The sequence below is a fragment of the Halobellus salinus genome (genome assembly GCF_014646875.1).
Taxonomy (GTDB): domain Archaea; phylum Halobacteriota; class Halobacteria; order Halobacteriales; family Haloferacaceae; genus Haloquadratum; species Haloquadratum salinum.
This window is the reverse complement of record NZ_BMOC01000010.1, coordinates 56,622-109,851: the sequence shown is the minus strand read 5'-3', so window position 1 is coordinate 109,851 and position 53,230 is coordinate 56,622. Positions and strand designations below refer to the sequence as shown.

Annotated in this window: 46 protein-coding genes (1 of these 46 running past the window's edge); 26 read left to right on the top strand and 20 right to left on the bottom strand. The window is 68.7% G+C overall.

Going from position 1 to position 53,230, the window contains the following annotated elements:
• Positions 1-88: 88 nt before the first annotated feature.
• Positions 89-862 (bottom strand): hypothetical protein, encoded by a 774-nt coding sequence (locus tag IEX72_RS09275; RefSeq protein ID WP_188787101.1) that lies wholly within the window; start codon positions 860-862, stop codon positions 89-91.
• A 640-nt stretch (positions 863-1,502) separates the two neighbouring features.
• Here IEX72_RS09275 and radB point away from each other — a divergent pair.
• Positions 1,503-2,198 (top strand): DNA repair and recombination protein RadB, encoded by a 696-nt coding sequence (gene radB / locus IEX72_RS09270; protein ID WP_188787100.1) that lies wholly within the window; start codon positions 1,503-1,505, stop codon positions 2,196-2,198.
• Between the two features lie 29 nt (positions 2,199-2,227).
• On the opposite strand, the gene IEX72_RS09265 is transcribed toward radB, so the two are convergent.
• Positions 2,228-3,373 carry a CBS domain-containing protein gene (locus tag IEX72_RS09265; RefSeq protein ID WP_188787099.1) on the bottom strand — a complete coding sequence of 382 codons (1,146 nt, stop codon included), beginning with the start codon at positions 3,371-3,373 and terminating at the stop codon, positions 2,228-2,230.
• A 172-nt stretch (positions 3,374-3,545) separates the two neighbouring features.
• Here IEX72_RS09265 and IEX72_RS09260 point away from each other — a divergent pair, with 172 nt between their 5' ends.
• From IEX72_RS09260 to IEX72_RS09240, 5 genes are all read left to right on the top strand, one after another.
• Positions 3,546-4,151 carry a gluconate 2-dehydrogenase subunit 3 family protein gene (locus tag IEX72_RS09260; RefSeq protein WP_188787098.1) on the top strand — a complete coding sequence of 202 codons (606 nt, stop codon included), beginning with the start codon at positions 3,546-3,548 and terminating at the stop codon, positions 4,149-4,151.
• Positions 4,141-5,757: a GMC family oxidoreductase gene (locus IEX72_RS09255; RefSeq protein ID WP_188787097.1), complete on the top strand. Its 1,617-nt coding sequence runs from the start codon at positions 4,141-4,143 to the stop codon at positions 5,755-5,757. Before IEX72_RS09260 ends, IEX72_RS09255 begins: the two co-directional genes overlap by 11 nt.
• A gap of 370 nt (positions 5,758-6,127) precedes the next feature.
• Positions 6,128-7,225 carry a histidinol-phosphate transaminase gene (gene hisC, locus IEX72_RS09250; protein ID WP_188787096.1) on the top strand — a complete coding sequence of 366 codons (1,098 nt, stop codon included), beginning with the start codon at positions 6,128-6,130 and terminating at the stop codon, positions 7,223-7,225.
• Positions 7,222-7,791 (top strand): adenylate kinase family protein, encoded by a 570-nt coding sequence (locus tag IEX72_RS09245; RefSeq protein ID WP_188787095.1) that lies wholly within the window; start codon positions 7,222-7,224, stop codon positions 7,789-7,791. The genes hisC and IEX72_RS09245 overlap by 4 nt, the downstream gene beginning before the upstream one ends.
• The gene (locus IEX72_RS09240) at positions 7,788-8,405 is read left to right on the top strand and encodes a CDP-alcohol phosphatidyltransferase family protein (protein WP_188787094.1); all 618 of its coding nucleotides are present in this window, start codon (positions 7,788-7,790) and stop codon (positions 8,403-8,405) included. Before IEX72_RS09245 ends, IEX72_RS09240 begins: the two co-directional genes overlap by 4 nt.
• 32 nt (positions 8,406-8,437) lie before the next feature.
• Here the strand turns inward: IEX72_RS09240 and IEX72_RS09235 are convergent, their stop codons facing one another.
• A complete protein-coding gene (locus IEX72_RS09235) occupies positions 8,438-9,094 on the bottom strand; it encodes an HVO_2922 family protein (RefSeq protein ID WP_188787093.1) in 657 nt (218 codons plus the stop codon).
• Positions 9,095-9,258: 164 nt separating this feature from the next.
• Between IEX72_RS09235 and IEX72_RS09230 the strand changes: the two genes are divergently transcribed.
• Positions 9,259-9,708 (top strand): UPF0179 family protein, encoded by a 450-nt coding sequence (locus tag IEX72_RS09230; protein ID WP_188787092.1) that lies wholly within the window; start codon positions 9,259-9,261, stop codon positions 9,706-9,708.
• A 66-nt stretch (positions 9,709-9,774) separates the two neighbouring features.
• Here IEX72_RS09230 and IEX72_RS09225 read toward each other — a convergent pair whose 3' ends face one another.
• Positions 9,775-10,593 carry a M14 family metallopeptidase gene (locus IEX72_RS09225; RefSeq protein WP_188787091.1) on the bottom strand — a complete coding sequence of 273 codons (819 nt, stop codon included), beginning with the start codon at positions 10,591-10,593 and terminating at the stop codon, positions 9,775-9,777.
• A 60-nt stretch (positions 10,594-10,653) separates the two neighbouring features.
• Here IEX72_RS09225 and IEX72_RS09220 point away from each other — a divergent pair, with 60 nt between their 5' ends.
• Positions 10,654-11,148 carry a DUF309 domain-containing protein gene (locus tag IEX72_RS09220; RefSeq protein WP_188787090.1) on the top strand — a complete coding sequence of 165 codons (495 nt, stop codon included), beginning with the start codon at positions 10,654-10,656 and terminating at the stop codon, positions 11,146-11,148.
• A gap of 287 nt (positions 11,149-11,435) precedes the next feature.
• The gene (locus IEX72_RS09215) at positions 11,436-13,331 is read left to right on the top strand and encodes a vanadium-dependent haloperoxidase (protein ID WP_188787089.1); all 1,896 of its coding nucleotides are present in this window, start codon (positions 11,436-11,438) and stop codon (positions 13,329-13,331) included.
• A gap of 19 nt (positions 13,332-13,350) precedes the next feature.
• Here the strand turns inward: IEX72_RS09215 and IEX72_RS09210 are convergent, their stop codons facing one another.
• From IEX72_RS09210 to udk, 3 genes are all read right to left on the bottom strand, one after another.
• Positions 13,351-14,394 (bottom strand): AIR synthase family protein, encoded by a 1,044-nt coding sequence (locus tag IEX72_RS09210; RefSeq protein WP_188787088.1) that lies wholly within the window; start codon positions 14,392-14,394, stop codon positions 13,351-13,353.
• Positions 14,395-14,467: 73 nt separating this feature from the next.
• Positions 14,468-15,364, bottom strand: coding sequence for an alpha/beta fold hydrolase (locus IEX72_RS09205; RefSeq protein WP_188787087.1), 897 nt, complete (start codon positions 15,362-15,364; stop codon positions 14,468-14,470).
• Positions 15,361-16,053 (bottom strand): uridine kinase, encoded by a 693-nt coding sequence (gene udk, locus IEX72_RS09200; protein WP_188787086.1) that lies wholly within the window; start codon positions 16,051-16,053, stop codon positions 15,361-15,363. The genes IEX72_RS09205 and udk overlap by 4 nt, the downstream gene beginning before the upstream one ends.
• Positions 16,054-16,332: 279 nt before the next feature.
• Here udk and IEX72_RS09195 point away from each other — a divergent pair, with 279 nt between their 5' ends.
• Together IEX72_RS09195 and IEX72_RS09190 are read left to right on the top strand one after the other, a co-directional pair.
• Positions 16,333-17,715, top strand: coding sequence for an ABC transporter substrate-binding protein (locus IEX72_RS09195; protein ID WP_188787085.1), 1,383 nt, complete (start codon positions 16,333-16,335; stop codon positions 17,713-17,715).
• A 268-nt stretch (positions 17,716-17,983) separates the two neighbouring features.
• Positions 17,984-18,727: a DNA polymerase sliding clamp gene (locus IEX72_RS09190; protein WP_188787084.1), complete on the top strand. Its 744-nt coding sequence runs from the start codon at positions 17,984-17,986 to the stop codon at positions 18,725-18,727.
• Positions 18,728-18,775: 48 nt separating this feature from the next.
• Here IEX72_RS09190 and IEX72_RS09185 read toward each other — a convergent pair whose 3' ends face one another.
• Positions 18,776-19,366: a DUF7474 family protein gene (locus IEX72_RS09185; RefSeq protein WP_188787083.1), complete on the bottom strand. Its 591-nt coding sequence runs from the start codon at positions 19,364-19,366 to the stop codon at positions 18,776-18,778.
• A gap of 440 nt (positions 19,367-19,806) precedes the next feature.
• Between IEX72_RS09185 and IEX72_RS09180 the strand changes: the two genes are divergently transcribed.
• The 4 genes from IEX72_RS09180 (at position 19,807) to IEX72_RS09165 (ending at position 23,590) form a co-directional block, all read left to right on the top strand.
• Positions 19,807-19,956, top strand: coding sequence for a hypothetical protein (locus IEX72_RS09180; RefSeq protein WP_188787082.1), 150 nt, complete (start codon positions 19,807-19,809; stop codon positions 19,954-19,956).
• A 7-nt stretch (positions 19,957-19,963) separates the two neighbouring features.
• On the top strand, positions 19,964-21,331 hold the full coding sequence (locus tag IEX72_RS09175) for a glycine cleavage T C-terminal barrel domain-containing protein (RefSeq protein WP_188787081.1): 1,368 nt from the start codon (positions 19,964-19,966) through the stop codon (positions 21,329-21,331).
• Between the two features lie 199 nt (positions 21,332-21,530).
• A complete protein-coding gene (locus IEX72_RS09170; RefSeq protein WP_188787080.1) occupies positions 21,531-22,196 on the top strand; it encodes a helix-turn-helix domain-containing protein in 666 nt (221 codons plus the stop codon).
• A gap of 260 nt (positions 22,197-22,456) precedes the next feature.
• A complete protein-coding gene (locus tag IEX72_RS09165; protein WP_188787079.1) occupies positions 22,457-23,590 on the top strand; it encodes a DNA primase in 1,134 nt (377 codons plus the stop codon).
• Positions 23,591-23,636: 46 nt separating this feature from the next.
• Here IEX72_RS09165 and IEX72_RS09160 read toward each other — a convergent pair whose 3' ends face one another.
• Positions 23,637-23,831: a DUF7472 family protein gene (locus IEX72_RS09160; RefSeq protein ID WP_188787078.1), complete on the bottom strand. Its 195-nt coding sequence runs from the start codon at positions 23,829-23,831 to the stop codon at positions 23,637-23,639.
• Positions 23,832-23,949: 118 nt separating this feature from the next.
• On the opposite strand from IEX72_RS09160, the gene IEX72_RS09155 reads away from it, so the two are divergent.
• On the top strand, positions 23,950-24,765 hold the full coding sequence (locus tag IEX72_RS09155) for an SWIM zinc finger family protein (protein ID WP_188787077.1): 816 nt from the start codon (positions 23,950-23,952) through the stop codon (positions 24,763-24,765).
• A 30-nt stretch (positions 24,766-24,795) separates the two neighbouring features.
• Here the strand turns inward: IEX72_RS09155 and IEX72_RS09150 are convergent, their stop codons facing one another.
• Together IEX72_RS09150 and hjc are read right to left on the bottom strand one after the other, a co-directional pair.
• Positions 24,796-27,027, bottom strand: coding sequence for an N-6 DNA methylase (locus IEX72_RS09150; protein WP_188787076.1), 2,232 nt, complete (start codon positions 27,025-27,027; stop codon positions 24,796-24,798).
• 34 nt (positions 27,028-27,061) lie between these two features.
• Positions 27,062-27,565 carry a Holliday junction resolvase Hjc gene (gene hjc, locus IEX72_RS09145; RefSeq protein ID WP_188787075.1) on the bottom strand — a complete coding sequence of 168 codons (504 nt, stop codon included), beginning with the start codon at positions 27,563-27,565 and terminating at the stop codon, positions 27,062-27,064.
• 431 nt (positions 27,566-27,996) lie between these two features.
• Between hjc and IEX72_RS09140 the strand changes: the two genes are divergently transcribed.
• Together IEX72_RS09140 and IEX72_RS09135 are read left to right on the top strand one after the other, a co-directional pair.
• Positions 27,997-29,430: a sulfatase gene (locus IEX72_RS09140; protein ID WP_188787074.1), complete on the top strand. Its 1,434-nt coding sequence runs from the start codon at positions 27,997-27,999 to the stop codon at positions 29,428-29,430.
• Entirely contained in the window at positions 29,431-29,943 is a 513-nt protein-coding gene (locus IEX72_RS09135; RefSeq protein WP_188787073.1) for a GtrA family protein, read from the top strand.
• 372 nt (positions 29,944-30,315) lie between these two features.
• Here the strand turns inward: IEX72_RS09135 and IEX72_RS09130 are convergent, their stop codons facing one another.
• A complete protein-coding gene (locus IEX72_RS09130) occupies positions 30,316-31,605 on the bottom strand; it encodes an adenosylhomocysteinase (RefSeq protein ID WP_394354602.1) in 1,290 nt (429 codons plus the stop codon).
• Between the two features lie 177 nt (positions 31,606-31,782).
• Positions 31,783-32,673: a transcription initiation factor IIB gene (locus tag IEX72_RS09125; RefSeq protein WP_188787072.1), complete on the bottom strand. Its 891-nt coding sequence runs from the start codon at positions 32,671-32,673 to the stop codon at positions 31,783-31,785.
• A gap of 162 nt (positions 32,674-32,835) precedes the next feature.
• Here IEX72_RS09125 and IEX72_RS09120 point away from each other — a divergent pair, with 162 nt between their 5' ends.
• Positions 32,836-33,357, top strand: a complete 522-nt coding sequence (locus IEX72_RS09120) for a DUF7858 family protein (RefSeq protein WP_188787071.1) — start codon at positions 32,836-32,838, stop codon at positions 33,355-33,357.
• A gap of 18 nt (positions 33,358-33,375) precedes the next feature.
• Here the strand turns inward: IEX72_RS09120 and IEX72_RS09115 are convergent, their stop codons facing one another.
• The 5 genes from IEX72_RS09115 to IEX72_RS09095 form a co-directional block, all read right to left on the bottom strand.
• The gene (locus tag IEX72_RS09115) at positions 33,376-34,173 is read right to left on the bottom strand and encodes an AAA family ATPase (RefSeq protein WP_188787070.1); all 798 of its coding nucleotides are present in this window, start codon (positions 34,171-34,173) and stop codon (positions 33,376-33,378) included.
• Between the two features lie 60 nt (positions 34,174-34,233).
• The gene (locus tag IEX72_RS09110; protein WP_188787069.1) at positions 34,234-34,659 is read right to left on the bottom strand and encodes an HIT family protein; all 426 of its coding nucleotides are present in this window, start codon (positions 34,657-34,659) and stop codon (positions 34,234-34,236) included.
• 217 nt (positions 34,660-34,876) lie between these two features.
• Complete coding sequence (locus IEX72_RS09105; protein ID WP_188787068.1) at positions 34,877-37,975, bottom strand: beta strand repeat-containing protein; 3,099 nt, start codon at positions 37,973-37,975, stop codon at positions 34,877-34,879.
• Positions 37,976-38,438: 463 nt separating this feature from the next.
• Complete coding sequence (gene prs, locus IEX72_RS09100) at positions 38,439-39,305, bottom strand: ribose-phosphate diphosphokinase (protein WP_188787067.1); 867 nt, start codon at positions 39,303-39,305, stop codon at positions 38,439-38,441.
• A gap of 72 nt (positions 39,306-39,377) precedes the next feature.
• Entirely contained in the window at positions 39,378-40,268 is an 891-nt protein-coding gene (locus tag IEX72_RS09095; RefSeq protein ID WP_188787066.1) for an HVO_0234 family beta-propeller protein, read from the bottom strand.
• A gap of 84 nt (positions 40,269-40,352) precedes the next feature.
• On the opposite strand from IEX72_RS09095, the gene IEX72_RS09090 reads away from it, so the two are divergent.
• Positions 40,353-40,727 carry a DUF7573 domain-containing protein gene (locus tag IEX72_RS09090; protein WP_188787065.1) on the top strand — a complete coding sequence of 125 codons (375 nt, stop codon included), beginning with the start codon at positions 40,353-40,355 and terminating at the stop codon, positions 40,725-40,727.
• Between the two features lie 12 nt (positions 40,728-40,739).
• On the opposite strand, the gene mutL is transcribed toward IEX72_RS09090, so the two are convergent.
• Together mutL and mutS are read right to left on the bottom strand one after the other, a co-directional pair.
• Positions 40,740-42,446, bottom strand: a complete 1,707-nt coding sequence (gene mutL / locus IEX72_RS09085) for a DNA mismatch repair endonuclease MutL (RefSeq protein WP_188787064.1) — start codon at positions 42,444-42,446, stop codon at positions 40,740-40,742.
• Positions 42,439-45,360, bottom strand: coding sequence for a DNA mismatch repair protein MutS (gene mutS / locus IEX72_RS09080; protein ID WP_188787063.1), 2,922 nt, complete (start codon positions 45,358-45,360; stop codon positions 42,439-42,441). The genes mutL and mutS overlap by 8 nt, the downstream gene beginning before the upstream one ends.
• A gap of 263 nt (positions 45,361-45,623) precedes the next feature.
• Between mutS and IEX72_RS09075 the strand changes: the two genes are divergently transcribed.
• From IEX72_RS09075 to IEX72_RS09050, 6 genes are all read left to right on the top strand, one after another.
• Complete coding sequence (locus IEX72_RS09075) at positions 45,624-46,601, top strand: AAA family ATPase (protein WP_188787062.1); 978 nt, start codon at positions 45,624-45,626, stop codon at positions 46,599-46,601.
• Between the two features lie 2 nt (positions 46,602-46,603).
• Positions 46,604-47,839 carry a DUF58 domain-containing protein gene (locus IEX72_RS09070; protein ID WP_188787061.1) on the top strand — a complete coding sequence of 412 codons (1,236 nt, stop codon included), beginning with the start codon at positions 46,604-46,606 and terminating at the stop codon, positions 47,837-47,839.
• Positions 47,836-50,073 (top strand): transglutaminase TgpA family protein, encoded by a 2,238-nt coding sequence (locus IEX72_RS09065; RefSeq protein WP_229663804.1) that lies wholly within the window; start codon positions 47,836-47,838, stop codon positions 50,071-50,073. The genes IEX72_RS09070 and IEX72_RS09065 overlap by 4 nt, the downstream gene beginning before the upstream one ends.
• Positions 50,074-50,244: 171 nt before the next feature.
• Entirely contained in the window at positions 50,245-50,538 is a 294-nt protein-coding gene (gene yciH / locus IEX72_RS09060; protein WP_049985144.1) for a stress response translation initiation inhibitor YciH, read from the top strand.
• 130 nt (positions 50,539-50,668) lie between these two features.
• A complete protein-coding gene (locus tag IEX72_RS09055; protein WP_188787060.1) occupies positions 50,669-51,760 on the top strand; it encodes a molybdopterin-dependent oxidoreductase in 1,092 nt (363 codons plus the stop codon).
• A gap of 151 nt (positions 51,761-51,911) precedes the next feature.
• Positions 51,912-53,230, top strand: the 5' portion of a protein-coding gene (locus tag IEX72_RS09050; protein ID WP_188787059.1) for an elongation factor EF-2. It continues 871 nt past the right edge of the window; the window shows 1,319 of its 2,190 coding nt (coding positions 1-1,319); it begins with the start codon at positions 51,912-51,914; its stop codon lies off the right edge, out of view.

Genomic DNA, 53,230 nt, shown 5'->3' with positions numbered 1-53,230 from the left:
GAGCATACGAACCCGCAAGTTGGCTCCGTGGGCGGGTAAGCGATACCCCCAGCGTGAGGAAACCCCGGTGTTCACGCCGGGGAGGATGTCATTCAACGCGGTCGGTGTCGGCGCCACCGGCGCCCCCGTCGTTGCCCTCTCGGTGAGCCGCGAGCGCCTCCCCGACGGTGAGTTCGCCCGCGGCGACCCGTCGAGCCAGCCCCTCGTCGATACTCCGGTCGTCCTCGGATGCCTCCCGTGACCGGTCTTTGATCCGCTGCAGTTCTCCGGGTGTGGGGTCGACGTCCCGGGAGTCGGTGACCTCTCCGGAGCGTCGCGCGATGTTGACCGCCGCGAGCACGTCGCCCATCCCGCGCACACCGGTTCCGAGGTACGGGGTCGTCCCAGTTTCGTCGACGACTTCCACCGTGCAGTCGTTGAGGTCGTTGACAAGCTGTGCGCTCCGGAGCCGCGCGCCGTCACCGACCCGGATCAAGGGGTCGGGGGCGTCGTCGGTCTCGCGCCGGACGACGGCCGCCACCTCCGACAACGGGACCTGAAACGCCGCGAGAACGGTCCCGCCGGCGAGCACCGCGATCCCGGGCCGGGGACCGGGGTCGATGCCGACAATGGTCCGGCCCTCTTCGCCCCGGAGAACCGAGACCGCCTCCTCGACCGCCCGGCGGCCTTCCCCCGCCGCTGCGACCACCGCCGCCACGCCGACCGGGAGCGGACTGCCCTCGTCGGCGGCGTGGATCACGATCCGGGTCCCGTCGGGGAGGGCCGCGCCCGGCTCCCGGGTGGTGAACGCGACGCCGCGGTCCCGCAGCTCCGCAACCACGTCGTGGTACACCTCGAAGTCCTCGGTCGCGACGACGATCACTGTGTTTCTGTTCCGGTCTCGGAGCAAAAAGCTCCGTCCGTATCGGCGGGCGGTGAGCTCGGAACCGGATACGACAGCGAACAGCCGGCACATCCCATCCCTGCGCCGACGTGCCGGGCAACCGCGACCCGACGCGGGGCCGATCTCAGATCACGCGGAGCGTGGTCCCTTGACATCCTCCCCGCGCTAAAGCACTGTCTCTTACGCATAAGTCCACCAAGTTCCAAACAGACGTTTCAGACGCTGTCGACCCCAATCTACACTCAGAAGATCGAGGTAAGGAGTGAGTCGGGCGGTGATCTCGGCAGTCGGGGGTTACTGAACACGGGTAACCAAGATCGCCAAAATCGGTCCATAACGGTATAACGCCCGCAGATATCGATATTTTGCCCGAAGTAATCGACCTCGGCAACAACTCGGTTTGTGGGTAAGAGACAGCGCTAAACCACGGGGCTTTTTCCTCGATTCTCCGTAATCCATGATAACATCCGGGGCGCGCTCGGGGTACCGTTCCGTTGGGGGTGGAACTGCCGGGACCGGTGCGAATAAGCCCTCGGAGTCCCCCGCGCTCGGAGACCAGAACGGTAGGTTCCGCCCGCGGACCGGGGGGTTTTTCGCCGGAGCCGCCGGAAACCACGGCGTGTCCGACGCACTCACCACGGGGTGTCAGTCGATCGACGACCTGCTGGGGGGCGGGTTCGAACGCGGGACCGTGACCCAACTCTACGGGCCGCCCGCGGCCGGGAAAACAAACGTCGCGCTCTCCGCCGCGGTCAACGTCGCCGCTGGCGCCGGGACCGCGGTCTACATCGATACCGAGGGGCTGTCGCCCGACCGGTTCCGGCAGCTCGCAGCCGCTGTCGCCGGTGACAGTCACTCGATCGAGGACGTGACCTCGCGGCTGATCGTCTCCGAGGCCCACGACTTCGCGGCTCAAGAGGAGGCGGTCCGCGACGCCGCGGAGTTCGCCGAGCGCGCGGAGCTGATCGTCCTCGATAGCGCCACCGGATTCTACCGGCTGGAACGCACCGGTGACGCCGACGCCGGCGACTCCCTCCGCCGGGTCGCCAAACAGGTGACGCACCTCCTCTCGCTCGCGCGGAAACACGACCTCGCGGTGGTGATCACGAACCAGGTGTTCACCGACCCAGACACCGACCGTGCGACCGCGCTCGGCGGCCACACGCTCAACCACTGGACGGGTGCGGTGCTCCGCTTGGACCGGTTCCGCGGCGGGAACCGCCGGGCCACGCTCGAGAAACATCGGGCGAAACCCGCTGGCGACACCGCGACGTTCGAGATCACCGGCGACGGGGTGACGAGCGTCGAGCGGTAGGGAATCGAAACGGCGGGTCGGTGGCGCGCCTACAGCTCGCCGAGCTTCCGGAGGAGCTGGCCGCGCTGTTTCTCGTCGGCGTTGACGCCCTTGACTTCGAGGACGTTGCGTTCGAGCTTGTCGAGTGCGACGTGGAACGCGTGTTCCGCGCCGTACCCCTCGCCACTGCCGCCGACCTGTCCCCGGTTCGTTCGGAGCCGGATCTGACACCGCATGAGGGGCGTCCCGCGGAGCTTCTCTTTGTGCTCGTGGAAGCGGACGTGGGCGTGGAGCACCTGCATCTTCTGGTACTTGTCGACCACCGCGGTGATCGACTCCACGACCTCCTCGCGGGTGAGCGTCTCCAGGAGGCGGACGTTCGTGATCTGGACGTCCATGTGCTCCTCCTCGGTGAAGGTGAGCGCCCGGAGCACATCGGTTTTGGTGACAATCCCGTGGACCCGCTGGTCGGACGCCTCAGGCGTCACCACAAGCCCGGAGACGTCGTTGTCGAACATCCGCTCGACGACGGCGTCGACGGTCTCAGCCGGAGTCGCGGTGACCACCGGATCGCTCATGAGGTCGTAGACGGGCAGATCTAACATCCGGTCGAGGTCGCCGCGACGGTCGCCGCGGCCCTGACGGCTGTCGTCCCGGACCACGAACTCGACGAGGTCGTGGGTGGTCACGATGCCGATGAGCGACCCGGTGTCCTCGTCAACGACCGGGAGCCGGGAAACACCGTGCTCGCGGAGTTTGTTGATGACCTGCCCCACGTGGGCCTGCTCGCCGACGCTGACCACGTCGGTCGTCAGGATGTCCCCGACCGTGATGGCGTCGAGGTTGTCGAGGACCGCGTGGAGGATGTCGTCGGTGCTGACGACGCCGTAAAGCTGCTCTCCCTCGAAGACGGGCGCGACTTTCACGTCGCCCTCCACGAGCATCCGGGCGGCCTCCCGGACGTCCTCGTGGCGGTCGATCCGGGGCGCAGATTTCATGACAACGGAGGCTTTGGTGTCGTCCTCCATGCGGGAGCGGACCAGCTGTTTCTCTCCGATGACCCCGGTGTAGTCGCCGTCTTCGGTCACGACAATCCCCCGGGGGTTTTCGCGCTCGAAAATGGCGCGGATCTTACCCAGGCGTTTGCCCGCATCGACGGCGACGAAGTCAGGAGTGGCAATATCAGTAATATTCATCGTGGAAGCAACCTCCGCTTGCGCGTACGCCGGCGACCGTCTTGAAACCTCGTCTCGTTCTCACAGACCACACACGTTGCCGGGTGAAGTCGGGAGTGAGCGGTCCGCTCGCGGTCCGTCGCCCGAGCGCCGAAAGAAAATCCATAAGTTTAGGCCACCCTAATCTGTCGGTGTGGAACTGACACGGCGCGACGCGGTGGCGGCGCTTGCTGCCGTCGGCGTGACGGTCGGCGGGGGCGTGCTCGCCGGCCGGTTCGACCCGCCGAGAGCCGACAGGGTTAGCCACGACTCGGACGGTGGCGCCGGCACAGAGGTGTCGCTGTCGACGGGCGTGCTTGACCTCCTTGACGCGGCCGCGGAAGTCGTCTACCCTGACGGCGTCGAAAACCGTCGGTCGTTCGTCGAGTCCTACGTTGTCGGCCGCGTCGCCGAGCGCCCGACGTACCGCGCGGGGCTTCGTGAGGCCGCCGCCCAACTCGACGCCGTCGCCCGCGACTGGCACGACACGCCGTACGCCGACCTCGACGCCGACACCCGGGATCGGCTCCTCCGGGAGTTGGGGGTCGAAACCGCCGACCCCGACCCCGAGGGACCGATTTCCGACCGGATCCGGTTCTACGTCGTGAACGACCTGCTCTTTGCGTTTTATTCGTCGCCGGCGGGGGGCCGGTTGGTCGGCATCGAGAACCCGACCGGCCACCCCGGCGGGATCGAGAGCTACCAACAGGGGTCGATGCCATCCGGGCGCGAGGGGTCCGGGGGAGCCAATGAGCGCTGACCTCGACGACGGCGGTGTCGGCGACGGCGTCGACCGAACCGCTTCGTCGCGCGCGGACGTCTGTGTCGTCGGCTCCGGGCCGGCGGGCGCGCTGGTGGCGCACCGACTCGCCGAGGCGGGTGCGGACGTGGTCGTGCTGGAGGCCGGCCCACGCTTCGACCCCGCCGACCGCCGTCGCCAGCAGGAACAGCACATCCGGCCGGGGATGGACGACCCGTGGGAGATGGGTGGCCCCCGGGACGCCTACACCGACGCCGGGCGGGGATATCCGTTGAACGCCGCCCGCGTGAAAGGTGTCGGCGGGACGACGCTCCACTGGCAGGGGATGGTGATGCGGCTCCACGAGCGGGATTTCGAGTTGGAGTCGAGACACGGCGTCGGGACTGACTGGCCCATCGACTACGCGGACCTCCAGCCGTACTACGCCGCCGCCGAGCGCGCTTTGGGCGTCGCAGGCGCCGCGGACAACCCCTACGCGCCACCGCGGGCGGAGCCGTTTCCCCTCCCGGCGTTTCCGCCCTCGCACTCGGATTCGCTGTTCGCGCCGGCGTGTGAGCGCCTCGGGATCGATATGCATTCGGTCCCGAACGCGCGCAACTCCGAACCCCACGACGGCCGCGCGTCGTGTCAGGGGTACGGGACGTGCAAGCCGGTCTGTCCCTCGGGCGCAAAGTACACCGCCGAGTCCCACGTCGCGAAGGCGGCCGAGGCGGGCGCCCGGGTCGTCGACCGCGCCGCCGTCCAGCGGCTCGAACACGACAGCGTCGGCGACTGGATCGAGGCCGCGGTGTACGCGACGCCCGACGGGACCGAGCACCGGCAGGAAGCCGGCCGATTCGTTCTGGCGGCCGGCGGCGTCGAGAACGCTCGCCTCCTCTTGCTCTCGGCGTCCGGGCAGTACCCTGGCGGGTTGGCGAACTCCTCGGGCGCGGTCGGTCGGTTCTTCACAGACCACCTGTTCGCGGGCGTGGGCGGTCGACTCGACGAACCCACCCGGCAGAACCACGTCGGGTTCAACACCAGCGAGACCCACCAGTTCTACGACGGTGACGACCCCGTCGAGGGGATGAAGCTGGAGTTCCTCAACTACGCCGGTCCCTCGCCCGTGATGGAGGCGCTCGGCGCGGAGACGTGGGGCGATGACCTCCTGGCGCAACTCGACGCCTCTTACGGCACCCACGTCGCAGTTGGGGGGCTTGTCGAACAGCTCCCCGACGCCGACAACCGGATCACGCTGGACCCGTCGGTCCGCGACGACCACGGCAACCCGGTCCCGCACGTCGAGTGGTCGCTGTCGGAGCGGACGCGCGATGCGATCCGGCGGGCCAACCAGATTCAACGCGCGATTCTGGAGGAACTCGGCGCCGACATCGCGTGGACCGTCGGCCCCGACGCCACCGGCCCGGCGTCCCACCAGATGGGAACCACGCGGATGGGCGCGGCTCCCGACACCAGCGTGGTTGACGCCGACTGCCGCGCCCACGACCTCCGGAACCTCCGGATCGTCGGGTCGTCGACGTTCCCCACCGGCGGCGCCATGAACCCCACGCTCACCATCGCCGCACTCGCGCTCCGGGTCGGCGAATCGATGGCGGAATCGTTTTGACATCCTCCCCGCGCTAAAGCGCGAGGATTCCCCGAAGGGGATATTCAGGTTGCGCGTTTCCTCGGGTCTCAAGTACGCTTTCGCGTGGAACGTCAGCGGTAGCCGTCCAGTTGTGACCAAGGACGTGCGTTGCAGCGCGTACAGCCATGTCAATGGGGCCTTCCTCCCCGCATACAGCGGGCGTCAACAGCGTGGAACGACGTTCCACGAGCAATCGGGCGTAACCGCGCTCCGATGTCGGGTGGGAACGGAACGTGGCTCCGGTGGTCACCGTCGCATCCGTCACGACACAGCAGTCGAGCACGGTTGCTCCCCCACCTACACGGTAAGAGACGGACCCTTCAAGTCCCGCGGGCGACTGGATACGCGTATGCAACCGAGGGACCTCTCCGAACACGAGGCGTACGTACCCGGCCGGGGCGCCGAGGAGGTGGCCCGCGACCTCGGGGTCGACCCCGAGGACCTCATCAAACTCTCCTCGAACGAGAACCCCCACGGGCCCAGTCCCGCCGCCGTTGAGGCAATTGAGGCCGCCGCGCCGACGGTGAACGTCTACCCGAAAGCCTCCCACACCGACCTCACCGACCGGATCGCCGAGAAGTGGGGCCTCGGCGCCGAACAGGTGTGGGTCAGTCCCGGTGCCGACGGCGGAATCGACTACCTCTCGCGGGCGTTCCTCGACCCCGGTGACGCCGTGTTGGTCCCCGACCCCGGCTTCGCGTACTACTCGATGTCGACACGGTACCACCACGGCGAGGTGACGACCTACCCCCTCGAGAAGTCCGCGGACTTCGAACAGACCGCCGCGGGCATCCTCGCGGCGTACGACGGCGAGCGGATCGTCCACGTGACCACCCCGCACAACCCCACGGGGTCGACGGTCTCCCGCGACGAACTCCGGGAACTCGCAGAACGCGTCGACGACCACACCCTCGTCGTCGTCGACGAGGCCTACGGCGAGTACGCGAAGGCCCCATCGGCGGTCGAACTCCTTGAGGAGTACGACAACCTTGCGGTGGTGCGGACGTTCTCGAAATCCTACGGCCTGGCCGGACTCCGGGTCGGTTACGCCGCGGTCCCCGTGGCGTGGGCCGACGCCTACGCCAAGGTGAACACGCCGTTTGCCGCCAACGAGGTGGCGTGTCGGGCCGCCCTCGCGGCGCTCGACGACGACGACCACCTCGAACTGTCGGTCGACACCGCGCGGTGGGCACGGGAGTACTACCGCGAGGAGCTCAACGCCCCCACCTGGCCCTCGGGCGGGAACTTCGTGCTGTGTGAGGTCGGTGACGGGGCCGCGGTCGCGGCGGCGTGCCGGCGCCGCGGTGTGATCGTCCGCGACACCGCGAGTTTCGGGCTCCCGGAGTGTGTCCGCGTTTCGTGCGGCACACGAGAGGAGACGAAAGACGCCGTCGAGATCCTCAACGAGGTCGTCGCCGAAACCCGGGCGGAGGCGTCGGGGCCGTGACGACTGTCGCGCTCGCCGGAACGCCCGGCACCGGAAAGACCACGGTCTCGGACCTCGCCGCCGGCCGGCTCGGGGTTGAGGTGGTCCACCTCAACGACGCGATCCGGGATGCGGGGCTGTTCTCCGAGCGCGATATCGAGCGCGACTCCCTGGTCGCGGACCTCGGCGCTGTCGAGGCGTGGCTCAATGACTACCGTGCTTCCGACACCCAGAGCGGCCACAACGGCGACGACCACGGCGGAGGCGGGGTTAACCTCCTCGTGGAATCGCACCTCGCGCACCTGCTCGACGCCGATCGGGTGGTCGTCCTCAGGTGTCACCCCGAGTCGTTGAAACCCCGGCTCCGCGACCGCGGCGAATCGGAGGCCTCAGTGGCTGAAAATGCGGAGAGTGAGGCGCTCGACCAGATCCTTGCGGCGGCGGTCGACCGCCACGGCCGGGAGTCGGTGTGGGAGATCGACACCACTGACCGCGCGCCCGAGGCGGTCGCAGACGACGTCGCGGCCGCGATCCGAGGGGAGACCGACCCCCGCGTCGGCGTTGTCGACTTCATCGAGTACCTGTGACCTTAGACCAGTACCGCGACCTCGCTGACCGGCTGTTGGGACCGTTCGTCGCCGCCGCGGAGCGGTTGGGGTTGACGCCCGACGGCGTGAGCGTGATCGCGTTCGGGTTTGCGGTCGCTGCGGGAGTCGTGTTCGCGATTGCCTCCCCGCGCTGGTACGTCCTCGGCGCGATGTTCGTGCTGGCCAACGGGTGGTTGGACCTCGTCGACGGCGCGCTCGCCAGAGCACAGGATGTCGCCAACGACGGCGGGGACCTGCTCGACCACGTTCTCGACCGCTACGCCGACATCGCGATGCTCGTGGGGCTGGCGGCCGGGATCGACGCCTACGCGCTGGGGCTTGCAGCGGTCACGGGAGTGCTCATGACCTCCTACCTCGGGACGCAGATCCAGGCGGTCGGGCTAGGCCGGGAGTATGGCGGGTTGGTGGGCCGCGCCGACCGCCTCGCGCTCATCGGGGTCGGCGGGCTCGTCGCTGCCGGCACCCGCGCGATCCCCGCGGTACCGGCCCGCTTCGCCGGGCTCGACGTCGTCGGGTGGCTGCTGGTCTCCTTCGCGGTTGTGGGGCACCTCACCGCGCTCCAGCGGTTCCGCGGCGCGTGGGCCGACCTGTGACTCGTGTCTGAATGGATCCCACTGGCGCCCTGTCAGTGCTCGACGCCTTCGACCGGTGCGCCCGGGCAGTTCTGCCGAACGCTGCGGAGCCCCTGTGTGGCCTTCTGCTTGGAGGCGTAGCCTTGACCGCCGTCGGCGATGATGTTGCCGTTGTCGTGGCGGAGCCGCCACCGCCACTTCCCGCCGGTGTCCTCGAAGATCTCGAAGGTCGCACTGCTGCCGCCCTCGGTGGCGTCGGGTTCGGGATCGTCCGTCGAGTGGTCCTCGATGTACGCGCCGGGAGCGTTGGTGCGGACGCTCTCTAACCCTTGTGTGGCCTTCTGCTTGGAGGCGTACCCCTCGCTGCTGTCGGCGATGATGTTGCCGTTGACGTGGCGGAGCCGCCACCGCCACTGTTCGGCGCTGTCCTCGTAGACCTCGAAAGTGGCCTTGCTGGCGACGACGTCGGCCTCGACGTCGCCGTTCTCTCTCTCCCACGTCATCCCGATTCCGACGCTGACGGTGTCGCGCTCGCGCTCGACGTCGACCTGGAAGTCGGTGTCGGTGGGTGGATCGACTGTGACGGTCCGGTCTTCGTCGACTGCGACGCGGTCTCCCCGCCCTAGCGCCGCCGCCAACCGACGGAAGTACGACGCGATGCCGCGTCGGGTTCGCTCCCGTTCGGAACCGTGGATGGTCTCTTCGTCCATACCGTACACATCGGCCAACGGACACCTAATAGTACGCCCGCGGCGCCGAACGCGTCCGCCGGTGGACCGACGTCGGTCACGGGCCGGACGGACAGCGGTTCCAGCCGGGACCGCCGCCCGCCCGACAGTACTGTTATCCGCACGGATCGAATAGGTGCGAACACATGTCTAACGTCACGCTCATCGGCGACAGACTCGCGACGCCCGGGGCGGAGTTCGTCTACGAGGGTGAGTCGCCGGCGTGTGAGGGCTGCCCCTACCGGCAGCAGTGTCTCAACCTCACTGAGGGCGTCCGCTACGAGGTGACGTCGGTCAGGGAAAACGGCCAACTCCTCGATTGCGCCGTCCACGACACCGGGGTCCGCGCCGTCGAGGTCGAGCCTACGTCGATGACGGTCAACGTCGCCTCGAAGGGCGCCTACGCCGGGAGCAAAGTCCAGCTTCCGGGGGGGTGCCCCCACACCGAGTGTCCGAGCCACGAGTACTGCGTCCCCGACGGCGCGGAGTTCGACACCGAATACCGGATCGACGACGTCCACGGCGACCCCCCGCACGAGTTCTGTTCTCTCGACCGCGACCTGACACTCGTCGAGTTGGCGCCGCCCGAGGAGTAGCGTCGCTTCGGGACGCCAAGCCACCGACGCCAATGGCTTCCCCCGACTACACCGGCAGTCCCCCGGCTACGCCAGCGTCCCGACCCGATCTGCGGCGTACCCGAACACCTCGTCGTAGCCGTCCGCCGAGAGCAACACCGGATAGAACTCGGTGTCGGCACTGACGGTGTCGCCGTCGGCGGCGGCCACCCGGTCGCCCGGCGCGACCCGCTGGAAGTTGTCGACGAACACCCGGTACTTGTCGGCGGGACCTTTGGGGATCCGGTCCAGCAGCTCGAACACGACCACCTCGTCGGCGTCGCGCCGGCGGAGCGACAGTGGCGGGTCGTCGTCGCCCGAAACCGGCGCGGGCAGCACCCCAGTCGCCGACAGGAACGCCCGGAGGATCCAGTAGGCGTTTGTCGCCGCCTCCGCCGTGCCCTGGAGCCCGCACTCGACTTCGACGGTGTGGGCGTGTTCGATCAGCCGCCCCGCGGAGAACCGCCCGGTCTCGACGAGATACTCGGTGGGGAGGTGCGGACAGATCGACCGCGCCACGGCGCCAACCTCGTCGACTAAGGCGAACGGCTCGGCGTACGACTGCGTGGAGTGTAACGACAGCACCGTCGTCTCTCGGATCTCCCGCGCCAGGTCGTGGGCCAGCCGCCGCTCGTGGGCCTCGGCCTCGGGGTCGCCGGGAAACGCGCGGTTGAGGTCCTCATCGAGGTACCGGACGCCGGCGTTGAGGGCCTCTTCGTTCGCCACAATCAGTTTGACCGGCCGCTCGACCGCCGGATCCTCGCCGACGAACCGCTCGACCGCCCGCTCGCCGCAGGGTTCGTCCCCGTGGATCGCACCGACGACCGACACCTCGGGGGTGCCGTCCCCGAGCTCGTAGATTCGCATTACCGGCACTCAGGCGCCGAGGGGTGAAGTCTCTTTAGTTGTGGGTCCGAACCGCCAGCCATGACCGACCACACTCGTGACGACACCGTGGGGCCGCCGACCGCCGGGGAGCCCGCCGGGTGGGACCCCACCAGGGCGTCGTCGAACGGGTGGGAACACGGCACGCTCCGGCGGGCGACCGTCCACGGCGTCCGGCTGTACAACTCGGCGGCGTACCACGAATCCCACGACTGTTTCGAGGACGAGTGGTACAACTACGGGCGCGGAACCACCGAGAGCGCGTTTCTCCACGGGATGGTCCAGGTCGCGGCGGGCGCGTACAAACACGTCGACTTCGAGGACGACGGCGGTATGCGGTCGCTGTTCCGGACCGCGCTGCAGTACCTCCGCGGCGTTCCCGACGACTACTACGGCGTCGATGTCGCGGACGTCCGGCGGACCCTCGACGCAGCGCTCTCGGACCCGACCGCGCTCAACGGGTGGCGGATCGAACTCGACGGTGTGCGCCCGGAAGCCCGGACCGAGGACTACGACCACGCCCACGCGCTCGAGTAGTACACCCCGGATCCCCCACCCCTCTGCACCGTCCGGATCCCCCACCCCTCTGCACCGTCCGGATCCCCCACCCCTCTGCACCGTCCGGATCCCCCACCCCTCTGCACCGTCCGGATCCCCCACCCCTCTGCACCGTCCGGATCCCCCACCGCCTCCCCCCGGAACACGCGCCCGCTGTCTGACCGGTTCGACCACCGGCCCAACCGGTCCCGTGCGCCTCATTTCTAGTAACCTAGACAACACTTATCCGTTGTTGATAACACATATCACACTCGGAGGTTCCAACTATGGGATCGAACGACCCCGATACGAGCGTCCCCTCGGAGTTCGAGGACGTGCGAAAGAGCCGCGCCGAAGCACAGACCGAGACCTCAGCGGAGTGGACCTCACCCGACGAACGGCGGCGGAGCCACAGGGAGCGGGCCGTGGGGTCGTTCACGAAACTGCTCGAACACGACCCCGACACGGGGCTTTTGACCCCGGACGGCGTCGAGCAGTACGAGACACTGGTCAACGGGATCACCCACAACGACGGGAGCAAGTTGGACGCGGTCGAGCGACCCGACAGCGACCGGAAGTGGATCAGCCCCCGGTCGTCGAACGCGGGGTCGATGAAGGGCGCACACCCGTCGGTGGTCGGCGACGCACACGGCGACGGCGAGATGCTGGCGCCGTGGGGGGTCGACTCCGCCGAACTGGTGGTCGAACAGGTGGAAGCGTACCTCTTCGCCGCCTGTCGGGACGTCGCGTTCCGTGAGTACGGTACCGGCGAGCACACCGACGACGCCGACGCGTTCGACGCCATCGACAGCCACGGGTCGATCACGCGGTGGGCGGCCGACCGCCTGAACGACGTTTTGGCGGTGGTGGCCGACTCCGAGGACCGCTACGACACCCCGGTCGAGGTCGCGGAGACGCTTCAGATCCCCACCGCCGACACCGGCGGCGTGACGCCGGGGACGCTGTTCAGGGGCTACTCGCGGGTGGCGGATCCGGACGGTCCGGACGACACCACGGGACAGTACCACTCGCAGTTCCTCCTCCAGCGGCTGTATCCACTGTTCCCGTCGGGGTGTGCCCCGTACGTCGCCGGGCTCACCGGCGTGACGGACCTCGATCTGGACGCGATCGCGTTGGAGCGGCACGTCCCGATCGCCAACCGGCGGGAGTTCGGCGTCACCGTCGACGACTACGTCGCGATCCGGAACGGGGCGATCCCCGAGGAGTTCGTCGAGGACGACTTTGTCGCCGACGCGGGGCGCTACCCCTACATCGGTCGGGACATGGGCACCCACGTTCACACCGACGGGCCGTACCAGGAGTACTACCGGGCGGCGACGGTGCTGCTGTTCTGGGACTTCCCGCGGGCGTCGACCTCCCCGTACGTCGGCGGCTCACCCAACGAGGCCGACGGCGTCACGTTCGGCCCGGTCGACCCGTTCGCGATCGTCGGTGCGGTGGCGTACGAGGCGTTCAAAGCCGCCTGGGCGCAGAAGTGGCGGTCGTTCCGACGGCTGCGCCCCGAGGCAGTGGGCGGGCTCGTGGACCTCGAACAGCGCCGGGCGCAAACCCCGCTCGGTGACGCGGTCCTCCACGACGCAGTCGAGTCCGACCCCGTACAGGACGTGCTCGACGTGGTCAAAGAGCACAACCGCCGGCAGGCCGAACAGGGGTTCGTCGACGCGGCGTCCGACGCCGAAACGATGTTACTCGGGCAGATGTACCCCGAGGGCTCGCCGACGCACCCCGCCTACCCGTCGGGCCACGCGACGATGGCAGGGGCGGGCGTGACGGTCCTCAAAGCGCTGTTCGACGACGATACACGGATCGCGACCGACGGGGTCGGGATGCGGCCGGTGGCCATCGATCCGGACGATCCGACGTCGCACGTGTTCGTCGACCGCGGCGACCACTTCGACCCCGCGGTGGCCGACCAGACCGTGGGTTCGGAACTCGACAAACTCGCCTCGAACATCGCCCACGCCCGGATGTTCGGCGGCGTTCACTTCCGGTCCGACGGCGAGCGCGGCATCCGGCTCGGCGAGCAGGTCGCGATCCGGTTCCTCCAGGACCACCTCCGAGAGTACCCCGAAGGCGAGTTCGGGTCGCGCTTCGAGTTCACCAACCGGGACGGGAACCGAGTCACGGTGACGGCACACTCGATCGACATCAACGCGCCCTGACTCCCCCCGGCCCGGTCGGTCAGGCCGCGTCGGGGTCGGACCCTCGGTCGCTCGCGGCCGCCAACTCCTCGTAGGCCGCCCACGTTGGGTCGGTCTCGGGGTGTGTGACCGCTTCGCCGTCGACAACGACGCCTGACCCCCGCTCGACGGTCCCCGCGACGCCGACAGCGGTGTCTTCGGCATCGAGCGCGTCGCGGACGGCGGCGGTGTGTTCGGGGTCGACCGCGATCACGAGCGTCCCGCCCGTGCCCGCCGTCCAAGGGTCGATCCCCACCGCGTCGCAGGTCTCGCGGACCCCCGGGCGGATCGGGACCCCCTCGGTGGAGACCTCGAGGCGGACGCCAGCGCTCCCGGCGACTTCCGCGAACGCGCCGTAGAGCCCACACTCCGTGGCGTCGTGCATCGCGTGGACGCCGCCGTTCCCCGCCGCGCTCACCGTCATCGCGTCCCGGACGCACGCCGCCTCGTCGAGACGGGCCTGCGCGGTCGACAGCGTCGGGTCGTCGAGTCCGATCGCGTCCGGGAACAGCGTCGAGAGCAGTCCCGTGGTCTCGACTGCGGGGCCGTTCGTCACGAGGATCTCGTCGCCGACGCGCGCGCCGTCGGGCCGGATCACTTCCCCGTGGTCTCCGACCGCGATCGCGGTCGCGCCGCCGACCCACGGGAACGAACACCCCGCGTACCGGGCGGTGTGGCCGGTGACGATCGAGACTCCGAGTTCCCTGGCCTCGTCGTCGATTGCGCCCCACACCCGCGAGAACGACTCGTCGTCCATCTCCGGGGGGAGCGTGAACGCGATCGCGAGATGTGACGGCGCGAGCCCCGAGACGGCGACGTCTGCGAGCACGAAATCCACCGCGAACCGGCCGGCGCGCTCGAAGCCGAGCGTCGGGAGAATCGAGACCGGGTCGGCGGCGATCGCGACGGCCGTCCCCCCGATGTCGAGCAGGCCGAAGTCGACACCGTGAGCCGGGCCGATCGATACGTCGTCGCGGTCGGCGCCCAGGTTCGGGAGGACACGGTCGGCGAGGAACGTCCGGTCGGCCTTACCGAGGTTCGGCATACCTTCCCGTCCGTCCGTGCGGGTTTGAAGATGGCGTTCGCCCGGCCGGGTGCGTCTGTCGGAGCCGGTGCGGTCACGGCTCGTCCGCGATCTCGAACTGCCGCGTGAGCTGGTCGACAACCCGTCCTGGGTGTTCGTGGTGGAGCCAGTGGGTGGCGTCCTCCCAGAGCACCAGCCGACCCCGGTCGCAGTACGCCGAGCTTTTCGCCGCCAGTGACCGCCGGAGGAACGCGTCTTCAGCGCCCCACAGCACCAGAGTCGGGGGGTCGACCCGGTCACGACGGGGCCGGGCGTTCTCCCGGACGACCGCGCGGTACCAGTGCACCATCGACCGGTAGGCGCCTGCGACGTTCCACGCTCGGCGGTACCTGTCGAAATCGACTGTGTCGAACGCGCCCGGGCGGCTGGTGTCCGCCATCGACTCGACCGCGATGCGCCAGTTGTCGAACCGGGCGGCCGCCTCAGGGAGCCACGGAAGCTGGAAGAAAAGCGCGTACCAACTCCGGAGGAGCTGTCGGGGGTCCGAAACGAGTGCGCGCCGGAACGCCGTGGGGTGCGGGACGTTGAGCGCCGAGAGCGTCCGCACCCGGTCGGGGTCGTGGAGCGCGAGCCACCACGCGACGAGGGCACCCCAGTCGTGGCCGACGACGTGGGCGTCGGCGGCACCGACAGCGTCGAGGAGGCCCGAGATGTCGCGCGCGAGCGCGTCGGGGCGGTACGCCGACACGGGGCGGGGCTTGTCGCTCCGGTTGTACCCGCGCTGGTCGGGGGCGATCACCCGGTACCCCGCCGCGGTAAGCGGCCCCAGGAGGTCGTGCCACGCGTACCAACACTCGGGGAAGCCGTGGAGGAGCACCACCGGCTCGCCGTCGTCGGGCCCGGCGACGACCGCGTGGAGGGTCACCTCGCCGACCTCGAGAGACGTCGCGGTCCCGGGGCAGTCCGTTTCCGACAGCTCGAGCCCGTTCATCCCTCGGAGTCGGTCGCGATTCGGTCCCCGAGTGACTCCTCGATCGGTTCGCGGTTCGACCCCCCGCTGGCGGTGCCCGTGACCGCCGCGCGGACCCGCTCTTCAAGAAGGCCCACCGCGACGCTGTTTGCGCCCTCCGGGACGATGAGGTCCGCGTGCTTTTTCGTGGGTTCGACGAACCGCTCGTGCATCGGTTTGACCGTCGAGAGGTACTGGTCGATCACGCCCTCGAGGTCGCGGCCGCGGTCGATCACGTCGCGTTCGATCCGTCGGAGAATCCGGACATCGGCGTCGGTCTCGACGTACAGCCGGAGGTCACACAGCTCCCGGACCGCGTCGTCGTAGAGCGCGAAGATCCCCTCGACGAGGACGACCTCCGTGGGTTCGACCCGCGTTGTCTCGTCGGTCCGGTTGTGGACCTCGAAGTCGTAGGTCGGCATCTCGACCGGGGAGCCGTCGAGCAGCGACGACAGCTGCTCGCGGACGAGTTCCCACTCGAACGCCGAGGGGTGGTCGTAGTTGACGCCCTCGCGCTCCTCGAACGGGAGGTGGCTCAGGTCCTCGTAGTAGTTGTCCAGCGGGATTCGGGTGGCGGCGTCGCCCACGCTCCGGGCGACCAGCCGCGCGACGGTGGTTTTCCCCGCGCCGGTGCCGCCGGCGATCCCAATCACGAACGAGGGGGTCGTCATCTACCACTCACACCACGTTCGGGACGCTTCACACTGACGGTTCGCGCCACCGGCCGGCTCGGGGTTCCCGATACTCGACAGATCCCGGATGCGGTTCGGAGTTGCCGCCGCGACCGAGCCTGAAAAACGGGAACATATCCAGGGTGAACCGCCTCGGGGTCAAGCCCCGTGGCATTCGCCTCGACAGCCTGTAAAACGACAGTTGCCGACCACCGAACCCGGCGAGTGCCCAGTGTCGAAACGGATACATTTATAACGGGAAAACCCGACCCCGTGTATATGGCACGTGATATCGATCGGCGTGATTTCGTCAAGCGCGTCGGCGTCGCGGGCGCGATCGGTGCATCAGGACTGGCCGGCTGTATCGGGAGTCCAGACGATGGTGGCGACGGCTCCGGCGAGGACGACTCCGGCGAGGACGGTAGCGAGATGACCGAAACCGACTCTGGGAGCGGTGGTAGCGCCGAGGGCCCCGGCGGCCTCGTCGTCATCGGGTATCCCGAAAGCGGGATCCAACTGTTCCGTGACTACTACAGCAGTTCGGACGGCAGCGAGGAGATCCTGGTGTCAGACGGCCTCCGCGATCCGGCGATGCCAGGCCAGGTCGGAAACGATATGCCGAACGTGACCGGGACAGCGCCCGCCGCGGGCGGGCCGAGCCAGGAGGCGTTCAACGACCTGTTCCAGGACGCGTACGACACCTCCCCCGGTATTTTCACCTCCCAGTCGTACGACTCGGTGGCGATCCAACTGCTCGCGAACGCGGCCGCCGGCGAGAACAGCGGGACGGCGATCCGCGACCAGATGCGGAACGTCGCCAACCCCGGCGGAATGGAGGTCACCCCCGGCAACCTTGTCGAGGGGGTCGAGGCCGCCGCGAACGGCGAGGACGTCAACTACCAGGGGGCGTCGTCGGCAACGAACTTCAACGAGGCCGGCGACCCCGCCTCCGCGGCGTACTCCATCTGGGAGTTCAACGCAGACGACGAAGCCACAGACAACGTCGCGACCGAGAACTTCGAGGGCGGGAGCCCTGACGGGTCCGGCCCCTCGGCCGACAGCATACCGGGCGGAACCGACCGCGAGATGTCGGTGGGGATCCTCCTGCCCGAAACGGGCGACCTTGCGTCGGTCGGCGGTCCGATGATCCAGGCCGCACAGCTACCGGTCACGCAGGTCAACGACGCCAACCCCGCCGGGCTCTCGGTGAACGCCCAACTCGAAGACACCCAGACGTCGCCGAGCGCCGGGACCGCCGCCGCCGAGTCGCTGGTGAGCGCGGGCGTCCCGAGCGTCTGCGGGTCCGCCTCGTCGGGCGTGAACGTCCCGGTGTCACAACAGGCGTTCATCCCGAACGAGATCGTCGGCTGTTCGCCGTCCTCGACGGCGCTGTCGGTAACGGATCTCGAGGACAACGACTACATCTTTCGGACGGCGCCCTCCGACCTCCTCCAGGGGCGCGTGATGGCGGCGGTGATGTCCGAGCGGCTCGGTGTCGACAGCGTGTCGGTGCTGCACGTCAACAACGACTACGGCCAACAGCTCGCCGGTCGGTTCGCCGAGACGTTCGACGGCGACGTCTACCACCAGCTCGCGTTCAACATCGGCGAGTCGTCGTACACCTCTGTGATCGACACGGCGCTATCGCCGCCGGACAACTGAGGCCGCGGCGACGCTGCGACCCAACCGTTCTGTCGGCAAGAACTGCTACGCCGTGGGTCCGTCGGCGCGGTGGGTTGTTTTCGACGACCGCATTAACCGAGGCCGGTCTCCGGGAACGCCGCCGGAAACGCACGGTCGGATCTGGCGTATTTTGGGTTGACGGCGCCCAAAACCTCCAAACTGCGCTGACCAGCGCCGGGTCGGCTGCGCGCGTGCGCGACGTGGATATCAGGAGTATTTTTAAGCCCGATGGCGTACCAGACTCCATATGTTCAAGGCCATCGTGGGTGCGTCGACGCTGCAGGACGCACTCGACTCGGTGAGCGTGCTGGTTGACGAGTGCAAGATCCGGCTCAACGAGGACGATCTCTCGATCCGCGCCGTCGACCCCGCGAACGTCGGGATGGTAGACCTCACGCTCGACGCCGCCGCGTTCGAGTCTTACGAGGCTGACGGGGGCGTAATCGGCGTCAACCTCGCGAAACTCGAGGACTTCGTCGGGATGGCCAGCGGCGACCAACTCGTCGAGCTCGAACTGGACGAGGAGACTCGGAAACTCAACATCCGGATGGATGGCCTCTCCTCGACGCTCGCGCTGATCGATCCCGACTCTATCCGACAGGAGCCCGACATTCCCGACCTGGATCTGGCGAGCGAGATCGTCCTCGAGGGCGCCCAACTCGACCGCGGGATCAAAGCCGGCGACATGGTTTCGGATCACGTCCGGCTCCGAGTCAACGCCGACGCCGAGGCGTTCCACATTGAGGCCGAAGGCGACACCGACGACGTGGACTTCCAACTCGACGCCGACGACCTGATCGCGCTCACCGCCGGCGCCGCCGACTCGCTGTTCTCGCTGGACTACCTGAAGGACATGAACAAAGCCATCCCCAAAGACGCCGAGGTCACGGTCGAACTCGGCGAGGAGTTCCCGGTGAAGGTCCACTACGCGGTTGCGGAGGGACAGGGCAACGTGACGTACATGCTCGCCCCGCGGATCCAGAGCGAGTGATACGCGGGGAGACCGTCGCGACCCACCGCACTCCCGCCGGCCTGGCGCTCACCCACGGTGACGTGTGATCACGCGCTTTGCGGCGTCGGCCTTCTCCTTCCACCCGTACCCCGACTCGTAGACGTGGCGCTTCGTGTCGACGAGCTCTCCCGGTGTTGACTCCTCGAACCCGCCGCGGGTCCACGCCCCGCTGTCGTGGAGCCACTCGACGACGTTCTCGCGGGTCTCGGCCCACGATAGCCCCACCATCTCGTACCACGCGATCATGGCGAAGACGGCGTTGTCGTGACACCCGGGAACGCTGCCCTGTCGGTAGATGGTTCGCATCGGGTCGCGGGTCGGCTCCGACACCTGCTCTCGGAACTCCTCGGACGTCCGAAGCCGGAGCACGTCGTTACGCTCGGTGACTCGCTCGTCGCGCTGCAACCGTTCCAGCGCCGCGCGGTGGAGCGCGCCCCACTCGCCGTCAACCGCATCGTAGAGCGCCCGCTCCTCGGTCGGGCCGGCGGTCAGCTCCGCGACGATGTCGGTGTAGGCCCGCTCGATCTCCGGCCACGCGCGCCCCTCGAACTCACAACCGGCGTCGTGGAGGCTGCTCGTGGCCCGGCAGTCGGGACACGGGTAGTCGAACTGCGGCACGGCCTGAGCCAGGACGCGCCGCGTCTTAGGTGACACGGTGCCGGGCCGTCGGTGCCGGCCGCCCCGGCGACGGTCACCGTCCCGGTTTCCGTGTTCGTGACACACCAGACCCCCGTTTTGCGACCCCAATATAAGCGGATTAAACAATTAAGCTACAGAGCCATACAGATCCACCCACTCTCTTTAGGTGTATGGCACAGAGCACTCATACGGAGCGAGACAGTGTGGCCGAACCGAAGTTCTACATCCCCGCCGGAGCGGGCCCGTCATTCGTCATCGACCGGGTTGAGGGCGTCTGGGTAACGCTCTTCGATCACCAGGTCGGGGTGGAGTGACGCCTGCAGTGGTCGCAGGACCGCCCGGAGCCGCGACCCTGATATAAGTGGGTTAATCGTTTAAGATACAGACCGATACGAGTTCGGCGCCTCCGACTGTAGTGTATGGCGCAGCACACCCACGCGGAACGCCAAGACAGCGCGACAGAACCGGAGTTCTACACCCCCGCCGGGGCGGGGCCGTCGTTCGTCATCGATCGGGTCGAGCGCGCCTGGACGACACTGTTCAACCACCAGGTTGGACCGCTGAACTAACCCCCCTATGTCCGGACACGACCCCCATCCGAACCATTCCAGCGTCGACCAGTCGGACCGTACCGTTCCGCGGAACCTCCGGCAGACGGGCGACGCGGACATCGATCTCGTCATTTCGACCCGGGTCCGGAAGTCGCCGTTCTGGCACCTCTCTGTCGAGGAAGGCTGCCACGAGGCGACGGTGTACAACCACATGTACCACCCTCGGGCGTACATCGACCCCGAAGACGGCGGGGCGGAAGCCGAGTACGACCTGCTGGTCAACGACGTCGCGCTGTGGGACGTCGCAGTCGAGCGTCAGATCCGTGTCGAGGGGCCGGACGCCGAGGCGTTCGTCAACCGCGTCATCACGCGGGACGCAACGGATATTGACACGAAGCGCGGCAAATACGCCATCTGCTGCAACCAGGACGGCGGCATCCTCAACGACTTCGTGCTGTTGCGCCCCGACGAGGACGAGTTTTGGTTCTCCCTCGCCGACGGCGACCTGCTGCAGTGGTTGCAAGGGATCGACTACGGAACCGGCTTCGATGTCGACATCGACGAGATCGACGTCTCGCCGATGCAGGTCCAGGGTCCGAAATCCCCCGACGTGATCGAGTCGCTCATTGATGCCGCGGTCGAAGATGTTCCGTACTACGGCCTGCTGGAGGCGACGATCGGCGGCGTCTCGGTGTTGGTGAGCCAAACCGGGTTCTCCGGCGAGGCGGGATTCGAGATATACGTCCGTGAGGCGACGGAGAACGCCGAAGCGGTCTGGAACCCGGTGCTCGAAACGGTCACAGACCACGGCGGTGCCGCGGCGCCGGTCAACGGCCGGCGACGGATCGCCGCCGGCATCCTCTCGTTGGGCCAGGACATGGACCACGAGATGTCGCCGTTTCAGGTCAACCTCGGCTACCAGGTCCCCGACGACAAGAACGCGGAGTACGTCGGGAAAGCCGAACTGGAGCACCAAAAGAACGCGATCGAGGACAGCGAGTTCCCGTTTACCCACAAACTGGTCGGGCTGAAGATGGCGGGCGAGCCGATCATCGACTGGGCCTCGGACTTCTGGATCATCTCCGACCCCGAGACCGGCGAGGAGTGCGGCTACCTGACGTCGGCGGGGTGGAACCCGGACCTCGAGGCCAACGTCGCCCTCGGATACGTGCCGGCGGCGAAACTGCAGGCCGCGACCGACGTGCCGCTCGACGACTCGGTCTACAACGCGGACATCGACTTGGAGTTCGCGGTTCATCTCCCCGACGAGTACGCCGAAACGCCCGGGGAGCCGGTCTACGCGACGGTGGCGGAAGTCCCGTTCAAACAGTCCGAAAACCCCAGCGCCCGTGAACAGGCCAAGATCCACTCCGGAGACGGCGGAGACGAGTGACCGCCGGCTCGCCGACGGGACACCGTGACGACCGCGTAGGCCACAGTCGCACCCGCGACTCACGCGGTGGGTTCACGACCGACCCAGTTAAGCCGTGCCGCGGCGATCGATACAATCCACCTCCCACGTGTCGACGCGTCGGACCGACCTGCGCCCGAGTGTCCGATGTCGAATACGACTCCGGATCCCTCACACCACCATGACTGATATCAAGGCGGTTGTTCGAGCCGAACACCCCGACATCGTACTCACCGGGACAGTGGCGCACGACCGGACCTCCAACGTCTCGTCGGTGTCGGAGGCCGGAACCGACCCGACGTCGGGGAAGTTCTTCTATCGGATCGAATCGGCTGATTTCGACCGGTTCGAGCAGGGACTCCGGACCGATCGGACCGTCGGTGCGTTCGAGCGCGTCATCGAAACACGGGACGAAGAGGCGATCTACAGCTTCGAGTACACCGACGAAGCGAAGCTCCTCTCGCCGGTTGTCTCGGCCGCTAACGGGGTGATCCTCGACATGAAAAACGACGGGCGCGCGTGGATCCTGACCATCTGGGCGCCCGACCGCACGGATCTGGTCCACCTCTGGGAGTACGCACAGCAGCACAACATCGATATCGACCTCCTGCGCGTGAACGAGTACGACAGCCTCGGGAACACCGACGCCGGGCTGACAGACAGCCAGCGGGAAGCGCTCCTTGTCGCGTTCGAGACGGGGTACTTCGAGGAGCCGCGGGACGCGACGCTCGGGGACCTCGCAACCGAACTGGATATCTCACAACCCGCGGCTAGCGGCCTCCTCCGACGCGGCATCAAGCGACTCGTGATCTCGTCGCTGGTGGACGACAGCGACACGGCGGAGTGAGCGTCGGCGAAACCGTGGGGCACTGCCGGCGTCGACAACCACAACAGCTCCGAGTGGTGTGGCCGCCACGTGCGTTCTTTGGTGTCCTCCCCCCGGTCGTGTTTAAGTAAGCGATAGCCGGCCGGAAAGCCGCCCTCGGGCGGGACTGGAAGGGGTTTCAATTTCGTCTCGCTTGTTCTCACCGATTGCACGCCTAATTAATCGGTACTATCGCTCCGACCGCCGTGTTTATTCGCCGGCGCCCGCAACAATCGGCACCGATGGATCCGCGCTACGCCCGGTATCCGTTCTTCGAGGGGGCCCGCGAGGCCGTCCGCGAGGCGGAGCTTTCGCCGGCCGCCTTAGTCCGGGACGGCGCTCCGGCGGTCGAGCGCGGCCGCGAACGGGTCGAACGCGCGCTGATGGAGGGCACCGTCGCGAGCGAGACACCACGCCGGTGGGACACGGACACCGAGGTGCTTTCGTACCCCATTGCGCGGATCCTGGTGTCGCTGATCGACACGCCCGCGGCCGTCGAAAAGTACGCCGTCGCGGAAGCGGCGACCGCTCGTGAACGGTTCGACGTCGACTTCGCGGCGGACGATGACCTCGGGCGCGCCGGCCGTGCCCGGGCGTCTCACGGGGAGGTGCTCCGGGAGTTCGACATAGCGGACGCGGTCCGCCCCGAACGCGCGGAGCCGCCCGGATCGGAGCGACGCGGCGCCTCGAGTCGCCGGGAACCAACCCACTACTGGGTCGGCCTCGGGTCGTATCTGGATCTCGCCGAGGCCGGGTGGGGGCAGCGGTGGCGGCTGGTCAACCGCGAGGTGGCGGCGGGGGAGGTCCGGGTGACCGCCGGGGGCCTCTCGCGGCTGCTCGAAGCCGCGGTTGAGCGCCGCGTGGCCTCGGGGCTGCCCTTCGAGGTGCGCGGCAGCGACGGCGGCGACGCCATCGCGGCGGCGCTCGCGCCCGCGGTGGCCGACCTTCGGGAACTCCTGAACGACCACGACGCCGCGGGCCGGACGCCGGTCGACGCGGTCGTTCCCGCCCTGTTTCCACCGTGTATGCGCACGCTCCTCCAGCGGGCCCGCGACGACGGCGACCTCCCGACGACCGCGGAGTTCTCGCTCACCTCGTTTCTGGTCGCGCTCGGAATGGACGGCGCGGACGTCCGACGGCTCCTTGACGCCGACGGCGACACCGCAGAACGGATCGGAACCCGGGTGGAGTACCTCGCGGAACGCGACGGCACCCAGTATCCCCCGCCGTCGTGCGCCACAATGAAAGCCTACGGCGACTGTGTCGACCCCGACGACCGGTGTGAGACCATCTCACATCCGCTGTCGTACTACACCGACGCGGTGCGCGAGGCCGGCGACGTCCGCGACTGGCGGGAAGCGGCGGGAGAGGGGTAGGCGTCGGGCTCTCGACCGTGGCCCGCTGCGGGGCCGGGACGCCCGGTCACTCGTCCAAAAAAACGCCGACCGCAGCCATAACCAGGATGAAGAGCACGATCGCGCCGACGAGCACGAGCCCGCCGGTCTCGCCGAGGTCGGGGCCGTAGGTGGCGCCGATGCCGACGAAGAGCGCGAAGAACGCACCGACGGAGACGATGGAGACGACGATTTTCCGGCGCATCTCCGCGTCGATATCCATACTCCGCGTTCCCTTGGCCGTCTCAAAAGGGCTTCGGATGCGGCTTCGTCGGAGAATCCGTCCACCAGGAAGGCTTAGGCGTCTCCGGCCCGTATTTGCTCCAAGGAGGATCCCGGAGATGACGCACCCAGCATACACACCCGCGTCGACCGATCCGGACGGCACCGCGGCCCCCGATCGCCCCGACTCGGATCCCGATCGCACTGCCACGACCGACCGCCCAGGCCGCTCCCGAACGGGACTCCCGGTTGACCTCGATGGCCACGACCACCGGACGTTCCCCGCCGAAGGGTACGACGGCCGGGCGTCTCGTGCCCGGGCGGAGCCGATGGCGGTGTGGCCGCTACGGGACGGCCGCTACCTCGTCGACCGGGAGGACCGTACCTACGTTGTCGACGCCGAGCGCGCGACGTGCACCTGCCCCGACAGCGCCATCCGGGGCGCTCGGTGCAAACACGTCCGCCGGGTCGCGATCGAGATCGATGCGGGGGTGCTTCCCGCGCCCGACGAGCGCGAACGGGCGTGTGCGGTCTGCGGCGGGTCGGCGTTCGTCACCGTCGACGCCCGCGGCCCGGCACTGTGTCCCCGGCACGACCACAACCCCGGCTCCGTTGTCGCCGACCGGGAGACGGGGACGCTGCTCGTGGTCGTCGAATCCGTGGGACAGCGTGCCGACGACGCACGGACCGGCGAAGGACGCCTCGTCGCCGACTACGACACAAACGCGGCGTACGGCCGCCACGAACCGGTGTTCGCCGCGCGGTACGTCGAGGCGCTTCCCACGGGGACGTCCCGTGGTCGTTCCGACGCCGCTACCCGACGCCGGTACCTGTTTCCGGCGTCTCGGCTCCGCCCGGTCGACGCCGACTCGGCGGCTGACCGGCCGACGGATCCGACCCGAGAGCAGCGGGCGTCGCCGGCACGGGCCGGGTAGTTTCGACCCGGAGACGCCCCGGAGGTGCCGTCACTCCGGACCCTGGGGACTCCGCCCGGCACCGTGACCCACCGACCCCTCGGACAGCATCGCTTCGACGATCCCATCGATCTCCGCTTGGACGAGTTCCAACTCTTCGATGTTCGTTTTGTTGTACGCCCGTTTGCTCACGTCGGTGTGCTGGGGCACGATCTCGTGTGCCTCCATCGAGAGGTCAGCCAGTCGCCTGGTTGCTTCGGTCTCTCTGTACTCCGGTAGCGCCAATCTACTGATGAGGGCCTTCGAGAGGCTCGCTTTGCCGTCCGACGCCATCCCCTCGATCGACTTCTGGTAGACCGAGGAGTTGAGCAGTGCGGTAAGGAAGTGGGCCTCGTACGCGTCGTCGGTCGGGATGAACATGAAGTGGTCACCGGGAACCACTGTGGTCTCCCCCAGATCCTCGTCGTCGACGGTGCTGACGACTGCAAAGTGTGGCTTGAACCCGAGCCGACACCACACCACCTTGTAGTCCGACCACGTGTACGCACCGAGTCCGAACACGTTGTAGAAGGGTCCCTCCTCCAGCCACGCCGACGACCGCCCGTCGAGCGCCTGCTTGTTCGACCGCAGATACTCGTGGGTCTTCGGGCAGTCCCGCGCCAACTCGGCTTCGTTGTCTCGGTTGACCTTCCGCATCGGTACGAGGTGGAGGTCGTGGCCGAACAGCCCGTATTTCACCACGTGTCGTGAGTTGATATACGGGTAGACGTGGTCGTGTTCCAGTTCGGCTAGTTGGGTGCGGTCGATACTGTACACCTCCTGTGCGTCGTCTTTCACCCCGTGGCGGATGTCGTGTTCGCACGCACCGAGCGCGCGGTTCTCGGCGTCCTCCCGCACCCACGACGACGGCGGGTCGTCGCCGTCTACTGGAACCAATCCGGTCCGGTCGCGTTCCAGGGTGTCCCGCATCGCCTCGATACTCGAGAACTCCGGGTCCTCGGTCGCCCTCGTCCACGAGTCGGTCGGGATCGGAAACTCGGCGTCGGTGTCGGCGTCCAACGTGTAGATGGCGGAGTGTACCGCCACGTCGGCACCGAACGGGCGCAGGCGGTTGAAGTCGTGGATACGCCGCACCGCGACCGGGCGGGAACGCACCCGCTGTGCGCGGAACAGACGGCCGGCCGGCCCCTTCGTGATATCCCGCTTCAGGACGAAACTCGCGTCGCCGCGGTCGTCGAGGTAGCGGTGAATACAGACCCAGACGAACGGCACCGAGATGTCGTCGTTTGCGTGTCCCAACCGCGTCTCGACGCCGTGGTGCGGAACCAACTCCAACTGCGTCACGTACGTCTCACGCCACGCGTCCCGCACCCGCTCGGAGAGGTTTCCCCACGTGATCCACGGCGGATTCCCGACCACGTGGTCGACAGTCAGGTCGAGTTCGTCGCCGCCGAACCGGATCTCGTCGTCTCTCGTCACCCCGAGGGCGTCGGTCAGGAACACCGGAAGCTCCAGCCGGTCGACCCCGCCCGCCCCGAGCAGCGGGAGAAGCGCCAGGAGGTATGTGAGCTTCGCGCTCTTGACCGCCACCGGGTTCAGGTCGATCCCGTACACCGTGTTCGTGATGCTGTCCACCACCACCTCCGGCGGAAGTTCGCCCTCGAGCGCGTCCCGCTTTGCGTCGATGCACGCCGCGAGGAACACGCCCGACCCACACGCCGGGTCGAGAAACGTCTCCGACTCGAAGTCGTCGACGTCGAGTTCACCCACCGCCAGTTCCGATACGCCCACCGGCGTGTAATACTCCCCGAGCCGAAGGCGCCGCCCGTGTGCGGCGATGCTCTCGTAGAGTTCCCGGGGGAGTCCCGTCCCCGCGTTCGCCGGCTCGACCCTCCGGAGGAGTTCGTCGATACTCCGCCCGATGGAATCGGTGCCGGTGACGGACTCCTGCAGGGACCGGAACTCGAACGGGAGCGCGTCGGTGTTGTCGCTCGCCTCCCGGTTGCGGACACGCACCCCGAACCGCCGTTCCACGGACTCGATGAGCCGGTCGACAACGAGATCGTAGTAGAGAGTGTCGACGAACAGGGTCTCACGGGGGTTCTCGACGCCGATCTCATCGAAGATGTCGCCGTGACTGGTGACGAAGAACCGCTCCCACTCGGCGTGTGCATCCCGGAGCGCCCCGGTAGTCGAAAGCGCCGCAACCGCGTTCGACGCATACCGCCCGTACAGCCGGCCACGTCCGCCCAGCACGTCGACTATCGGTGTTTGGCCCGTCATCTCCGACTCCTCGTGGTGCGTCGGCGCTCCGCCATCACGACCCGTTGTCCGCGTCGCCGCCCGTCCGGGTGTCACTGCCGGTCGTCCCGTCGCCGTCGCTGACGTCGGTGTCGTCACCGATGTCGGTCAACCGCGCCTGCGCGGGGCCGCCGACGAACGACTCGAAGCCTTCGCCCTCCGCGAGGGCAGTCTCCTTTTTGACCCGGTAGTTGCCGCCGTCGGTGGTGTGGAGGTCGCCGGGGTGGAAAAAATACCACGCCTCGCGGTCGAACCTGACGGCAACCCGGGCCTTCGCGCCGAAGTTCCGCGCGAAGTAGATCAGCGCTTCAACCTCCTCGCCGGAGAGGTAGATGGGACGGCCGGCGCTGGATTTGGCCTCGATGGCGTAGAACGTCTCGCTGTCGCCAGCGAGCACGTCCGGGAGTTCGCGGTCGGTCGCCGACCCCGAGGCGGGCGCGCGCATCACCGCGAACCCCGCTTCGTCGAGTCGGTTGACGAGCTCCCGCTCCCGGCGGTCGCCCTTCCGATTCGAGGACATACCGTGGGCCACTCGCCGGCCGAATATAAATCGGCCGGAGCCGTGCGGCGGATATGCGGGTCGGCTACTGACACAGAAACCGGTCGCGCCTCCTCCCGACGGCGGAGGTCGGCACGGCGTGCGGTACCGGCATCCGAGTGGTCGCGGCGGGGTTCGTTACTCGATGCGGCTGCGTGTCCTCGGGGTCACCACGCCGATCCCGAACTTCCCCGTGGTCGGACTCCTCGGCCACGTCCCGTGAGGAGCGACGCTCGGCGGGATGTTCGCGCTTGGACGGCGGTGGCTGAACTGATACGTGGGCATCGGAACCTCTGTGGGCCGATGCGTGGTGGTAGCGGCAATCCAAGAAATATATACGTGATAGGTGACCCATAAAGGGTAACGCGGTACGTCGGCCCGACGGACCGAGGCCGGCACCCGGTAGTTCACTCATGGAAACAGACACACCGGTCTCGAACGTGGTCCTCGTGACGGTCGACTCGCTCAGAGCCGACGCGATCGGCGCGTACGACGGCGACCGACACACTCCGGTGATGGACGACCTCGCGGCCGACGGCACCGTCTTCGAGCGCGCCTTTGCCACCGGCAACTGGACGCCGTTCTCGTTTCCATCGATCCTCGCCTCACGCCCGGCGTTCGCAGACAACGGTGAGATCGGCGTGGAGGACTCCCCAACGCTCGCCGGAGCGCTCTCCAACAACGGCGTCGCCACCGCGGGGTTCAACGCCGCAAACGGATTTCTCACCTCTCATTGGGGGTACGACGAGGGGTTCGGCGAGTTCGAGCCGTTCGTCGCCAGCATCGGGTCGAGCATCTACACCCGGTATCTCGCCACCCACCCGACGGTCGAGGCGTGGCTCCAACTTGCGGCCTCGCCGCTTCGGCGGATCCGCTCGCGGTTCGCGGGCGACACCGACGACCGTCCGTTCCTCGACACCTCCCGCATGTTCGACGTCGAGAACGCCGCCACCGACTTCCTCGATGGCGCCGAGGAGCCGTTTTTCCTGTGGGTTCATTACATGGACACCCACACCCCGTACGTCCCGGCCCCGCGGTACATCCGAGAGGTCTCCGACGGTTTCTTGGGCACCCACCGGATGCTCCACGCCCACACCCGGACCGGGCTGGGGTGGGAGGTCGACGACCGCACCCTCCGGGAGCTCCGGACGCTGTATCAGGCCGCCACCCGCCAGGTCGACGACAGCATCGGCCGGGTGCTTGACGCCCTCGCAGCCAACGGTCTCGACGACGAGACCGCGGTCATCCTCGCGGGCGACCACGGCGAGGAGTTCCAGGACCACGGCCACCTCTCACACTACCCCAAGCTCTACGACGAACTGATCCAGGTCCCGCTGATCGTCGACGTTCCGGGCGTCGACGGCGACCGGGTCGACGGCCAGGTCGGGCTGGACGCGATCCCCCCGACGGTGACGGCGCTCGTGGGCGCTGACGCGCCCGAGGCGTGGCAGGGGGCGTCGCTCGCTCCCGTCGTCGTCGATGGCGACGCGCCCGTCGACGAACCCGTTGTCTCGGTTGCGGTCCGCGGCGAGGAGGTCACCACCCAGCCGATCCCCCGGTCGCTCGACGACGGCAACCTGCTCGTGAGCGTCCGCGACCGCGACTGGACCTACATCCGGAATACTGAAACTGGTCGCCAGGAGCTGTACCACCGACCGACCGACCCGGGCCAGACCGCCGACCACTTGATCGACCCCGACAGGGAGGCTGAACGCGTCGTTGAGCGGTACCGACCGGTCGTCGACGCCCACGCGGAGTTGCTCCAAGCGGGCGTGTCGGGAGCGGACCCCTCCCCCGAGGTCGACGACGACCTCAGTGCCCGCCTGGAGGCGCTCGGCTACCGGTAGATGGTTCGACGCTTCCTGCGAAACCTCCACTCGGGACCGCTGGCGCTCCAGCTCCGGCGGTTCGTCATCGTCGGCGCGGTCACTGCGGGGATCCAGCAGGTGTTACTGTGGTTTTTCATCAACGTTGCGGGGCTGTTCTACCTCCTCGCGGCGCTCGTCGCCATCGAGATCACGATCGTCCTCTCGTACGTTCTCAACAACGCCTGGACGTTCCAGGTGAGCAAAAACACCGGCACCGTCGAGTACCTCGCGGGGCTGCTCAAGACGAACGTGGTCCGCGGCACCGCGATCCCGATCCAACTCGGGATCCTCTACGCGCTGGTGGAGTCCGGAGCGCTCCACTCGTTGGCGGCGGGCGCCAAAACGGTCGGGCCGGCGGTGGAGTTGGGGGCGCTCGAGCCGTTGGCGGCGGCCATCGGCCCGATCGAGCCGTTGGTGGCGAACGCCGTCGCGATCGTCGTGAGTGGGCTCTACCGGTACGTCCTCGACGCGAAGTGGACGTGGGGACAGTAGGACGGAAACAGTGGAATTCCGAATATAGCGGGTAAGAACGGTGCAGATGCGACCTCGGAAGCCCCCGCTGGCTCGACGGCTGCGACTCGCTGCGGTCCTCGTCGCTCACTACGTTCGCTCCTGCGGTCCTTATGTCGCCTCGCCTGTCGAGCCAGCGGCCCCTTCCAGTCCCGATGGACGCTCCCCGTCCATCGATGTCCCGCTCGTTCCATCGCCGGCGCGTAGCGCCGGCTTCCAGCGGGACCGCAGGTCCCGCCCGGCTCGCGGGACTCCCGCCCGCGGATACTCCTTCGGCCGGCAACCGCTCGCCGAAACACGGCCGCCGCCTGCGTCCAGAACTGGTCTGTCGGCGCTGGTCCGACCTGACCCGCTCTACGTCCCGTGGCTCCAGCTGTCCATGTACTCCGCCTGCGTGTCGGTCAGCGAGTCGATCTCGACACCCTCGGCGTCGAGTTTGATCTCTGCGACCTCCCGGTCGAGGTCGTCGGGGACGTCGTGGACGCCGGCCGCGTACTCGTCGCCGTGTTCGACGAGTTCGCGCACGCAGACCGCCTGGATCCCGAACGACTGGTCCATGACCTCCGCGGGGTGGCCTAAGGCGATCGGCGACGCGAGGTTGACGAGTCGGCCCTCCGCGAGGACGTTGAGCCGGCGGCCGTCCGCGAGCTCGTAGGCGCGAACGCCGTCGCGCGCCTCGTACTCGTCGACTGCGAGCTCCGAGAGCGCGTCGAGGTCGATCTCGATGTCGAAATGGCCCGCGTTCGCGAGCAGGACCCCGTCCTGCATCGCCTCGAAGTCCTCGCGGGTGATGACGTCGCGGTTGCCCGTGGTCGTGACGAACACGTCGCCGACCGCGGCGGCCTCGTTCATCGGCATCACGTCGTAGCCCTCCATGTGCGCCTCCAGGGCGCGGCGTGGCTCAACCTCGGCGACGATGACGTTGGCGTTCTGGCCGGCGGCCTTCTTCGCGACGCCCCGGCCGCAGTCGCCGTACCCCGCGACGACGACGTTTTTGCCGGCGTACGAGAGGTTGGTCGTCATCGCGATCGTCGCGAGTGCGGACTCGCCGGTGCCGTGGACGTTGTCGAACAGCCGCTTCATCGGCGTGTCGTTGACGGCGAACACCGGGTAGTTCAACTCGCCGTCGGCCGCCATCGCCCGCAGCCGGTGGACGCCGGTGGTCGTCTCCTCGGCGCCGCCCACGATGGTGTCGACGAGTTCAGGGTGGTCCTCGTGGATGGCGAACACCATGTCCATGCCGTCGTCGACGGTGATCGTCGGCCCGTGGCTCACCACCGACTCGATGGCGGCGTAGTAGTCGTCCTCGCCGACGCCGCGTTTCGCGTAGGAGGTGATCGACTCGTTGGCGTCCAAGGCGGCGCTCACGTCGTCGTGGGTCGAGAGGGGGTTACAGCCGGTGATCGCGACCTCCGCGCCGCCGAGCGCCAGCAGTTCGACGAGGTTCGCGGTCTTGGCCTCGACGTGCATGGCCATCCCGAGGGTCTGGCCCGCCAGCGGCTGGGTCTCGGCGAACTGCTCGCGGAGCTCTCGGAGGATGGGCATGTGCTGGAGCGCCCACTCCATCTTGCGGCGGCCCTCCTCGCGGGCGGATTCGACGTCGTCGAGTTGCTCCCCGATCGGCGGGTACGACTGCATACTCATACACATCCCTTGCCGGAGGCGAGGCAAAACGCTACCGACACCGGGACGAGTACCGTTCTGGTGGAGACAGAAACGGCAGCGAGTGGAGGGACGAGGACCCCGGAAGCCCTCTTCCAGTCCCGCCCGACGGTGGGGGCTTTCGTGTGCTAACGGTCACCAAAACACGACCCGGCAGAGTCACTCCTCGTTCCGCAACGCCTGGTACGTCGACCGCAGCGTCACCGGTGTCACGTCCGCCACGTCGGCGGCCTCGCGTTGTGTCACCCCGCTGTCGACGTCGCGGCCGGCGGTGTACAGACACGCCGCGGCGACGCCGCCCGGGTTCCGTCCCGCCGAGATCCCGCGGTCGGCCGCCGCCGCGACGTACTCCCGAGCCCGCCGCTCCACGTCGTCGCTGAGGTCAAGCCGCGAGGCGAATCTGGGAAGATACTCCGCGGGGTCGATCGGCCCGACCGGTAGCCCGAGATCGCGGTTGATCGCGTCGTAGGCCGCGGTCTGTTCGTCCCGCGTCGCCTTCGCGGCGTCGGCGACTTCGTCCACGGTCCGGGAGACGCCCGCGACCCGGCAGGCAGCGTACACGCACGCCGCGGCGAATCCCTCCAGCGACCGGCCGCGGAGCAGATCCTCCGACTGCGCGGAGTCGAACAGCGAGCACGCGTGGTCACGGATCCGGTCCGGCAGGGAGAGAGAACTCGTGAGCCGCCGGATCTCGGTGAACGCATACACTTGGTTGCGGTCGCGCTTAGTGGCGATCCGCGCGCGATTGTGCTGGCGGCGCATCCGGGCGAGCCGTTTCCGCTTTCGTCCCTTCACCCGCGTCGAGCGCCCGATCTCCGTGGAGAGCCCCTTGTCGTGCCGGGAGCGCGTCAGCGGCGCCCCCGTCCGCTTCGGGTCGGTGTCGTCGTCGTCGAACGAGCGCCACTCCGGGCCGTGGTCGATGTGGTCCGACGACAGCACGAGCCCGCAGTCGCCGCAGACAGTCTCACCGCTCCCGCTTTCGGGGCGACCTCCACACTCGGGACATGCGTTCGTCGTGGTGTGCGCCTCGGCAGTGGGTGCTTCGCTCATCACATTCGAGAATTGGTCGCGATGGAATATTTAAAGACGGGTGAAAACCGCCGTTTCGACCCCGAAACCGGCTCTCAAACTTACCGGTCACCGGTATGTTTCCCCCGGCAATCAGTATCAGATCCGAAAATTAATGTGCCATCGGACGGTCACACATCACCGATGGGGTTGTCGGAGATCGCCGCGGGCGTCGAGTCGACGACAGAACAGATCGAGCGCGGGGTCGCGACCGTCGACGACACGGCTGTCGACCTCGACCGGCGCCTCCGGGAGCACGAAGCGGCCCTTCCGTGTACGGCCGCCGCGGCGGCGACGGTGATCGAGGCGTACCGGTCGGGCGCCGGCGTAGGGGCCGCCGGCGAGCCCGCGGCGCTGGCGCCGGTCACGGCCGCGAAGCTGCTTCATCGAACCGGGTTCGACGGCATCACGCCGCTGTCGCCGACCGCGCGGCGCGTGCTCCGGGACTGGCTCGACGGCCGGATCGGCCGGACCGAGGCGCTGGAGTTGACCGGTGCCACCGACGCGGAGTTCGCGCTAGCGGCGTACATCGAGACCCACGACCCGATCCCCGAACTCGACGACGCGGTCCGCCGCGAGGCAACGGCGCCGATCGCCGGCGACGCGGCGGTCTCGAAGCGCGACGCGCTCGCCGACACGATGAACGGGATCGGCGACCTGCGGTAGTCCCCGCTGTTCCGACCGCTACCGACTCACATATTCGCCGACCGCCCCCAACAGCCCGTCATCACCGTCTAGATCCCGGAGTTCCTGTCCCGTCACCCCGGCTGCGACCCGCTCGATGGCGGTCCCGAAGGCGTCGCCGCCGAGACACGCCGGCGCCGACGCCGTCTCCTCGGCGTCGGTCGCGGGGACCGCGATGTCGGCGGTCTCTAACTCTCCCCGTGTCGACACCACGAGCGACGCGCCGCTCCCGATGTCGGCCAACCGCTCGTGGCACCGCTGGACGCCCTCAGTGCCCCTGGGGGTCGCGGGCGCGACCACGGCGACAGTGTCAGCGACGTTCACCGCCGCGACCGCCTGGTTCGCGGCGATCGGCGGCACGTCGAGCAGCACGTGATCGAACCGCTCGGTCGCGGTCCCGACCACGGACTCGAACCGCTCGGCGGCCGCGGTCGATTTCGCCCGCGCCAGCCGCGTGAACGGCGCGTGGGCCGGACAGACCGCGACCTCTCCACCGATGTCGCCGGTGTCGAGCGCGTACAGCCCCGCCGAGAGGTCGGTGGCGGTGCCGGCAGCGTCACTCCCGGCCCCGGCGTCGACGAGCAGACTCGTGACGTCGGGGTCGATCCGGCCCGCAACGTAGTCAGCGAGGCCCTGCGTTGCGAACGCGGCGTCGATCACTGCGACCGACCGGTCGTCGGCCGCGAGCGCCCACGCGGCCTCCACGACCGTCCGGGTGGTTCCCGCACCGCCTGTCGCGCCCACGAACGCCGCGACGCTTGATCGCTCCGGTCTCGACGGGTTCGGCGTCTCCGACATACGCGAGGTGGCTGCGTCCTCGGGGTTAAAAAGTGCGGTCGCGACGCGGCCAACCCGCTCCTACTCCCCGCTGATATCGGCCGCGATCCCGTCGAGTTCGTCCTCCGAGAGATCCGGCCGGTCGCCGGCGGCGGCGTGGATCGGGCCGCCGCCGTCGCCCTCGAACCGCGGGACGATGTGAACGTGAGCGTGCGGCACCTCCTGGCCGGCCGCCTCGCCGTCGTTGACGCCGACCGTGGTGGCGTCGGCGTCGACCGCGGCCGCAATCTGCGGGACGAGTTCCTGGACCGCGGCCCACACCGCGGCGGCCTCGTCGTCGGGAATGTCCTCTAACCGCTCGTGGGGTTCCTTCGGGACAACGAGGGTGTGACCGGGCGCGAGCGGGTTGGCGTCGAGGAAGGCGGCGACGGTGTCCGTCTCGTAGACGATGCGCGCCGGGATGTCGCCGGCGACGATCTGCTCGAAGATGGTCGGGTCGTCGCTCATGCGCGAGAAGACGGGCGAATCGCGCAAGTAAGTTCGGGTTGCTCGTTCGACGCAGGACGACTGCCCGTCCCCGCCGTGTCACACACCGCCCCGCGGCACTCCGTAGGGGTGTCTTCTAACCGCGACTGCCGTACGCCCTGCTACGCGCACTATCCCCCCGCCGTACACTGCGGGTCGCCGTCCGGTGTGCCGTCGGCGAACGGCCGGCGTCGTGTCGTTACTGATTCTCCTTGATGTCTCCGTCGACCGTCGCGCTCCCGGAGACGGTTACGCTCCCCTCAGCCAGAACGTCACCCGTGGCTGTCGTCGATCCCTTGAGCAACACGTCACCGCCGGCGTCGACGGTCCCTTCGATCCGCGAGTTCTTGATCTTCCTCACCTCGCCGCCGGTCGTCACACCGCCCTCGACCGTCGACCCCTTGATTTTCGTCACCTCGCCGCCGAGGCTGACCGCCCCCTCGACCGTGCTCGAGTTGAGTGTCAAGTCACCGTCGGAACCGGTCGTTGTCGTGATTGCCCCCGTTGTCGAGTCCTTCACCGTCACGTCGCCGTCGGCGGTCACCGCGCCGACCGCGTCCGTCGCCTTGATTTTCCTCACCGGCCCACCGGCCGTCACATCCCCGGTGATACTCGCGGACTTGATTTTCGTTACCTCGCCGTCGGCGTCGATGCCGGCCTCTATCGTGGCCGACTCGACCGTCACCGATCCGCCGTTTTTTGTCGTCACTGAACCCTTGACGGTTGCACTCGACCCTTTGATCGTCGCATCGCCGTCCGACGTGACCGCTCCCTCGACGGTCGAGTTCTTGATCTTCTCGACACGCCCGGCGGCGTCGATGGAACCACCGACCGTGCTGTCGCCCTTGACCGTCACCTTCCCTCCGTTCTCCGTTTTCAATCCGGCGCCAGTGGCCGTGCACACTTCGCTACCTTTGATCTTGATCCTGCCGCCGGCTGTGACGTTCCCCTCGACCGTGCTCGAGTTGATCTCCGGAACCGGCCCGGCGGCGCTGACCGAGCCGAACACCGTACTTCGGTTCTTGATGTTCAATTCGGCCGCTGCGTCCGTGGTCTCGACGTTACCGCCAACCTCGGTCTTCTCACCTTTCAGCTTCCCGACTTCCGCTGCCCTCACCGAGCCGTTGACCTGTGAGTTCTTCACCTTCTCCACGCGGCCGTTCGTCTCGACGCTGCCGCAGACGACCGATCTCTCATTGTTTCGTTCGATGGTGATGGCTTTCGCCGTTCCGTCCGTCGCCGTCACGCCACCGCCGATCCGGGCTCCCTTCAGTTGGTCGACTTCGGCGGCCTCGATCCTGCCGCCTACACTCGAGGCCTTGATCTTCGAGACTGTGCCGTCGACCGTCATCGATCCACCAACGGTGCTGCTCTCGACGGTGACGTTTCCGCCGTCGGTGGTCGTCACGCTGTCACCGAGCTCCGAGTTTTTGATCTCGTCGATGCTGCCGCCGGCAGTGACGGACCCGGCGACCCTGCTTTCCGATTTGATCGCCGATATCTTCCCGTCAGCGTCGATGGCGCCGCCGATGTCGCTGCTTTCCACCTCGACCGTGCCGTCACTGCCGTCGACCGTGGTCACGTCACCACCGACGTCCGACCCCTCGATCGAGGAAACGTTCCCGTTTGCGGTCACGTCGCCGTTAATCTCGCTTTCCGATTTGATCGCCGAGATCGCCCCGTCGGCGTCGACGGCGCCGCCGATCGTCGCTCCCTCGATCGTCACCGATCCGTTGCTCCCACTGGTCGTGGTCACGTCGCCGACGACCACGGAGTTCTTGAGCTCGGGGATCTCCCCACCGGCGGTCACGTTGCCCCCGACCTCGCTTCCCGATTTGATCGCCGAGACTGCCCCGTCGACGGTGAGTGAACCGCCGACGGTGCTTTCCTCGACGGTCACCGTCCCGTTACTCCCGTCGATCGTCGTCACGTCGCCGCCGACCGTCGACTGCTTCACACTGGAGATGTTGCCACCAGCCTCAAGCGAACCGGTCACGTCCGATCCCTTCACTTCGGGGATGGCGCCGTCGGCGAGGACGTCTCCGCCGACGGTGCTCTTCTGCTTGACGTAAATATCGCCCTTGCTATTGCTCTTCGTCTTCACGTTCCCCACGATCGTCGATTCGTTGATCTCGCTGATCTCGCCACCGCCAGTCACATTCCCGTCCACGCGAGACTGCTTGATCTGTGACACCGGACCGGCGGCGTCGACGGCGCCACAGACGAGACTCCCGGACGTGATCGAGACGCCGTTGGCCCCATTCGTGGCCGTGAGACTCCCGAGCAGGAGCGAACTCTTGACCGCCTCGACGGTATCCGTGGTGACGTCGCCAGCGACGGCGGAGCCGTCTTTGAGTTTGAACTCCCCGCCGACGTCGATAGCGCCCACGACAGTCGAGTCGTTCTTGATCTTGACCCGTCCGGGCACGTCGGCGACCGTCCCGCCGTTCGTCGTTCCGATCCGCGCCTCCTTATCGCTCCCGCCGAGAACGATGTCCCCCGGGCTGGACGGCATCGGCTTGATGCGGTTCGACGAGAGGCCGTCCGACAGCACGCGCGTCGTGATGTCGATCCCACTCTCGTCGTTAAGCGCCGACCGGATCGTACCGGGTCCCCGTGAGAGGTCGATCGAGTCCTCGACGTCGCGGAGCGTCGCCTGGTCGAACGCGAGGCCGGCACAGTCCGACTTGGGTATCGTGACCGACGGCTGCGAGACGGACGGCGAGAACGATGGCGACGGGAGCGACTGGGTCACCGACACCGGGCAGGCGAGTTTCTTACCGGCCACCCTCAACTGCGGACAGTCGTACTCGAGTGAGACGGTCCGCACCGACGTTGTGGCGACAGAGACCGAGTCGCCGCTGGCTTCAACGTCGAACACGAGGTCAGTCGCGCCCTGCCCAGCGAAGCTATCAACTTTGGCGGTCACTGTGCTTGCCTGCCCGGGTGCGAGCGTTCCGCTGGCGAGCGACACTGTACTGCCGCTCGGCTTGGTGTATGTGCCGGGTCCGCTCACACTGAGACTCGCTATCGACCCCGCTCCGAGCGTGAACTGGACCGTCAGTGCGTCAATCCGTTGGCCGGTCCGGTTGCGAATCGTCACCTGCACGCTCCCGTCGCAACTGACCGAGACCGTGTTCTGCGGGAACTCCAACGTGAGGTACGCGTCGCTATCGCCCACAACGGCCACCGACATCGGCCGGTCCAATCTCGACTGTGAGAACGCACCGGAGCCGATAGCCAGGCTCCCGGTGAGAGAGCTGCCGCCGATCAGGGCCAGAAGGGTTCTTCGTCTCATATGATGTGTGGGCGGCGACGTACCAGCCGTCAGCCCCCAGTCCAGCCGGTGGAACGCGTTATCGACGCTCCTCGGCGGTGGGCAGTCGCCAGTGGCGACGTGGGACGTCTGGTATCATAGCTCACGTACGGTCTCTCGTGCTACAATCTACTATACACGTTGAGAGATACTATCAGATAGTCTTAACGATCTTGCGAAAACGTTCCCGCGTTTGAGTCGCGTGTACTTCGTGCCCGCCGTTTTGAGACCGCACCAATATCCAACGGTAGTGAACACAGCGAGACGGCAGCCACGACGCCGACAGCCCCCGTCGTCCCGCTGATCACGAGGACCGCCGCGTCGGGCTCCTCGGTCCCTCACGAGATCCGCTCGCCGCAGCCGACGAGACCGGGACACCGCGAACACCCGGGTTCGAGAACGTGGCTGCGGTCGGGGAACGGCGGGTCGGACATCGGCGATACGGCTACGCGGCTTCGACGGCGTCGACCGCGGCGGCGACAACCGGCGCGACCGACACCCTGCTCACGTCGCGCTCGACGGTGTCGGTGCCAATGATCCGCTCGATTCCGGCGCGCTCGAGCTTGAGGCGGGCGTTCCCCGCGAGCAGCGGGTGGACACACGCCGCGAACACGCGGTCGGCGCCGTCGGCGGACAGGTGCGCGACCGCCTCGCTCATCGTTGACCCCGTGGCGACGATATCATCGACGAGCACGACGCTGCGGCCGGCGGCGTCGGCGTCGCTCGGCGAGATCTCCACGTCGATTCCGGAGTGCCGGGTCTTCTCGAAGAAGTCAACCTCGCCGCCGCCGTAGGCGTCGCGGGCGGCCTCCGCAAGCCCGACAGCGCCCGCGTCGGGCGACAGGAACAGCGGGTCGTCAAGGTTCCCGGGAAGCGGCTCCGCGAGCCGGCCGGCGGCGTCGCAGACGGTGACGTGACACGCAAAGAAGTCGGCGACGGCGTCCTCGTGGGGATTCACCAGCACGACCCGGTCGGCCCCGGTGGAGACCGCCCGCGCCATCGCCCGCGCGGAGACCGGTTGGCCCGCCTCGAACGACTGGTCCTGCCGCGCGTAGCCCATGTACGGGAGGACGGTCACCACCTCCGAGGCGCCGGCCTCCCGGACGGCGTCCTGTAGCTGGAGGAGTTCGACCCACGCGTCGTTTGAACCGGTGGTCGCGACCACGACCGCCCGGCCGCCGTCGAAGTCGGGGACCGTCGCGAGGGTCTCGCCGTCGGGAAAGCAGTCGTACTCCACGGCCGCAAGCGGTTCGCCCAGTTCCGTCGCGAGCCTCGCTGCGAGGACCTGCGAGGCCGCCCCGGGTACGATCATACCGGAGTCTCACGACCCGTGGTAAAACCCCTTTCCGTCTGCGCCCCACTCGCCCGTCTCGGGGCTCCCGCTTCAGACGGCGGCGGCGGCAACCTCCCGGACCCCCAGGTTCCGGTCGCGCCACGCCCCGCCCGGGACCCGGACCGCGAGCCGTCCGGCCTCGGTGACGGCGTACGTGGCCGCCGCGCCGTGGGCCACGGCGGCAACCGTCGCGTCGCCGTCGAACGGTGGCTCGGTGATCGTCCACTCCCCTGCGTCGGCCGCGCGGGCGTAGAGGTCGCCGTTGCAGACTGCCGCGCCCCGCTCGCCCGCGGCGTCGACCGCCGTCGCAGATCCGGACGCGACGTCCATCCACCCGTTCCCGAGTTTGTACACTCCGGATCCGGCCGCGACGAGCGGTTCGGCGTCGACATCCCGGGCGTCGTCGAGTCCGACCGGCCGGAGTCCCGAGTCCCCGATCCGGTGGACCCCATCTGCGGCGGCGATGAAATCGCCGTCGATCGCTCTGACCGCCTCGACCCTGCCGAGGTCGCCCCACTCGGCGTCTGCCGTGCCACCGGCCGCACCCGCCTCGGTGTCGCCGAGGTCGAACCGGCCGACGCGCCCGTCGGTATCGCCCGCGAGCAGCGCGCCGTCCCGGAACCCGACCGCCGTCGCGGGGCCGAACCCGGTCGCCGCGAACCCGGATCCGCCCCCCTCTTCGGCGTCGGCGCCGGCGCCGTCTCCCGCGTCCGTTGTCGCGTCGCCCCGCCGGTCGTGGACGAGCACGCCCCCGTCGGTCGCGACCGCGACGTAGGGGCCGGCGGTCGCAACATCGCGGGCACGACACCGGTGGGCGACCCTGAACTCGCCGATCAGGTCGTCGGACACAGAGACGGAAACGACGCCGAGTCCGCTTGCGAGATAGACCGTTTCGGTGTCGGACGCGTCGGTGTACACCCGCTTCTCGTCGATCGTGGGCATACGCGGCATTCGCCGAGGCGTGGTAAAAACAGTGCGGGGCAGCCGCTACATATTCGTGTCACCCCGCCCTCACTGCGTCCGGGTATGGATCGGGATCGATCGCTCGACGAGTTCGTCGGCGGCCAGTCGCACGGATCAGCGGATTCGGTCGCGGATGACGACGACGGATCAGCGGATTCAGTCGCGGATGACGACGATGGATCAGCGGATTCGGTCGCGGATGACGACGATGGATCAGCGGATTCGGTCGCGGATGACGACGGCGACTCGGCAGACCGAGCGCCCGACACCGGCGGGCCTGGGGCGGCCGCAGCCGGCGGCGCGGACAGCACCGACCCGGCGGCCGTGACCTACCGGTGGGATCCCGACGGCGTCCGGTGTGCCGAGTGCGGGTCGGCCGCCGACCAGCTCTGGTCGGGGGCGTCAGGGCAGGTGTGTGCGGCGTGCAAGGAGTGGTAGCCGGGGCACCGCTCACTCCAACCGGGTGGTGCGTCGGCCGAACCCCCGAACGAGCGTCTCCTCGGCCACCGTGAGCACCGTCGGCCGGCCGTGCGGGCAGTTGTAGGGGTTCTCACACGCGCCGAGCCGGTCGATCAGCGTTTCGGCCTCCGCGTCGGTCAGGTCGTCGCCGGCTTTCAGCGATGGGTGACACGCGAGGTCTTTCAGAAGGTCGTCTCGCCCGTCGTCGGGGGTCTCATCCCGTCCGAGCGCGTCGATGGCGTCCCGGACGCTCCCGGGGGCAGCGGGACGGGACAGCGGCGCGGGAACCGACCGGACCCGGACCGTGGCATCGCCGAACGGGTCGACGTCGTACCCCAGATCCGCGAGTTCACTCCGGTGTGCCTCCGCGGCGGCGTATTGGGCCGGAGACAGCGACACGCTCGCCGGCGGGTCGACCGGTGCCGTCGGGGTGTCGCCGCCGACCGCCTCGCGCAACCGCTCGTAGTTGATCCGTTCGTGGGCGGCGTGTTGATCGACCACTAGGAGGTCGTCCTCGAACGCACACAGCAGGTAGAGGCCGCGGAACTGGCCGACGAATGCGGCGTCGGCGAACGCGGTGTCGCCGGGCGAAACGGGCTCGACCGCGTTGTCGAGGTCCATCGCGAGGTCCTCGCTCCGCCGGCGGTCCGCAGTCGACAGCGCATCGGCGACGGCGGATTCGACGGCGTCCGCGACGACACCGGGCGCGCGGAGCCTGACCTCCCGTTTCCGCGGGTGGACGTTGTGGTCGGCCCACCCCTCGGGGACGGACACCGACACGACCGCGACCGGCTCGCGGCCGTCCGGCAGGAGGTCGCCATACCCCTCGACGACGGCCCGGCGGAGCCGGGTGTTACGGACCGGTCGGCCGCCGACGTCGACGTAGACGTGATCCCGGCGGGCCCGGGTGATCGACGGCTGGACGAGCGCACCGCGGAGGGTGACCTCGGACGGGCCGGTGTCGGCCGACCCGTCATCGACCCCGCGAGCCGCGCTGAACCCCGTCGCCCGCGACGCCACCTCGCGGTCGTAGACGCCGAGCACGGCGTCGGCGTACTCGACGGTTCCGGGGGTCGAGAACACCTCGCTGCCGTCGTGTGCCAGCGAGAGGCTCACGTCGGGGCGGGCGAGTGCGTACCGCGAGATCGCGTCGCTGACCCGGGTGAACTCGGTCCGGGAGGTCGACAGCGACGCCCGGCGGGCCGGCGTTCCGGCGAAGAGGTCGCGGACGGTGACGGTCGTCCCCCGGCCGCGGCCGGCGGCCTCGACGCGGTCGGCGCCCGGGCCGCCCGCCGCAACCACCCGCGTCCCGCGCGGGCCGCCGTCGTTGGTCACGAGTTCGAGGTCCGCGACGGTGGCGATGCTGGCGAGCGCCTCCCCGCGGAATCCGAGTGTGCCAGCCGTATCGACACTGCCTCCGGGTTCGAGTTTGCTCGTGGTGTGGCGCTCGACAGCGAGCTCCGCATCAGATCGACGCATCCCGCGGCCGTCGTCGCGCACGCGGAGCAGCTCGGTCCCGTCACCGGCCACGTCGATGTCGACCCGCGAGGCGCCGGCGTCGAGGGCGTTCTCGACGAGCTCGACCGCGACGTCCGCGGGGCGGGTGATGACCTCGCCGGCGGCCACGCTCGCCACGGTCGCGTCGGCGAGCCGTCGCACCGGGCGGCCAGGTGCGGACCCGGGGGGGTCGTCACTCATCCAGTCGGCGCTGTAGGTCCTCCAGCGTGTTGAGGGCTTCGAGTGGGGTGGTTCGGGCGATGTCGGCGTCCCGGAGCGCGTCGAGCACGTCGCGTTCGGCGCCCGTGTGAGTCTCTTCCCCGGCGCCGTCACCGCTGCCGTCGTGGTCGCCGTTTTCGAGCCCTTCGACGTACGCGGTGAGGGTGTCGCCCCGGTCTGGCTGTGCGGTGGATGCCGGGTCGGCGCCGGACCCCGATCCCCGCTGGGTGTCGGATCCCCCGTCCGATGTGGCCGAGCGGGTCGCGGCCGCCGCGTCCCCGTCAGCGCCGCGAATCGCCTCTCCATCCGCCCCACGAACGTACTCACGTGCGCGCTTGACGACTCGGTCCGGGACGCCCGCGAGCTTCGCGACCTCGACGCCGTACGACGACGAGGCGGGGCCGTCGGCGACGCGGTGGAGGAAGGTCACCTCGGTGTCGGACCGCTCTTTCTCACCAGTCCCGCCTCCCTCCCTGTTCACGGTGAAGTGGCGGTTGAACGCGTTCGGGAGCTCGGTCGCGAGATCCGTCAGGTCGTGGTAGTGGGTCGCAAACAGGGTGGCCGCGCCGACGTCATCGTGAATAAACTCAGTGGCAGCGCGCGCGATCGCGAGTCCGTCAGCCGTGGAAGTGCCGCGGCCGACCTCGTCGAGCAAGACGAGAGAGTCCTCGGTCGCGTCGTGGAGGATATCAGTGAGCTCCGACATCTCCCGCATGAACGTCGACTGGCCGCCCGCGATGTCGTCGGAGGCGCCGACGCGGGTGAAGATCCGGTCCAAAACCGGGAGTTCGGCGGCGTCGGCGGGCACGAAACTCCCGGCCTGCGCCAACAGACAGATCAACGCGACCTGGCGCATGTAGGTCGACTTCCCGCTCATGTTCGGCCCGGTGATGACCGCGACGCGGCCCGCCGTGAAGTCGATCCCGTTGGGGACGAACTCGTCTTGGGTCCGCTCGACCACCGGGTGGCGGCCGGCGTCGATCCGGAGGGTCTCCGCCCCCACCGTGGGGCGGACGTACCCCGCGTCGGCGGCGACGGCGGCGAACGTTGCGAGGGTGTCCAGCCTCGCGAGCGCGTCCGCGAGCGACTGGAGCCGCTCGGTCTCGCCGGCGACCCGCGAGCGGACCTCGCGGAAGATGCCGTACTCCATCGAGTCGGCGCGCTCCGACGCCGAGAGGATCTCCTCCTCGCGGCGCTTCAGTTCGGGGGTGTAGTACCGCTCGGCGTTCTTCAGCGTCTGTCTGCGGGTGTAGTCGTCGGGCACCCGGTCGAGGTTGGGGTCGGTGACCTCGATGTAGTAGCCGTGGACCTGGGTGTACCCCACCTCGAGGGAGTCGATCCCGGTACGCTCGCGTTCGCGCTCCTCCAGCGACGACACCCACTCGCGGCCCGCCCGCTCTGCGGCCCGGACCTCGTCGAGGTCGCTGTCGAACCCCTCGCAGACAACGCCGCCCTCGGTGATCTCCTGGGGCGGGTCGGGGACGATCGCGCGCTCGATCAGGTCGCGGACGTCCGCGAGGCCGTCGAGTGACGCCCGAAGGTCCCGAAGCGCCGCCGACTCGGCGTCGTCGAGCGCGGCGTTCAACTCCGGCACGACCGCGAGCGTCGTCCGCAGCGACCGGAGGTCGCGGGCGTCGGCGCGCTCCTGTGCGATCCGCGCCGCCAGGCGTTCGAGGTCGTAGACGCTCGCGAGGTGCTCCCGGACGGCCTCGCGGGCGATCGGCCGGTCCAGCAGCTCCGCGACTGCGTCGTGGCGGCGGTCGATTCGAGTCGCGTCGACCAGCGGACGGCGGAGCCACGACTCCAGCCGGCGACGCCCCAGCGCCGACACCGTGCGGTCGACGGTCCCAACGAGGGTCCCGCCGCCGCCCGGCTGTCGGGACTCGAACAGTTCGAGACTCCGCATCGCGGTGGCGTCCAGGCGGAGCGACTCCTGGAGGTGGTAGCGTTGCACCCGCGAGACGTACGGGAGCGCCCCGTCGTCGCCCTGGGTGTACTCGGCGTACGACAGCAACCCGCCGACCGCGCGGCGCTCGATCGGCGCATCGAGGACAGCCGCCGGCTCCGCGACGTAGCCCGACAGCGTCGCCTCGGCGGCGCCGAGGCCGAAGACCGCGGGATCGCGTTCGGTCACCATCGTCTCGAACCCCAGCACCGACGCGTCGAGGCTGGTCTCGGAGTCGACGACCACTTCCGCTGGCGCGAGGCGTTCGAGTTCCTCGCGGATCCGGTCGGCCGATTCCGCAGTGACCCGACATTCGCCGGTCGAGACGTCGAGGGTCGCGAGCGCTGCGGCCGAGTCGTCGGAGCCGGCGTTGTCTCGGGCAGCCTGACCTGGATCGCGCTCGACCAGCCCCGCCAGGTACGTCGCGCTCGCCCGGTCGAGGAGGTCGTCGTCGACCACGGTTCCGGGGCTGACGACGTTCGTCACCGCGCGGTCGACCAGCCCGGAGGCCGCCTCGGCGTCCTCGACCTGGTCGGCGATCGCGACCCGGTAGTCGGCGTCGAGCAGCACCTCCAGATACGACGCCGCGTTGTCGATCGGGATGCCCGCCATTGGGTAGGTTCCCGTGGAGTCCTCCCGCTGTGTGAGTGTCACCTCACACACCCGAGCGACGGTCTCGGCGGCCTCACAGAACGCCTCGTAGAAGTCGCCCACCTGGAAAAGCACGACCGCGTCGGGGTGGGCCCGACAGAGGTCGAGATACTGCGAGAGCATCGGCGTGAGCTCCTCGGCGCGGTCGAGCAGCGTCGCGGGCGGGCCCTCGGGTCTCGCGCCGTCGGTTCCGGTGCTATAATCCGTCCCACTGGGGTCGCCAGTCGGCGTTTCTGCCCGGTCGCTGTCGTCGGCGCGGTCGCCCGTCTCACCCGTCACGTCAGCGTCCGCCCCGTCCATACCTACCGGACGGCGGTCGAGGGATAAAAACCCAACTGGAGCGGGGTCGTGCGGCGGGGGCAGCCTCCCGACGACTGCGCCCGCCCGCCCGCCGCTACCGAGGGGTCCGGAGGCCTCCGGATCGATACGCCGGCTCCATACCCTGCACTCCCCGGTGCACGGCCCCAGCAGAGTTAGGTAGCCGCGGCAGCTACAAAGGATTGATTCCACGGACCGATGACAGCCACACCACCCTACCCGGTCCGACCCACACCGCCGAATACATGACCGACGTAGACGCCGTCACAGACCAGGGCCGCGGCGAGGACCTCCCCCCGCTCGATCTCGACGAAGCGGCGGAACTGACCGCGCGGATCGCCGACAACGTCGAACGCGTCATCGTCGGGCAGCGCGACGCGATCGAACACATCCTGGTGACGCTTTTCGCCCGCGGGAACCTCCTGTTGGAGGACGTCCCCGGCGTCGGCAAAACCATGCTCGCCCGGGCGGTGGCGACCTCGCTCGAGTGCTCGTTCAACCGGGTGCAGTTCACCCCTGACCTCCTGCCCTCGGACGTGACCGGGGTGAGCGTGTTCAACGAGAAGACCCGGGAGTTCGAGTTCCAGCCCGGCCCGGTGTTCGGAAACGTCGTCCTCGGCGACGAGATCAACCGCGCGCCGCCGAAGACACAGGCGGCGCTCCTGGAAGTGATGTCCGAAGACCAGGTCACCGTCGACGGTGAGACCTACCCGGTCCCGGACCCGTTCATCGTGATCGCAACGCAGAACGACGTCGAACCCGGCCGGACGTACGAACTGCCGGTCGCGGAGGTCGACCGGTTCACGAAGAAGATCCGGCTGGGCTACCCCGACGCCGAGGAGGAGACCGAACTCCTCGGCCGGGTCACCGGCGAACACCCGATCGAGTCGCTGGAGGCCGTCGCCTCGGTCGCGGACGTTCGGCGGGCGCGGGAGACCGTCGCCGGCGTGACCGTCAGGGAACCGGTCCGGTCGTACATCTCCCGGCTGGCGGGGTACACTCGCGAACACGCGCGGTTGGGTGCCAGCCCCCGTGGCGCGATCGCCGCGGTCCGAGCGTCGCAGGTCAGGGCGGTGTTCGAGGGGCGGGACTACGTCATCCCCGACGACGTCCAAACCGAGGTGCCGACGGTGTGGGGCCACCGGGTGCGGACCGACGCCGACGCCGACGCCGACGGAACGGCAGTCGTCGACCGGGCCCTCGAGGAGGTCGCCGTCGAGTGAGTATGCGGCCGACACAACGTGGGTATGCGGTTGTTGGCGTTGTGCTCGCCGCATTACTCGCCGGCGGCGTATTCGGTGCACGAGCGCTCGACGCGGTTGTGCTCCCCGGTATCGTCGCGCTGGTCGCCGCCGCGATCCAGCTCCGCCGGACCCCCGTTCCCGACGTCGCTCGGACGCTGCCGCCGGCCGACGTCGCCGGCACGACCGGGACCGTCGGCCTCGACATTCGGGGTGACCGAACCGCCCCGGTCACGGTCCGAGACCGGCTTCCGGCCGGCGTGACCCCCGCTGACCGCCCCCGGAGACGGGGTGGAGGGAGCACCGAGGCGGTCGTCGACGCCGCGGTCGGCGGCGACCCGGTGACGTACGAGGTCGTGCCGCAGCGCCGCGGCGAGCACGTCGTCGGCCCCGCGACCGTCGTTGTGACCGACGTGCTCGGACTCCTCGAACGATCGACAGTCGTCGAGCGCCGTGACACCCTGGTGGCGTTCCCACGGGTCGGGACCCTCCCGGGGCCCCTCGGCGCGGAGCTTCGGGCGGCCTACCAGTCTCGGGCGATGACACAGCGCGATGAGTTCGACGACCTCCGGGAGTACGTCCGCGGGGACGCGCTCCGGGACATCCACTGGAAGTCGTCGGCGCGCCACGACGAGTTGATGATCCGGGAGTTCGACGACCGGGTCGACCCCGAGCGGGTGACGGTCGCCGCGGGCGTCAACGTCGATGCATCGGGCGGCGTCACCAACGGGGACGTGGCGACCCGCGGGGGCGCCGGAAACGCCACCGACACGCCGGCCGACAGGATGGCGGACGCCGCCGCGACGGTGTGTGTCTCGCTCGTCCGCGGCGGGGCGTCGGTCACGCTCACCACGCCGTCGGGCAGCGCCGACGCCGCACCGGGACGGATCCGGCCGGCGCTCCGCCACCTCGCGGTCGCTGCGGGCGGGCCGGCTCCGACCGTTGACGCCGACGTGATCGTGGTCGCGGACGGTGACGCGGTGTCGGTCCGGTTCGACGGCCGCGAGCACCGTCTCGAGGGGCGGGTCGGCGATGTGGTCTCTCTCCGGGATGTGCCCGACCCCGTCGACACCTCGCAGGAGCGATCCGGGGGTTCGGTCGCCGACCGCGACGACGCACCCGTATCGGCCGGTGCGAGCGATCGCGGGGTCACGCCCGAGCCATCGAGCGGGGACGACCACACCAGTCCCGGCGGCTCCGAACGGGGGGACGCCGATTGAGCCCGCCGGAGCGTCGGTCAGGGTCGCCGGACGGGGCGGGGCTGCCCGGACTGCTCGGCCGGATCGACGGGGACCGGGCGCTCGCGACCGCCGGACTCGCGGCGCTGACCTGGACGTACGTGAGCGTGTTGTTGGGCGTGACCAATGTGGTCGGCGGGAGCCTCCGGTTCGTGGCCGCGGTCGCGGTGGCACTCGGGTTCGCGGTCGTCGCCGGCCGGGTTCTCAGCGTGCGGGTTGCGGTCGGCGTGGCTGCGGTGTTCGTTGTGGCGGGGTTTTCGGGCTACATCCTGACACTCCCCGCAAGCCAGCTTCAGCTCCTGACCCCTGCCCGAATCCTCAACGACACCATCGCGCTCGTGACCGGGCTGTCGATTCTCCGGCTGGTGGGCGCTGGGACGTGGGCCACCGCGATCGTTCCCACACCGGTGTTTCTGTCGTGGTATCTCGCGGTTCGGCGACGGTATGGCGCCGCGGCGGCGGCGGGCGGTTCAGCCCTCCTGCTCGTCGTGCTCACCGGCGACGCCGACGGAGCCACAGCGCTCGTGGGCGCGCTCGGCGCGACGCTCGCGGCAGCGGCAGCGACCGCTGACCGCCACGGAACCGGATTGGGACAGGCGGACGTGTTGACGGTGGTGGTTGCGACGATGATCGTCGCCTCGGCGACCCTGTCGGTGGTCCCGGGCGCGGCGACGTCGCCGGTGCTGCCTGATCGTAACTCGCCCACCGTCGAGGCCAGCCTGGTCGAGGCCGACGACAGGGTCGAGGTCGTCGGGAGCATCCGGCTGTCGCCGTCGGTCCGGTTCACCGTTGAGAGCGACGACGCGTCCTACTGGCAGACCGCGTCGTACGACCGGTACACCGGCGAGGGGTGGGTCCGGACCGGCGACGCCCGCCCGTACCGGGGCGAGCTGGCCGGGCCGCCGGGCGAGACCCGGACGCTCCGCCAGCGCGTCACCGCCGCGGACCCGTTATCAGTCCTACCGGCGGCGTGGCAACCGGTCGCGGTCACCGACAACGTGGGGTCCGACGCGACGGTGACCCCCCAGGGGAACGTCCGGCCGGGCCGGTCGCTGCGCCCCGGCGAGACCTACGGAGTGACGAGCCGCGTCCCGAACGCCACCGCCGCCGACCTCCGCCGGGCGGGCACGGACTACCCCGACCGCGTGACGGAGACGTCACTCCAACTTCCGGAGCGTACGACCGACCGCGTGCGCGACCGCTCGGCGGACGTCGCCGGCGACGCCGAGACGCCGTACGACACGGCGGTCGCGGTCGAGCGGTATCTGGAGGCCCAAAAGGAGTACTCCTTGAGCGTCCCCGCGCCGTCCGGCGGGATCGCCGACACCTTCCTCTTCGAGCGCGAGGCGGGCTACTGTACCTACTACGCCACGACGATGGTGGTGATGCTCCGGTCGCAGGGGGTGCCCGCGCGGTTCGCCACGGGTTACACCCCGGGCGAGGCCGTCGGCGACGACGAGCGGGTCGTCCGCGGGCTCAACTCTCACGCGTGGGTCGAGGTGTACTTCCCGGACGTCGGGTGGGTTCGGTTCGACCCCACACCGGCCGGGCCGCGTGAGACCGCAGAGACCGCCCGGCTGACGGAGGCGCGACAGAGCGGCGCCACCGACATCGACATCCCGGGGACCAACGGCTCCGCGACGACGCCGTCGGTCAGCGATGGGCGCCCCGGCGAGATCGACGTCAGCGAGGGGGTGACCCCGGTGGGCGTGAACGTCTCGAGCAACGGGAGCACGAACACCACCCCGAGTGCGGGCACGCCGGACGCGGGGGCGACAACCGATGACGGCGGTGCCGGGGGGTCGCCGCTGCCGTCGCTCCCCTCGACGCGGACGCTGCTCGTCGGGGTCGCCGCCCTCGTGGGCGTCACTGCGGGTGCGTACCGGACCGGCGCGGTGGGGCGGGCCGCGGGGCTGCTCGGCGTGCAGTTCCAGCGCCGCCGCGACCCGGACACCGACGCCGTCAGGGCGTACCGGCGGCTGGCGGTCCTGCTTGAGCACCGATACCGACCCCGTCGGCCCGGGGAAACGCCGCGGGCGTACGTCGACTCGGTCGCTGTCGGGCTGTTCGACAGCGATGACGTCCGGCGGATGGTAACGCTGTACGAACGGGCGCGGTACGGTGACGGCGTCGACTCCGAGGAAGCAAACGAGGCGGTGGCGACAGTCGACCGGCTGGTGCGGTCGTCGACGCCGGTCGTCCGGCGGTTCCGGTAGCCAGGGAGTTGCAGTCTCTCGGAGAGCCGGCGCCTCGCGCCGGCGACATCGAGAGCGCGGGGGCCTCGAAGGGTTCTTCGGTGCCGCTTCCAGCCGTTCGCTCCCCGCCGAACCGTACCGGTCTGAGTCCCGATACTGTTTAATATCCCCATACTGTAGCTTCGGGCTGTAATGTCGGAAGTCTGCTCGACGTGCGGACTCCCTGAGGAGCTCTGCGTCTGCGAGGACGTCGCCAAAGAGTCCCAGGAGATCACCATCCGCATCGACGAGCGCCGCTACGGAAAGGAGGTAACGGTCATCGAAGGGTTCGATCCCAAGGACGTGGACATGGACAGCCTCTCCTCGGACCTCAAATCCAAGTTCGCCTGCGGTGGCACGGTCGAGGACGGCTCCATCGAGCTCCAGGGCAACCACACCGGTCGCGTTGAGGACTTCCTCCGCGACAAGGGTTTCAACGTCGCGTGACCGCCACCTGACCGTCCCACGTCGGGCGGGCCCCGCTCGCGTCTCCCCAGCCGGATACGCGCCGGCGGGACCCCGGCTTCCACCCGAATCGTCCCAAACACTTCTTGCCGCGCAGCCCTGGCTCCGAGGTATGGACCGGCGCCCGACCGCTCTCCTCCGACGCGCCCGCGACGCCGTCGAACCCCCAGCACGGCTCGTCGACTGGTCGCTCTTTGCGATCGTTGTCTTTGAGGCCGTCTCCGGGTTGGTCTCGTTCACTGTCGGGTCGGCGTCGTGGTGGCCGCTCTTCTGGGCCCACCGGGTCGCGGGCGTGACGTTCGTCGCCCTGTTGGGGTTCAAACTCGCTCGGGTTCGACACCGGGTGACCGACCGCCGGCAGTGGCGGCCCTCGACCGGGCTATCCGTACTGACCACTATTGCGGCCGTCGGCGCGCTCGCGACGGGGACCGCGTGGGTGTTCGGGCTCGACGTTCGGCTCTCCTACTGGACGCTTCTGAGTGTTCACGTCGGATTCGGGCTGGTGTTGGTCCCGCTGGTGGTGGCACACCTTTCGACCCGGTTCCGTCTGCCGCGGCGCCGCGACTTCGACCGCCGCCGAACCAGTCTGAAGTACGCGGGGCTGCTCGTCTCCGGCGCGGTCGTCTACCGGGGACAGGAGTTCGCGAACCGCGTCCTCGACTCGTCGGGAGCGGACCGGCGGTTCACCGGGTCACAGCCCCGCGAAGGCGACGGGAACGGTGCGTTCCCCGTGACCTCGTGGGTCGCCGACGATCCCGACCCCGTCGACACCGACGAGTGGACGCTGGACGTGGCGGGTGCGACCGGCTCGGACCTGGAGTTCACCTACGACGGGATCGCGCCCGACGCGGAGCGCGAGGCACTCCTCGACTGCACCAGCGGGTGGTACACCGTCCAGCGGTGGCGGGGACTCCGGGTGGGCGATCTGCTTGAATCGGCGGGCGCCGCCGCCGACGCACGGTACGTCCGGTTCGTGTCGGTCACGGGGTATCGGTGGTCGCTGCCGATCGACGAAGCGCGCGACGCGCTGCTCGCGACCCACGTCGACGACGAGCGGTTGACCCACGGTCACGGTGCGCCGGCGCGGCTCGTAGCGCCCGGCCGCCGCGGGTTCCAGTGGGTGAAGTGGGTCGAGCGGATCGAGGTCCGACGGCGAGGCGACCCCGCCCAGTGGGTCGTCACGCTCGTCAGCGGGTTCGAGTGACCGTCACGAGACCCGGCGCGGCGCGGTCGGGCGGACCCCGGCACCGACCGTGTGAAACCGGAGCATACTCCGCAGAACCCGCCGTATCCGTCGATTTCGCCGTCGGCAAAGCACTACCCTTTTGACCCTCCTTCCGGTACACGTGGGTATAATGGGCCGACGAAAGAAAATCGTACAAGAGTGTGAGCAGTTGATGGAGGATCCGGAGCAGATCCGGAACATCGCCATCGCGGCTCACGTCGACCACGGGAAGACGACGCTGACAGACAACCTTCTCGCCGGGGCCGGGATGATCGCCGACGAGGGCGAAGCCACCCGGCTGATGATGGACACGGAGGAGGACGAACAGGAGCGTGGGATCACCATCGACGCGGCGAACGTTTCGATGACCCACGAGTACGAGGAAGACAATCACCTGATCAACCTGATCGACACGCCCGGCCACGTCGACTTCGGTGGCGACGTGACGCGGGCGATGCGCGCGGTTGACGGCGCACTCGTCGTCGTTGACGCCGTCGAGGGCGCGATGCCGCAGACCGAGACAGTCGTCCGGCAGGCCCTCCGTGAGGGCGTCAAGCCCGCGCTGTTCATCAACAAGGTCGACCGGCTGATAAGCGAGCTCCAGGAGGGGCCCCAGGAGATGCAGCAGCGGCTGATGGACGTCATCGGCGACGTCAACGAGCTGATCCGCGGGATGACCGAGAACCGCGACGACATCGACGACTGGACCGTCTCGGTTGAGGACGGCACCGTCGCGTTCGGGTCGGCGCTCTACAAGTGGGGCGTCTCCGCGCCGTCGATGCAGCGGACCGGGATCGGGTTCCCGGAGATCATCGAGATGGAGCGGAACGACAAGCGGATGGAGCTTCACGAGCAGACGCCGCTGTCCGACGTCGTGCTCGACATGGTCGCCGAGCACTTCCCGAACCCGCTCGCCGCCCAGCCGCGGCGGATCCCACGCGTCTGGCGGGGTGAGGCCGACTCCGACCTCGCCCGCCAGATGGAGGGGGTCGACGACGACGGCGAGGTCGTCTTCATGGTGACCGACATCTCTATGGACCCCCACGCCGGCGAGATCGCCACCGGGCGGCTGTTCAGCGGGACGATCAAGCAGGGCCAGGAGCTCTACGTCTCCGGGACCGTGGGGAAAAATCGCGTCCAGTCGGTCGGGATCTTCATGGGCGGCGAGCGCGAGGAGCTCGACCGTGGCGTCCCCGCGGGCAACATTGCGGCCGTGACAGGCTTGCGCGACGCCATCGCGGGGTCGACGGTTTCGTCCGTGGAGATGACGCCGTTCGAGTCGATCGAGCACATCTCCGAGCCGGTCATCACGAAGTCCGTGGAGGCCCAGAGCATGGACGACCTGCCGAAGCTCATCGAGACGCTCCAGCAGGTCGCAAAGGAGGACCCGACCATCCGAGTGGAGATCAACGAGGACACCGGCGAGCACCTCATCAGCGGGCAGGGCGA

What these genes read in the sequence shown, in the direction of transcription:
- yciH (WP_049985144.1), top strand. Translation starts at nt 50,245, where the DNA reads ATGTCGGAAGTCTGCTCGACGTGCGGACTCCCTGAGGAGCTCTGCGTC.
- mutL (WP_188787064.1), bottom strand. Translation starts at nt 42,446, where the DNA reads ATGAGTGACGACCCCCCCGGGTCCGCACCTGGCCGCCCGGTGCGACGG.
- IEX72_RS09225 (WP_188787091.1), bottom strand. Translation starts at nt 10,593, where the DNA reads ATGCGAATCTACGAGCTCGGGGACGGCACCCCCGAGGTGTCGGTCGTC.
- IEX72_RS09230 (WP_188787092.1), top strand. Translation starts at nt 9,259, where the DNA reads ATGTCTAACGTCACGCTCATCGGCGACAGACTCGCGACGCCCGGGGCG.
- prs (WP_188787067.1), bottom strand. Translation starts at nt 39,305, where the DNA reads ATGATCGTACCCGGGGCGGCCTCGCAGGTCCTCGCAGCGAGGCTCGCG.
- IEX72_RS09155 (WP_188787077.1), top strand. Translation starts at nt 23,950, where the DNA reads ATGACGCACCCAGCATACACACCCGCGTCGACCGATCCGGACGGCACC.
- IEX72_RS09095 (WP_188787066.1), bottom strand. Translation starts at nt 40,268, where the DNA reads ATGCCCACGATCGACGAGAAGCGGGTGTACACCGACGCGTCCGACACC.
- IEX72_RS09180 (WP_188787082.1), top strand. Translation starts at nt 19,807, where the DNA reads ATGGCGCAGCACACCCACGCGGAACGCCAAGACAGCGCGACAGAACCG.
- IEX72_RS09190 (WP_188787084.1), top strand. Translation starts at nt 17,984, where the DNA reads ATGTTCAAGGCCATCGTGGGTGCGTCGACGCTGCAGGACGCACTCGAC.
- IEX72_RS09165 (WP_188787079.1), top strand. Translation starts at nt 22,457, where the DNA reads ATGGATCCGCGCTACGCCCGGTATCCGTTCTTCGAGGGGGCCCGCGAG.
- hjc (WP_188787075.1), bottom strand. Translation starts at nt 27,565, where the DNA reads ATGTCCTCGAATCGGAAGGGCGACCGCCGGGAGCGGGAGCTCGTCAAC.
- udk (WP_188787086.1), bottom strand. Translation starts at nt 16,053, where the DNA reads ATGACGACCCCCTCGTTCGTGATTGGGATCGCCGGCGGCACCGGCGCG.
- IEX72_RS09205 (WP_188787087.1), bottom strand. Translation starts at nt 15,364, where the DNA reads ATGAACGGGCTCGAGCTGTCGGAAACGGACTGCCCCGGGACCGCGACG.
- IEX72_RS09215 (WP_188787089.1), top strand. Translation starts at nt 11,436, where the DNA reads ATGGGATCGAACGACCCCGATACGAGCGTCCCCTCGGAGTTCGAGGAC.
- IEX72_RS09125 (WP_188787072.1), bottom strand. Translation starts at nt 32,673, where the DNA reads ATGAGCGAAGCACCCACTGCCGAGGCGCACACCACGACGAACGCATGT.
- IEX72_RS09090 (WP_188787065.1), top strand. Translation starts at nt 40,353, where the DNA reads ATGGATCGGGATCGATCGCTCGACGAGTTCGTCGGCGGCCAGTCGCAC.
- IEX72_RS09175 (WP_188787081.1), top strand. Translation starts at nt 19,964, where the DNA reads ATGTCCGGACACGACCCCCATCCGAACCATTCCAGCGTCGACCAGTCG.
- IEX72_RS09150 (WP_188787076.1), bottom strand. Translation starts at nt 27,027, where the DNA reads ATGACGGGCCAAACACCGATAGTCGACGTGCTGGGCGGACGTGGCCGG.
- hisC (WP_188787096.1), top strand. Translation starts at nt 6,128, where the DNA reads ATGCAACCGAGGGACCTCTCCGAACACGAGGCGTACGTACCCGGCCGG.
- IEX72_RS09110 (WP_188787069.1), bottom strand. Translation starts at nt 34,659, where the DNA reads ATGAGCGACGACCCGACCATCTTCGAGCAGATCGTCGCCGGCGACATC.
- IEX72_RS09220 (WP_188787090.1), top strand. Translation starts at nt 10,654, where the DNA reads ATGACCGACCACACTCGTGACGACACCGTGGGGCCGCCGACCGCCGGG.
- IEX72_RS09170 (WP_188787080.1), top strand. Translation starts at nt 21,531, where the DNA reads ATGACTGATATCAAGGCGGTTGTTCGAGCCGAACACCCCGACATCGTA.
- IEX72_RS09195 (WP_188787085.1), top strand. Translation starts at nt 16,333, where the DNA reads ATGGCACGTGATATCGATCGGCGTGATTTCGTCAAGCGCGTCGGCGTC.
- IEX72_RS09075 (WP_188787062.1), top strand. Translation starts at nt 45,624, where the DNA reads ATGACCGACGTAGACGCCGTCACAGACCAGGGCCGCGGCGAGGACCTC.
- IEX72_RS09105 (WP_188787068.1), bottom strand. Translation starts at nt 37,975, where the DNA reads ATGAGACGAAGAACCCTTCTGGCCCTGATCGGCGGCAGCTCTCTCACC.
- IEX72_RS09210 (WP_188787088.1), bottom strand. Translation starts at nt 14,394, where the DNA reads ATGCCGAACCTCGGTAAGGCCGACCGGACGTTCCTCGCCGACCGTGTC.
- IEX72_RS09070 (WP_188787061.1), top strand. Translation starts at nt 46,604, where the DNA reads ATGCGGCCGACACAACGTGGGTATGCGGTTGTTGGCGTTGTGCTCGCC.
- IEX72_RS09120 (WP_188787071.1), top strand. Translation starts at nt 32,836, where the DNA reads ATGGGGTTGTCGGAGATCGCCGCGGGCGTCGAGTCGACGACAGAACAG.
- IEX72_RS09265 (WP_188787099.1), bottom strand. Translation starts at nt 3,373, where the DNA reads ATGAATATTACTGATATTGCCACTCCTGACTTCGTCGCCGTCGATGCG.
- IEX72_RS09255 (WP_188787097.1), top strand. Translation starts at nt 4,141, where the DNA reads ATGAGCGCTGACCTCGACGACGGCGGTGTCGGCGACGGCGTCGACCGA.
- IEX72_RS09135 (WP_188787073.1), top strand. Translation starts at nt 29,431, where the DNA reads ATGGTTCGACGCTTCCTGCGAAACCTCCACTCGGGACCGCTGGCGCTC.
- IEX72_RS09115 (WP_188787070.1), bottom strand. Translation starts at nt 34,173, where the DNA reads ATGTCGGAGACGCCGAACCCGTCGAGACCGGAGCGATCAAGCGTCGCG.
- IEX72_RS09140 (WP_188787074.1), top strand. Translation starts at nt 27,997, where the DNA reads ATGGAAACAGACACACCGGTCTCGAACGTGGTCCTCGTGACGGTCGAC.
- IEX72_RS09235 (WP_188787093.1), bottom strand. Translation starts at nt 9,094, where the DNA reads ATGGACGAAGAGACCATCCACGGTTCCGAACGGGAGCGAACCCGACGC.
- IEX72_RS09160 (WP_188787078.1), bottom strand. Translation starts at nt 23,831, where the DNA reads ATGGATATCGACGCGGAGATGCGCCGGAAAATCGTCGTCTCCATCGTC.
- mutS (WP_188787063.1), bottom strand. Translation starts at nt 45,360, where the DNA reads ATGGACGGGGCGGACGCTGACGTGACGGGTGAGACGGGCGACCGCGCC.
- IEX72_RS09130 (WP_394354602.1), bottom strand. Translation starts at nt 31,605, where the DNA reads ATGAGTATGCAGTCGTACCCGCCGATCGGGGAGCAACTCGACGACGTC.
- IEX72_RS09055 (WP_188787060.1), top strand. Translation starts at nt 50,669, where the DNA reads ATGGACCGGCGCCCGACCGCTCTCCTCCGACGCGCCCGCGACGCCGTC.